General features: G+C 47.3%; 43 protein-coding genes and 1 tRNA gene (1 of these 44 running past the window's edge). 24 read left to right on the top strand and 20 right to left on the bottom strand.

Going from position 1 to position 48931, the window contains the following annotated elements:
- Window positions 1-306 precede the first annotated feature (306 nt).
- The 3 genes from BMY62_RS06370 to BMY62_RS06360 form a co-directional block, all read right to left on the bottom strand.
- Window positions 307-816 carry a hypothetical protein gene (locus tag BMY62_RS06370; RefSeq protein WP_090657803.1) on the bottom strand — a complete coding sequence of 170 codons (510 nt, stop codon included), beginning with the start codon at window positions 814-816 and terminating at the stop codon, window positions 307-309.
- A gap of 447 nt (window positions 817-1263) precedes the next feature.
- The gene (locus BMY62_RS06365; RefSeq protein WP_090657801.1) at window positions 1264-1620 is read right to left on the bottom strand and encodes a hypothetical protein; all 357 of its coding nucleotides are present in this window, start codon (window positions 1618-1620) and stop codon (window positions 1264-1266) included.
- 273 nt (window positions 1621-1893) lie between these two features.
- Window positions 1894-1969 (bottom strand) — tRNA-Asn (locus BMY62_RS06360).
- A 387-nt stretch (window positions 1970-2356) separates the two neighbouring features.
- On the opposite strand from BMY62_RS06360, the gene BMY62_RS06355 reads away from it, so the two are divergent.
- Window positions 2357-2830 (top strand): PepSY domain-containing protein, encoded by a 474-nt coding sequence (locus tag BMY62_RS06355; protein WP_090657799.1) that lies wholly within the window; start codon window positions 2357-2359, stop codon window positions 2828-2830.
- A gap of 189 nt (window positions 2831-3019) precedes the next feature.
- Here the strand turns inward: BMY62_RS06355 and BMY62_RS06350 are convergent, their stop codons facing one another.
- The 7 genes from BMY62_RS06350 to BMY62_RS06320 all read right to left on the bottom strand — a co-directional run bounded on the left by BMY62_RS06350 (window position 3020) and on the right by BMY62_RS06320 (window position 16573).
- Window positions 3020-10408, bottom strand: coding sequence for a DUF4347 domain-containing protein (locus BMY62_RS06350; protein WP_090657797.1), 7389 nt, complete (start codon window positions 10406-10408; stop codon window positions 3020-3022).
- A 675-nt stretch (window positions 10409-11083) separates the two neighbouring features.
- Window positions 11084-12445, bottom strand: a complete 1362-nt coding sequence (gene mnmE, locus BMY62_RS06345) for a tRNA uridine-5-carboxymethylaminomethyl(34) synthesis GTPase MnmE (protein ID WP_090657794.1) — start codon at window positions 12443-12445, stop codon at window positions 11084-11086.
- An 80-nt stretch (window positions 12446-12525) separates the two neighbouring features.
- A complete protein-coding gene (gene yidC, locus BMY62_RS06340) occupies window positions 12526-14481 on the bottom strand; it encodes a membrane protein insertase YidC (RefSeq protein WP_090657792.1) in 1956 nt (651 codons plus the stop codon).
- Between the two features lie 110 nt (window positions 14482-14591).
- Entirely contained in the window at window positions 14592-14744 is a 153-nt protein-coding gene (gene yidD / locus BMY62_RS06335) for a membrane protein insertion efficiency factor YidD (protein ID WP_371264076.1), read from the bottom strand.
- A gap of 41 nt (window positions 14745-14785) precedes the next feature.
- Entirely contained in the window at window positions 14786-15193 is a 408-nt protein-coding gene (gene rnpA / locus BMY62_RS06330; RefSeq protein WP_090657790.1) for a ribonuclease P protein component, read from the bottom strand.
- Entirely contained in the window at window positions 15186-15320 is a 135-nt protein-coding gene (gene rpmH, locus BMY62_RS06325) for a 50S ribosomal protein L34 (RefSeq protein ID WP_090657788.1), read from the bottom strand. The genes rnpA and rpmH overlap by 8 nt, the downstream gene beginning before the upstream one ends.
- Window positions 15321-15472: 152 nt before the next feature.
- A complete protein-coding gene (locus BMY62_RS06320) occupies window positions 15473-16573 on the bottom strand; it encodes a transglutaminase-like domain-containing protein (protein ID WP_090657786.1) in 1101 nt (366 codons plus the stop codon).
- A gap of 99 nt (window positions 16574-16672) precedes the next feature.
- Between BMY62_RS06320 and BMY62_RS06315 the strand changes: the two genes are divergently transcribed.
- From BMY62_RS06315 to queC, 12 genes are all read left to right on the top strand, one after another.
- Complete coding sequence (locus BMY62_RS06315) at window positions 16673-17353, top strand: alpha/beta hydrolase (RefSeq protein ID WP_090657784.1); 681 nt, start codon at window positions 16673-16675, stop codon at window positions 17351-17353.
- Between the two features lie 30 nt (window positions 17354-17383).
- On the top strand, window positions 17384-18154 hold the full coding sequence (gene xth / locus BMY62_RS06310; protein WP_090657782.1) for an exodeoxyribonuclease III: 771 nt from the start codon (window positions 17384-17386) through the stop codon (window positions 18152-18154).
- Window positions 18155-18173: 19 nt separating this feature from the next.
- The gene (locus BMY62_RS06305) at window positions 18174-19454 is read left to right on the top strand and encodes an HlyC/CorC family transporter (protein ID WP_090657780.1); all 1281 of its coding nucleotides are present in this window, start codon (window positions 18174-18176) and stop codon (window positions 19452-19454) included.
- A 156-nt stretch (window positions 19455-19610) separates the two neighbouring features.
- Entirely contained in the window at window positions 19611-20021 is a 411-nt protein-coding gene (ybgC, locus tag BMY62_RS06300) for a tol-pal system-associated acyl-CoA thioesterase (RefSeq protein ID WP_090657778.1), read from the top strand.
- Window positions 20018-20707 (top strand): protein TolQ, encoded by a 690-nt coding sequence (gene tolQ, locus BMY62_RS06295; protein ID WP_090657776.1) that lies wholly within the window; start codon window positions 20018-20020, stop codon window positions 20705-20707. Before ybgC ends, tolQ begins: the two co-directional genes overlap by 4 nt.
- An 8-nt stretch (window positions 20708-20715) precedes the next feature.
- Window positions 20716-21129: a protein TolR gene (tolR, locus tag BMY62_RS06290; RefSeq protein WP_090657774.1), complete on the top strand. Its 414-nt coding sequence runs from the start codon at window positions 20716-20718 to the stop codon at window positions 21127-21129.
- A gap of 46 nt (window positions 21130-21175) precedes the next feature.
- Entirely contained in the window at window positions 21176-22162 is a 987-nt protein-coding gene (gene tolA, locus BMY62_RS06285) for a cell envelope integrity protein TolA (RefSeq protein WP_371264075.1), read from the top strand.
- Window positions 22163-22208: 46 nt separating this feature from the next.
- Entirely contained in the window at window positions 22209-23507 is a 1299-nt protein-coding gene (gene tolB, locus BMY62_RS06280) for a Tol-Pal system beta propeller repeat protein TolB (protein ID WP_090657770.1), read from the top strand.
- Between the two features lie 37 nt (window positions 23508-23544).
- On the top strand, window positions 23545-24060 hold the full coding sequence (gene pal, locus BMY62_RS06275) for a peptidoglycan-associated lipoprotein Pal (RefSeq protein WP_090657767.1): 516 nt from the start codon (window positions 23545-23547) through the stop codon (window positions 24058-24060).
- 3 nt (window positions 24061-24063) lie between these two features.
- Window positions 24064-24999 carry a tol-pal system protein YbgF gene (gene ybgF / locus BMY62_RS06270; protein ID WP_090657765.1) on the top strand — a complete coding sequence of 312 codons (936 nt, stop codon included), beginning with the start codon at window positions 24064-24066 and terminating at the stop codon, window positions 24997-24999.
- Window positions 25000-25026: 27 nt separating this feature from the next.
- Window positions 25027-25713: a 7-carboxy-7-deazaguanine synthase QueE gene (gene queE / locus BMY62_RS06265; RefSeq protein WP_177170311.1), complete on the top strand. Its 687-nt coding sequence runs from the start codon at window positions 25027-25029 to the stop codon at window positions 25711-25713.
- Between the two features lie 4 nt (window positions 25714-25717).
- Window positions 25718-26413 carry a 7-cyano-7-deazaguanine synthase QueC gene (queC, locus tag BMY62_RS06260; protein WP_090657763.1) on the top strand — a complete coding sequence of 232 codons (696 nt, stop codon included), beginning with the start codon at window positions 25718-25720 and terminating at the stop codon, window positions 26411-26413.
- Window positions 26414-26755: 342 nt separating this feature from the next.
- Here the strand turns inward: queC and BMY62_RS06255 are convergent, their stop codons facing one another.
- Window positions 26756-27595, bottom strand: a complete 840-nt coding sequence (locus BMY62_RS06255; protein ID WP_256207454.1) for a CsgG/HfaB family protein — start codon at window positions 27593-27595, stop codon at window positions 26756-26758.
- A gap of 123 nt (window positions 27596-27718) precedes the next feature.
- Between BMY62_RS06255 and BMY62_RS06250 the strand changes: the two genes are divergently transcribed.
- Together BMY62_RS06250 and BMY62_RS06245 are read left to right on the top strand one after the other, a co-directional pair.
- A complete protein-coding gene (locus BMY62_RS06250) occupies window positions 27719-28336 on the top strand; it encodes a tetratricopeptide repeat protein (RefSeq protein ID WP_090657762.1) in 618 nt (205 codons plus the stop codon).
- A complete protein-coding gene (locus BMY62_RS06245) occupies window positions 28306-28830 on the top strand; it encodes a disulfide bond formation protein B (RefSeq protein ID WP_256207453.1) in 525 nt (174 codons plus the stop codon). Before BMY62_RS06250 ends, BMY62_RS06245 begins: the two co-directional genes overlap by 31 nt.
- A gap of 3 nt (window positions 28831-28833) precedes the next feature.
- Here the strand turns inward: BMY62_RS06245 and BMY62_RS06240 are convergent, their stop codons facing one another.
- Together BMY62_RS06240 and BMY62_RS06235 are read right to left on the bottom strand one after the other, a co-directional pair.
- Complete coding sequence (locus BMY62_RS06240) at window positions 28834-29193, bottom strand: hypothetical protein (RefSeq protein ID WP_143058764.1); 360 nt, start codon at window positions 29191-29193, stop codon at window positions 28834-28836.
- A gap of 118 nt (window positions 29194-29311) precedes the next feature.
- Window positions 29312-30034 carry a hypothetical protein gene (locus tag BMY62_RS06235; RefSeq protein WP_143058763.1) on the bottom strand — a complete coding sequence of 241 codons (723 nt, stop codon included), beginning with the start codon at window positions 30032-30034 and terminating at the stop codon, window positions 29312-29314.
- Between the two features lie 193 nt (window positions 30035-30227).
- Here BMY62_RS06235 and hemP point away from each other — a divergent pair, with 193 nt between their 5' ends.
- On the top strand, window positions 30228-30422 hold the full coding sequence (gene hemP / locus BMY62_RS06230) for a hemin uptake protein HemP (protein WP_090657756.1): 195 nt from the start codon (window positions 30228-30230) through the stop codon (window positions 30420-30422).
- 115 nt (window positions 30423-30537) lie between these two features.
- Window positions 30538-31131 carry a DUF2325 domain-containing protein gene (locus BMY62_RS06225; RefSeq protein WP_090657755.1) on the top strand — a complete coding sequence of 198 codons (594 nt, stop codon included), beginning with the start codon at window positions 30538-30540 and terminating at the stop codon, window positions 31129-31131.
- Between the two features lie 215 nt (window positions 31132-31346).
- Here the strand turns inward: BMY62_RS06225 and rpmE are convergent, their stop codons facing one another.
- Complete coding sequence (gene rpmE, locus BMY62_RS06220) at window positions 31347-31589, bottom strand: 50S ribosomal protein L31 (RefSeq protein ID WP_090657753.1); 243 nt, start codon at window positions 31587-31589, stop codon at window positions 31347-31349.
- Between the two features lie 397 nt (window positions 31590-31986).
- Between rpmE and dksA the strand changes: the two genes are divergently transcribed.
- Window positions 31987-32412: an RNA polymerase-binding protein DksA gene (gene dksA, locus BMY62_RS06215; protein WP_090657751.1), complete on the top strand. Its 426-nt coding sequence runs from the start codon at window positions 31987-31989 to the stop codon at window positions 32410-32412.
- A 48-nt stretch (window positions 32413-32460) separates the two neighbouring features.
- Here dksA and BMY62_RS06210 read toward each other — a convergent pair whose 3' ends face one another.
- The 4 genes from BMY62_RS06210 to BMY62_RS06195 are packed head-to-tail and all read right to left on the bottom strand — an operon-like array spanning window position 32461 to window position 36210.
- The gene (locus tag BMY62_RS06210) at window positions 32461-33246 is read right to left on the bottom strand and encodes an HAD family hydrolase (RefSeq protein WP_090657749.1); all 786 of its coding nucleotides are present in this window, start codon (window positions 33244-33246) and stop codon (window positions 32461-32463) included.
- Between the two features lie 10 nt (window positions 33247-33256).
- Window positions 33257-34270, bottom strand: a complete 1014-nt coding sequence (locus BMY62_RS06205; RefSeq protein WP_090657747.1) for an L-threonylcarbamoyladenylate synthase — start codon at window positions 34268-34270, stop codon at window positions 33257-33259.
- 6 nt (window positions 34271-34276) lie between these two features.
- On the bottom strand, window positions 34277-35461 hold the full coding sequence (clsB, locus tag BMY62_RS06200; protein ID WP_090657745.1) for a cardiolipin synthase ClsB: 1185 nt from the start codon (window positions 35459-35461) through the stop codon (window positions 34277-34279).
- Window positions 35458-36210 carry an endonuclease/exonuclease/phosphatase family protein gene (locus tag BMY62_RS06195; protein ID WP_090657743.1) on the bottom strand — a complete coding sequence of 251 codons (753 nt, stop codon included), beginning with the start codon at window positions 36208-36210 and terminating at the stop codon, window positions 35458-35460. Before BMY62_RS06195 ends, clsB begins: the two co-directional genes overlap by 4 nt.
- 360 nt (window positions 36211-36570) lie before the next feature.
- Between BMY62_RS06195 and BMY62_RS06190 the strand changes: the two genes are divergently transcribed.
- Window positions 36571-36813: a BolA family protein gene (locus BMY62_RS06190; RefSeq protein ID WP_090657741.1), complete on the top strand. Its 243-nt coding sequence runs from the start codon at window positions 36571-36573 to the stop codon at window positions 36811-36813.
- A gap of 135 nt (window positions 36814-36948) precedes the next feature.
- Here BMY62_RS06190 and prsT read toward each other — a convergent pair whose 3' ends face one another.
- Window positions 36949-39750: an XrtA/PEP-CTERM system TPR-repeat protein PrsT gene (gene prsT, locus BMY62_RS06185; protein ID WP_177170309.1), complete on the bottom strand. Its 2802-nt coding sequence runs from the start codon at window positions 39748-39750 to the stop codon at window positions 36949-36951.
- A 558-nt stretch (window positions 39751-40308) separates the two neighbouring features.
- Between prsT and BMY62_RS06180 the strand changes: the two genes are divergently transcribed.
- From BMY62_RS06180 to hrpA, 5 genes are all read left to right on the top strand, one after another.
- A complete protein-coding gene (locus BMY62_RS06180; RefSeq protein ID WP_090657737.1) occupies window positions 40309-41589 on the top strand; it encodes a nucleotide sugar dehydrogenase in 1281 nt (426 codons plus the stop codon).
- A 23-nt stretch (window positions 41590-41612) separates the two neighbouring features.
- Complete coding sequence (locus BMY62_RS06175; protein WP_090657735.1) at window positions 41613-42680, top strand: SDR family oxidoreductase; 1068 nt, start codon at window positions 41613-41615, stop codon at window positions 42678-42680.
- An 85-nt stretch (window positions 42681-42765) separates the two neighbouring features.
- Window positions 42766-43557, top strand: a complete 792-nt coding sequence (djlA, locus tag BMY62_RS06170) for a co-chaperone DjlA (RefSeq protein WP_090657733.1) — start codon at window positions 42766-42768, stop codon at window positions 43555-43557.
- A 15-nt stretch (window positions 43558-43572) separates the two neighbouring features.
- Complete coding sequence (locus BMY62_RS06165; protein WP_090657731.1) at window positions 43573-44175, top strand: glutathione S-transferase; 603 nt, start codon at window positions 43573-43575, stop codon at window positions 44173-44175.
- 15 nt (window positions 44176-44190) lie between these two features.
- A complete protein-coding gene (hrpA, locus tag BMY62_RS06160) occupies window positions 44191-47964 on the top strand; it encodes an ATP-dependent RNA helicase HrpA (RefSeq protein WP_090657729.1) in 3774 nt (1257 codons plus the stop codon).
- Window positions 47965-48246: 282 nt separating this feature from the next.
- Here the strand turns inward: hrpA and BMY62_RS06150 are convergent, their stop codons facing one another.
- Window positions 48247-48931 carry the 3' portion of a LysR family transcriptional regulator gene (locus BMY62_RS06150; RefSeq protein ID WP_090657725.1) on the bottom strand. 215 nt of this gene lie beyond the right edge of the window, so the window shows 685 of its 900 coding nt (coding positions 216-900); its start codon lies off the right edge, out of view; the stop codon is at window positions 48247-48249.

Below are 48931 nucleotides of genomic sequence, written 5' to 3'. Positions count from 1 at the left end.
TTATCCAGATTTGCCACACTAATATCAATGGGTTATTCTTAATAACACCATCATAACATGGCTTTTTTTGAATCCTTGTCAGCCAGCTGACAAGGATTTAACAGACTCACCCAAATAAAAAGCTAAAGTTGCAACTTAAACGGCTTGTCGCCACTTACAAGTTGATTGCAATGGAAGTTTCTTGTCGTGGTGAAAATTCAAAATTCTAGCGCCCAAAAAACCTGTCAAGTGTTTTTTTATTTTTTTTGGGGGTGTCAGCAGTTACAAAATAACTAAGATAGCGAAAGTCGACATAGATTCTCTTTGCTATTGTTTGCGCCAGTAACTCTCAAACACTTGCAAGTGCTCTTTATAGTAATTTGGAAAATCTGCTTTTTCCGATTCTGTGTATGTTGGATAATTAAAACATGTTTGACGATATGTATTTTCACCGAAATCTGAAAACATATTGTGCATTGTTTTTTTGTTGTTATCGTAACTTATTGCTGTATCAAGCATTTGTTTTGCATATAAAGCCTCGTCACCCTTGGAGGTTTTCTTTACTATTTCATGATTGTACTGCTCGATTTTATATATAAAATCTTTATATTGCGAACGCCATAAACTATATGCGAGGTCATTTTGCTTTTTATATTCAGGAAACTCTATATTGCATAATTCGTTAATTATTTTTACAGAATCAATTGCACCATAAACAGTGTAAAAATCCAATAATGGCTTACCAGTGGCACTTCTGATATCAGCAAAGCCGAACGAAGGCAAGATCATAAATATAAGCAGACAAATAAACTTGCTCCACGTTGGTTTCACTGGCATGATATTTTCTCCATTTCATATTGCTTATCTTGCTGTTTTCTGTAAACACTGTTCAAGTACCACAGGAGTCACAAATACATCTAAAGGAAAGTTAGCAGCTTTTTGAAACTGTAGCTACAGAAAAATACTGGCACTTTCTGAATCCAGATATATCTAAGTAGCAATAGTCTTATTGCGGAACCGAGAATTGTATACGAATAAGATTAATAAAATATTCAAACCGGTTAGTGATACGATATGTGGCTCTGATATCGCAACCGATACTGGAGCACTGAAATTATTCATGACTACTTCCACATATACTTTTGGATCGAAATAGTAATTTAATTCGAGACCAAATTTCTGCCCAGCGGTAACATGTATTTCTACACTACCAATAGTAGAGAAAGTTCTGTAGCAGGCCGAGCCCGCATTAATTGCTGTTTGTAGGCCACAAGCCCATTCTTTTTATAAATCACTTACAAAAGTATAAGCCTGAATTTCTCCATAAAGTCTCCCATCAACTGATTCATCAGATAATGCAAATGAATGATCAGAGATATCACCGATCAGTAAATCAAATGTGACCAGACCGTTATCTTTTGCAACTGTTGTGAGATATAAATTGCCATGGATAAAGCTTGATGTTGGATTCCCAATTTGCAAAGCTATGGATTCGTTTGAGAAACCGGTAATATCTACGTATTGCTCGTTATATGAAATATTCCAGTTACTTTCCTTATATGGCCCAACAAAACCAGTAATAACCGCAGCATTTAGTTGGCCTGCAAACAATAGAGTAAAAATCGAAAATAATTTTTTCATAAAATTTATTAATCACAACCATGATTCTTACTAGTAAGATTTTAATGTAATTTACGAACCATGATCATCCTGGCATTTGCCCCATCCAAAAATAATAAATCACACGACAGCAAAGACAATCCGCTGTCACGATTTTGTCACGTCATGAATTTCAAATGATGCAAGTGAATCCGGTGAATCTGATTTTTTTGCGGAAAGAAAGTTGGCAAGGCGCCGACCCGAAACCCAAAAGTCCGGCGATCAGTGGCATCAGTGGTAAGTCCAAGAAAAGTATGGCTCCCCGACCAGGGCTCGAACCTGGGACCTGCGGATTAACAGTCCGTCGCTCTACCAACTGAGCTATCGGGGATTTGGTGAAGAGGTGAATCTTAACGGTTTGAACGATTTCGGTCAATACGGATCGCCGTTTAATTTAAGAAGTTCGAAAAAGCAAGTCCTGATAAAAAATTAAGTGGTCAGTATTTCTCACTAGAGTTTGCTTATTAGCGCCATGAAAATGCAAGAGGAGAATGTGATAGTGATCTTTGACACTTCGCAGTTTTCATACAAACTTTGCTCAAGTAAACCAATACGCTTCTTTCTAAAATTCTCTTTTTACGCCGTCAGCAATCAATGTAACTTATCAGTATTACTGCGTATTGACAATTATTTGGGTGAAGTGTAAACAGAATTGGCTGTTTCAATGATTCACAGTCATTTTTTTCATTTTTGTTGAACAAATGCTAAGGAGAGATATATGAATACGCAATTTTGGGTTACAGTGGCATTGGTTGTTCTCTTTACCACTTCTGGCCAATTGGTCGCTGGCGAAAAAGAAGAAAAAGAATTGCAGGTCCCCAAGGCAGTGCTTGATGCATTTGAAAAGGCGTATCCAAATGCACAAGAGGTGGAATTCGAAGAAGAAACGATTGATGGCAAAATCTTTTATGAAATCGAATACAAGGAAAACGGAAAAGAATTTGAGATTTTATATGATGTCAATGGCGTAATTGTTCAGAAGGAAGAAACAATAGATGTCAAGAACCTGCCTGACCAGATTGTTCAAGCTATTAACACAGCATACCCCAAAGCAACCATTGAAGAAGCAGAGAAACTAATGAAAGCAGATGGAACGGTTATTGGTTATGAAGTTGAAATTAAAGCTGAAGGCAAAGAATACGAACTCGAATTGGACGCATCAGGGAAAATTCTGAAAACTGAAGAGGATTGAGTCAGTCATGATCAGTATTCTTTGTCATGTTTTTTTATGATAACTGGAAAGTGACAATTGCTATAACCTGCTGACAAGATAGCCGATCATCAAGAAGTTTTATATGGAAATAGCTCAGGCCCGACCTGACAAGTACTTTCAATATACCGGGATTGTCGGGTCGGATCTGAGCTACTACAGTTAGTAAAACTAAACACCATCCACAAGCAATATATTGCCTATGGTTGTGATTGCCTCATCGTTGTTAGCGATATCCACTGCGAGCCATTTACGTGTCATATCGCCATTTTCGAGTTGTGACAGATGTTGTTCAAGCTCGGTATCGTTTGCTAGTCTGTTCAGTGTCTGTTGATAAATTGTCTGAATATAATCCGTATCTGACAGGGTTTTTAAATTCGCATTATTCTGAAACCAGTCCAGTATAATTTCGGGCCTGACACTATTAGCTATTGCTTCGCGACCCATTTGCCATTCGTCAATGGTGGCATCGCGATCAAAGAAAGTCTGGAATAAACGTCCCAGGATACCTTCAACCGGGTCATGCGCCAGCAAGACATTTTCTCCGCTGTCGAATGCGATCATTTCAGCATTTTTAAGGCTCAGCATGGCACCGTCCTCCAGGCGCGTGATTTCAATTGTGTCGCCTATCTGTTCCAGGTGAACATCATCACGATGGCCTGTCATTCGCAGCACATCATGCCCATCACCGCCATCGACATTTAATGCCAGCCCCATCGGTAGATAGCCTTGATTGTTAGCGCTTCCCCCAATCAGATCGCGTACAACGTCCAGTTGAACAATATCTGGATTATTATCCAAACCTGCAAGTAATTCGTCGATTGTTTTGTCTTTGAGATCAATAGCCTCAGGCAAATTCTGAAACGCCCTGGCGATACCATTGAGATCAGTGTCACGCCAGTTTTGTACAGCATGACCTTCGATGGTTGTTAAATCCCTTCCTAACCAGGTTTTGACCAGATGATGAGCAGCAACTTCCACAACAGAATGGGCGATCGCCAGACTTGGGCCGGTTTCAAATTGAACCAGTTCGGTATCGCTCAGCGTATCCGTTTCACCGTTTTGATGTATGAGTGTTACCTGGTTACTGCTGACTGTGATCTGATAATCCGATAGTTCGCCAGACTGAATGGCGGTATCGAATCCGAGTCCGCCATTCAGTTTGTCGTTGCCGCTACCACCCGTGAGGATATCATTTCCGGCACCGCCGTAAACGATATCATTTCCGGCGTCTCCGGCTGTCTGGTCGTCACCACCCAGGCTTCCGATAGTATCGTTACCCCCGCCGCCAAATAGTATGTCGTCATCCGGCCCCAGTACGATGAACTGATCCAGATTGTCGCCAACGACGACATTTTCTCCGTCACCACCCATGACGCGCGCTGCCCCGATAATGGCCGCAAACGCTACATTATTAAGTTGCATAATGGTTCCCGGTGGCATATTGGCAGCGTTGATGATTAAAGCCTGCATACCATCATCCGGCAGGTTGGAACCATTGATAATCACGGGCAAACCCGCGTTTTGGTTACTGTCAGCTGAAAATGAAATGGTATGTACAGAAACTTTATCGATTTGCGTCAATGAAGCAATAAAATTCCGCCCGTGAACAATCATTTCCGATACCAGGTTAGTATCGTTGACAGTTTCTTGCTCAATACGATTGACCAAGTCGTTGATGGCACTCTGTGTGTCCATCGGTTCAGACTGACCGTTGACTGATACTCCTATTCCGGCAGGCAGACCTACGGCCAGAACAGGATCACCAGAAAGACTGGTCAGAATTGAAATGTCCGCATGTGTTTCATTTTCAGAATCCGGATCGTCGATACGTGCATTATCAACGATCGGAACAGTCAGCGTAGTCGATCCGTCTGCTTCAGCTTTGGCAGCTATGGTGACGCCATCAGATGTTTTTGTGCTCGGCTCTGATTTACCTGGCGTGGTTGTCGTGCCGCCACCGCCGGATGATGGCGTCACTGCCGGAACAGTTGTGCCATTGCCTGTCGCGTTAGCCAAAATGCCATTGCCTGTCGCGTCAACGATATTGATTGCACCATCAGCGCCGGCTGCCCAGTCTTCCGCAGCGGCCAGATTGTATACAATGCCACCGGTTGATGAAGTGCCGTTTTTATTGATGATCTGGTTGACAGCAGCTTTGTCGTTTGCACTTAGGATCAGTGCAAACTCAGTGCCTGAAGTAATGTCTACATTGGCCGTATCGGTCAGCGTATATGTTTCACCGTCTTCGCCCGTAATGGTAAATTTATTGGCGATAACATCATTTGCAGCACCGCTGGCGCTTTTAAAACCAGTTCCTGTCACAATCAGCGCACCTGTACTGGCATTATATGTAGCTGAGGTGATGGCAGGGACAGGAACATTACTGACAGCGATGCCATTGCCGGATTGATCTGATGTATCGCCGGCTGTAACACCTCTATTCCAATCATCTGCTGCCGCAAGATTGTAGGTGGTACTATCAACAGATTCAGTGCCGCTCTTGTTGACAATTCGATTGATCGCTGCCTTGTCCGCAGCACTGAGTATGACAGTAAATTGCGTGGCGGAATCCAGCTCAACATCCGGCGAGTCAGTCAAGGTATAGGTAGAGCCACCTTCCCCAGTAAAAGTTAATGCAGAAGCGTCAATATCAGCTCCACCACCATTGGTCTGGATATTGGCGCCTGTAACAACCAGCGTGCCAGTGTCGGCATTATAACCTGCAGATATTATTCTTGGATTTGCAACGACGGACACTGTAGAACTCACCGCCAGCGCAGCCGTATCGTCACCACCGTTTGCCGTACCGCCGCTGTCGGTCAGGCTGGTGATGGTCACCACCCGGTTGCTGGTATTTGGAGTATTGCTGTTGTTCTGGTAGCTGATGCCGTCGATCAGAATCTGCGCAGCTGCAGCTGACAGCGTTCCACCCGTAAGACTTACGGTAGCGATAGTGCCGGCCACAGACACGCTATAGTTCAGACTGTTGGCGGCGGTAATGCCCGATGCCCCGTCCGTTAACTCAATCGCCGTACCGTCTGTATTGAGTATTTCATCAGAACCGTCATTGACATTGTTTACCGTGAGCGTTAAAGCTGACAGCGTTTGCCCGCTTTCGACTGTAGAAGCTGACGCGCCGCTGAACAGGTTGGCTGCAGCGCCACCTTCGGTAAAAATTGGATTGGAACCTGTAGCAGTTAATGTGGGTTCGTCATTAACCCCGGAAATTGTAACAGTAGAAGCAACCGCCAGCGCAGCCGTATCGTCACCACCGTTTGCCGTACCGCCGCTGTCGGTCAGGCTGGTGATGGTCACCACCCGGTTGCTGGTATTTGGAGTATTGCTGTTGTTCTGGTAGCTGATGCCGTCGATCAGAGTCTGCGCAGCTGCAGCTGACAGCGTTCCACCCGTAAGACTCACGGTAGTGGTAGTGCCGACCACAGACACGCTGTAGTTCAGGCCGTTGGTGGCGGTAATGCCCGATGCCCCGTCCGTGAGCTCAATCGCCGTGCCGTCTGTATTGAGTATTTCATCAGAACCGTTATTCACATTGGTTACCGTGAGCGTTAATGCTGACAGCGTTTGCCCGCTTTCGACTGTAGAAACTGACGCGCCGCTGAACAGACTGGTTGCAGCGCCGCCTTCGGTAAAGGTCGGGTTGCTGCCGTTGGCGGTCAATGTCGGTTCGTCGTTGTTCTGGACCACAGTCACCGTGGACGCGACAGCCAGCGATCCCGTGTTGTCGCCGCCGTTGGCGGTGCCACCGCTGTCCTGAATACTGGTCAGCGTCACCACCCGGTTGCTGGTGCTCGGGCTGTTGCTGTTGTTCTGGTAGCTCATGTTGTCGATCAGCGTTTGAGCCGACGCAACCGACAGATTACCGCCGGTCATGGTAACCGTGGCCGTCGTGCCAATGACCATTACGCTGTAGTTCAGACTGTTTCCGGCGGTGCTGCCGTTGGTACCGTGGGTCAGCACAATCGTGGTACCGTCAACATTGATACGCTCGTTGCTGCCATTGGTAACGTTGGTGATGGTGAAGCTTAATCCGGTGATGTTCTGACCGGATTCCACGGTGTCGATGCTGGTGCCGCTGAACAGGCTCGCCGCAGCGCCGCTTTCTGTAAAGGTAGGATTACTTGCGTTAGCTGTCAGTGTGGGCTCGTCATTGACATCGACAATTGTAACGGTGCTCGCAACGGCAATTGAGGCGGTGTCATCGCCACCGTTGGCCGTTCCGCCGCTATCCTGGATGCTGGTCAGCGTCACCACGCGGTTGCTGGTGCTCGGCGCGTTGCTGTTGTTCTGGTACGACATATTGTCGATCAGCGTTTGGGTCGTTGCCGTGGACATGGTGCCGCCGGTGAGTGCAACTGTTGCCGTGGTACCCACTACCGTGACGCTGTAGCTGAGACTGTTTCCGGCAGTGCTGCCGCTGGTGCCGTGGGTAAGAATAATAGCGGTACCGTCGATGTTGATGACTTCACTGATGCCGTTGGCCACGTTGCTGACGGTGAACGTGAAACCCTTGATGGTCTGGCCGGCCTCAACGGTGCTGATGCTGGTACCGCTGAACAGGCTTCCCGCGGCGCCACCCTCGGTAAAGGTCGGATTGCTGCCGTTGGCGGTCAATGTCGGCTCGTCGTTGTTCTGGACCACGGTCACCGTGGACGCGACAGCCAGCGATCCCGTGTTGTCGCCGCCGTTGGCGGTGCCGCCGCTGTCCTGAATGCTGGTCAGCGTCACCACGCGGTTGCTGGTACTCGGACTGTTGCTGTTGTTCTGGTAGCTCATGTTGTCGATCAGCGTTTGCGTTGCCGCAACCGACAGATTGCCGCCGGTCATGGTAACCGTGGCCGTCGTGCCAATGACCATTACGCTGTAGTTCAGACTGTTACCGGCGGTGCTGCCGTTGGTACCGTGGGTCAGCACAATCGTGGTACCGTCAACATTGATACGCTCGTTGCTGCCATTGGTAACGTTGGTGATGGTGAAGCTTAATCCGGTGATGTTCTGACCGGATTCCACGGTGTCGATGCTGGTGCCGCTGAACAGGCTCGCCGCAGCGCCGCTTTCTGTAAAGGTCGGATTACTCGCATTGGCCGTCAGTGTGGGTTCGTCATTGACACCGACAACTGTAACGGTGCTCGCAACGGCGACTGAGGCGGTGTCATCGCCACCGTTGGCCGTACCGCCGCTGTCCTGAATACTGGTCAGCGTCACCACACGGTTGCTGGTGCTCGGCGTGTTACTGTTGTTCTGGTAACTCATGTTATCGAGCATAGTTTGGGTGGCTGCAGTTGATAAGGTGCCCCCCGTCAACGAGACAGTCGCCGTCGTACCGATCACCATCACGCTGTAGTTCAAACTGTTGGTGGCAGTTGAGCCGCTGGTACCGTGGGTAAGAACAATAGCGGTACCGTCGATATTAATGATTTCACTTGAGCCATTGGTCACGTTGGTGACGGTAAAGGTAACTCCTTTAATCGTCTGGCCGGCTTCAACGGTGCTGATGCTGGCACCGCTGAACAGGCTGCCCGCAGCGCCGCCCTCGGTAAAGGTCGGATTGCTGCCGTTGGCGGTCAATGTCGGCTCGTCGTTGTTCTGGACCACGGTCACCGTGGACGCGACAGCCAGCGATCCCGTGTTGTCGCCGCCGTTGGCGGTGCCGCCGCTGTCCTGAATGCTGGTCAGCGTCACCACCCGGTTGCTGGTGCTCGGGCTGTTGCTGTTGTTCTGGTAACTCATGTTGTCGACCATGGTTTGCGCGGCAGCAGCAGACAGGCTTCCGCCGGTCAGGGAAATTGTGGCCGTGGTGCCGATTACACTCACACTGTAATTGAGACTATTGGACGCCGTTGAACCATTGGTGCCATGGGTCAGGACAATCGTGGTACCATCGACGTTGATGCGTTCATTGCTTCCGTTGGTCACATTGGTGACAGTAAAGGTGAATCCGGAAACAGTTTGTCCGGATTCAACAGTGCTGATATCGGTGCCGCTGAACAGGCTTGCCGCAGCACCGCCCTCAGTATAGGTGGGATTACTCGCGTTTGCAGTGAGGGTCGGCTCGTCATTGACCGCAGTCATTACCACGGTGCGGGTATCGGAGCCACTCGCGGCATTCTTGTCAGTGGCAGTAAACGTAACCGTCCGGTTGGATGTGCCTGGATCATCGGTAGTAGAATCATAGCGGATCGATTGCAATACTTCCTGAACATTGGCGTTGGTAGCATCGGAATCAAAAGTTACAGTCAGTTTGGTTCCGCCGGTGACGTTGCCGCCTGAGGCGCTCAGATCGCCAATATCCGTGCCGTTGGCGAAGATATTGGTGCCGCTAATGGTAATTGCGGTTCCATCCCCGTCGCTGTCGACAATACTGATCCGGTCACCGGCTTCAGCATTACCGGTAATTTGCGCAGAGAGACTGCCGCCGTTCCATTCGGCATCGCCGTCAGCGTCGCTGACTGTACCGGCACCATCGAATTGCGTAGCGGCGCTCCCTTCGGTGTATGCCAGATTAGTATCGTTGATAGAAATTACAGGGGTGGCGTTAGGACTGATCTCTGTGCCGGCCTTCAGATTATCCATAAAAATCCAATGGGTATTCGCCACAAATTTGGCTTCATCCACGGATCCCCAATTTAGCGTCCATGTTCCTGAGGAAGTGTCAGCTGCGTTGAAAGTCTGAGATTCGACTTGAACACCGTCACGAAACCCATAGAAGGTTAATGAGGCGTTAGCAGGATTTCCGGCCGTATCAATCACATAATCAATACTGGTCAATTTAAAATTCGATGAATCGCTTGTGTAGACGCGCGTGCCAGTGGTGTTTACATTATCTGTAAAAGATCCTTCATGTGGATAAATACCGGTTTCTCCACCAAATCCGTTGAACCGGAAACCATCGTAAGAAATATCATCAATAACTGTGCCATTGGCGATAACTGCGGTATCCGCCAGCCCGAGGCCTTCATAGTTCGATGTCTGGTTGCTGGAAACTGGTAATGCGAGGACGCTACCGTATGAGTCGATAAAATATTTCGCCAATGGTAATGATGCTTCGATTCCTCCTGTCGCTACCTCGAGTTGCCAGTCACCCTGCAACGCGCTCGCACCCGTCAAATCATCAGAAGCAGCGACGTCTGCCCCGGTCATACGAGTCATTGCAGTGAGCAAATCAACACCTGAGCCGGTTGCGAGATTACACCCATAAAGCAGAATGTCACCATCCGGCGACATGGCAGAACCAATTTTGGCCAAAGCCTCTGCATACTCGACGATATTATCAGATGTCAGTTCAAGATCACCCAATAACAATTTTCCTTCTGCACCATGGGAAAAAACGTGAATACTGTCAATATCAGTCCGGCCATCAAGTTTCTCAGCCAGACTCACCAATCCGTCGCCACCTTTGATCAGAACTACTTCGGTTCCCGGATCCAGCTGCCCAATCAACGTTTCATAATCGTTTATCGCCGTATCCACTACAGCAAGTGTGACTGTAGAATCAGCTGTTGAATGAAATTTCGGCAGATTGGATTGGAATGTTGACATAACGCAAAGCACCTTAATAATTTAGAGAAAACAGCGTTTAAATATAATTATTGCTGACTTGCTTTTTGATTCTAGAAATGCACATTTGCAAATCATCAGGCAAATACTAATATCATCTGTCATCTCTTGATAACTTAAAAAAAAGCGCATTTCACCGCTTTTAGTGCGTCATCATTCGATACGGCCAGTCAAAAGCATTTATTCTAGAGTGCGTCAGTGAATCGCGATAAATCCATTACCTTTCAGGCTAGTACTATCAATATGATATTGCCAGGTTCTTCGGCCAGATTTAACAGGCCAGTCCTGTATTTGATGATCTTTTACAGGTAGGAATCATGAAAAGTACCTTTTTAGGTTTTAATAAAAACATGTACTTCTATCCAAACCGGTAACCCTCACTTTTCGTAAGTCATGTGTCAGTTCAGGGCTGAATTGATACACACAAACCGCGTCGGTCCGTTACGATAAAAATTTTATCTTCGGGTTTAGAGAGTTAATCCCAGTATCCGTTAGCGGCATACACACCTCTTGTCCAAGTAGATATATGGACAATAATTTGGACAATATAAATGCAAGCTGTTAACAGATTTTTTTGGACAATATGAAACAAATATTATAGTAAAAATAAATACTTAATATTTTTTGACATCTTGCTGGACGCTATGAAACATGCAATTATTTTCCAATACAAAAACGAGAAAAAATTTCGCCGAGCAAATCGTCCGCCGTGAAACGTCCGGTAATAGATGATAAGGCATCTTGGGCAATTCTAAGCTCTTCTGCAAGCAACACCCACTCAGATTCCTGTTCGCCGTGCTCGCTCGCTTTGTCCAAATGAACCTGAGTACGCTTCAGTGCTTCGAGGTGTCGTTGTCTGGCCATAAACAACCCTTCTCCTGCCTGCCCCGTTTGCCAGCCAGCCGCATGAAGAATCTGTTCACGCAACAGGTCAATTCCCGAGCCTGTTTTCGCGGACAAATAAACATTTACAGTATTTTCGTGTGACTCAACCCGGGCGGGCAGACCAATCAGGTCTATTTTGTTGAACACGTTGATATGGAGCTTGTCGTCAGAAAATACCTGCATTGCTTTGCTTTTGACATGCGTTTCATCGCGACTGACGTCTGTGAGGCGAATGAGAATATCGGCATTTCTAATGGCAGCCTGCGTGCGCTCGATGCCCTTTTGTTCGACAATATCGGATGTTTCCCTTAAACCGGCAGTATCGATGATATGAACGGGAACACCGGACAGTGTGATAGTTTTCTGTATGCTGTCACGCGTGGTACCGGGAATTTCTGTGACGATAGCAACTTCGTCTTCGGCAAGCTGATTTAGCAGACTGGATTTACCGACGTTCGGTTCTCCAACCAGTACCGCTTTAATGCCTTCCTGTAGCAAATAACCCTGGTGTGCCGAGACCAGGATATCATTTAATTGAGTCTTGAGTTCGGCAAGCTGTTTATTGACAGCCTCATTATGCAAATCTTCAATTTCTTCTTCAGGAAAATCAAGTGTGGCTTCGATCAGCATGCGCAGATTTATTAATGATTGCACCAGTTTATCGATAGTCTCAGAGAAGCGTCCTTGCAGGGAACGAGCGGCGCAACGTGCTGCCTGACTCGTACTGGCGTCGATAATATCGGCAACACTCTCGGCCTGGACCAGATCCAGTTTCTGATTCAGATATGCGCGTAATGTGAATTCACCGGGGCGCGCCATGCGTGCACCACAATTCAGGCATTCGTTAAGCAGTAAATTCATGATGGCAGGGCCACCATGACCTTGCAATTCCAGGACATCTTCCCCGGTATATGAGTTCGGCGCGGGAAAATAGAGTGCCAGACCTTCATCAATGATTTCTCCGCGCATATCCGAAAACCGGGCAAAATGTGCATAGCGTGGTTTCGGCAGCCCACCCAGGATCGCATTTGCGATGCCTGCCAGATTTTTTCCTGAAATACGTACTATGCCAACGCCACCCTTACCGGGTGGCGTTGCAATAGCAGCAATAATATCAGGCTGATCCGGTTGCACGGGCTTGTCGCCTTGTTTATGCTGAGTGATATGAGCTGCTCAGCAACAAGCACGATCGCGCCAGCTGCAAACTGAAGCCGCTATCTTCTTCTGCCTTTTCGCCCCTTGCCCCGACGGGCACCGGCTGCAGGCTTGGGTTTGGGTTTGGCTTTTTCAGATTCAGGTTGCGGTTTTTTCGATTTAACGCTTTCATCCTCTTTTTCAATGATTTCGGCGTCTTCAATATTGCTGTCTTCCGTTGCATCGCTATTCTTGGCATGGGTCAATTGCTGGGTTTCTTCGGAAGCACCTGATTCCGAATCATCTGCAACGTCCTTGCCTTTGGATTTGCCCTTGGATTTGCTTTTTTTCTCTTCCTCCTCTTCGGACTTCTTCTCGAACATACGCGTAATCTGCCACTGTTGCAGTATTGACAATATGTTGTTGCACAGCGAGTACAAAACCAGTCCTGCCGGGAAAAAGAAGAAAAATATACTGAAAGCGACCGGCATGATCTGCATGACTTTAGCCTGAATCGGATCAGTCGGTTTCGGGCTCAACTTGGATTGAATGTACATGGATACACCCATTATCAACGGCAGGACGTAGTATGGATCCGGTACAGACATGTCGGTAATCCACAGGGCGAGTGGCGCGTAACGTAATTCGACGGCTGCCAATAAAGTCCAGAACAAAGCAATAAATACCGGAATCTGGACCAGAATCGGCAAACATCCTCCCAGTGGATTGATTTTTTCCTGCTTGTAAAATTCCATCATGGCCTGGTGCATTCGCTGCCTATCACTGGCGTATTGCTCGCGGATGCGTTGCAACTTTGGGGTGACGACACGCAATTTGGCCATTGATCGATAACCGGCTGCCGACAGCGGAAAGAATATTAGCTTGACAGTGAGTGTTAACAGGATAATGGCGATGCCCCAGTTATCAACATAGGAATGATAAAAAGACAGTAACCAGAACAACGGTTTCGCCAGCACTGTCAACCAGCCATAGTCCACAGTCAAATCGAGGCCTGGTGAAAGTTCGGCAAGCTTATCCTGCTCCTGCGGGCCGGCATAAAACGGCATGGAAACGGTTTCTGTTCGTCCTGTTTCAATCGCACCGACAGGTGCAATCACACCGGCAGTATACTGATTGTGCGCCAACCGCTTTACATAGTATTCACGAGGTTCGCCCTGCTCTGGCAGCCATGCGGTCAGAAAATAATGCTCAAGCATGGCAACCCAGCCGTTATCAGCATTGGTTGGATATTCTGCCTTGTTCTTATCCAAATCGGAGAATTTGACTTTAAGAAATTTTTCTTCTTCCGTATAGAGTGCCGGACCAGTATAAGAATGCACCAGAAAGCCCTGGCCTGCAGGTTCTTTGGCATCCCGAAGCATCTGAAAATAAGAAAATGGCAGAATTGTCTCGCCGCTATGATTGGTAATTTCAAATTTTACATCTATGACATATGAACCGCGATGAAAGGTGTATATCTTGGCTACCTGGATACCATTTTTCTCTGGCGCCAGCAGGCGGATACTAACGCTATCTTCACCGGGACTTAGCTCATAATGGTATTTATTCGAATCAACGGTATATTTTGTTTTGTGAGTTGGCAGGTCATCACCAATTAATCCCGATTGAGAAATCTGAAATCGTGCAGTCTGGTCAAGTAACAACTCGTAAGGCTTATTTTCATCTTCTCGGGATGGATGCTTCAATAATCCAAGCTTGCGAATATCACCGCCTGCCGTATCGATCTCGGCAACCACCATATCAGTTGTAACTTGTATTTTTTCGCCGATTTCAAATAAATTTGGGGTAATCGATGGTGAAACGCCATCTATACTTGTAGCAACCCCAGGGCCACTCGTTGCGGCAAGTTCATCGCCCGGTACCGGTAGCGGATCATGACGCTGATTATTGCCATCGGCCTGCGGTGTCGGTATTGCCTGCGAAGCTGGAGGTTGAATTTCTTTTTGCCAGGATTCCCACAAAAGTAACAGGGAAGTCGACAAAATGATAATGAGTATAAGTTTTCTTGTTTCCATTTTTATCTGGTCAGATTAATTATATGACGTCATTGATTTACGCATTTCTACAATACGACGTCGCTGTTTTGGTTTAATACTCGCAATAGCCTCACTTCTACAGGAGATTGTTAAGGCACAGGTTCATATCCGCCTTTGCACCAGGGATTACACCGTAAAATACGCCAGACACTCAACCGCATACCATGCAGGAAACCGTATTTTGCAAAAGCTTCACATGCATATTGAGAACAGGTCGGCGTAAAACGGCATGAAGGTGCCATCATAGGACTAATGCAGTATTGATAGAGTCTTATAAGACCGATCATGAATCGTGACATTTTAGTAATTGATGCATCAGCAATCTGATTTCAGCATTGAATTGCTTTGAAATATCTGCGGTTATCGGGAGTTGCAAGCGCATAACCCAGTCCATCTGGACAGTATTACCACAACTTTGAAACGTTCGAAACGTCTCTCTAAATACCCGCTTGATACGGTTGCGCTTGACTGCGCTGCGCTCTACTTTTTTGGAAACGATTAACCCCAGACGTGAAAACGACAAGCCATTCGGTTTTGCATAAACCTGGATGTAGTTTCCCCGAGCCCGATGCCTGTAGTTAAAGACGGCAGCAAATGCGCTTGCACAGCGTAACCGGCGGTTCCTCGACAGAAGGTGTTTTTTTACGCCAACAGGTCTGGTCTGTTTAACTTGGTTATCAGACCTATACACTCAATCTGGCACGCCCCTTGGCACGTCGCGCTCTAATTACAGCAGCACCGCCTCGCGTCTTCATGCGTACAAGAAACCCGTGTGTGCGTTTCCTCTTGGTTACAGATGGCTGAAAAGTACGTTTCATTATGAATTCTCTCTCGTATTGGTTTTAATCAATAAAACCGTATATTACAACCTGTTATACGACTCTGTGTCAACTCTTTTTGCGATACACCCATCCTGATCTGGATTCCGATTGATTATCGGACAGCATGTATCACGATTTAGACGGATCGTCTAAAACTTTGCACCTGTTCCAATCAGTTCAGCCGCTGCAATCCGATAGCTGAATGTATCCGGATTCAGACTGTCCAGTGTTTCATTTTCGATCTCTGCATGCGGAAACAAAAAGAAGGGCAATTTACCAGCTTTGCTGTTCGACAACTGGATATCCTGCATATGATTAAATGCAATCCAGTTCATTTCCCACGAACCAAAGAATTCATCCCGCAAATGTGCAATTTCTGGCGCATCACGCTCAAGATTGTCGAGTGTGGCTACCTTGCAGACATCTGCCGGGTTGACAGGCACCCAGCCAAGATTACTCAAATAAAATTCCGCGCGGCTGTGCTGGGCATGGCTGATATCGGTCTGCCGGCCGAGCCTGTCATTCACCTCGGAATTCATCATGCGGATACCGTACTGAACACGTGCAGGTATGCCAACTGACCGGGCCAATCCGACAAACAGCGAGTGTATGTCAACACACTTGCCGCTAAGCCGACTGTTCTCCAGCATGAATTTGACATCACCCGTACCACGACCGGGTGTCGTCACGTCATGCTGGAAATGGTCAATCAGCCAGTCATAAATCGCACGCGCTTTATCGAGCGTGGCGTTATTCTCGTCGTAGATAATGGAGTGCGCCACGTCCCTGACAATACCGTCAACAGGTATCAACCGTGTTGGTTGGAGGAAAATGCGTACATTGTCTGGTATTGCAGCATTGCTTGCTGCATGATAGTGCTCAATATCAACAGCGTGATGAGATGTTTTAATAATACACTGAACAGACGCCTTGCGCTCTCCTTCGCCGCGCCACTCAGCCATAAAGACAGGAAATTTTTCATTGCCCAAGGTTGTAAACTGGGCCTGTGACGCGTTGCCTGACCAGTTATTACCCTGAGTGTATTGATAACCGGGCTCAAGAGAATTGGGCAACGGCAGCCATAACCGTGCATTTTTACCGTTTGCAGGTAAATTCACCTCATAGGTCAGGCGAAAACTGTTCCATTTTTCATAATCCAGCACCCGTTTACCGGCAGATAACGAAAATGCCTTTAGAGGCATTAATAGTGCGCCCGAGCCCACAATTTTGATAAAATCCCTGCGTTTCATAAATAGTCTCTGTAAGGTTGTTTGAGTTTGAATAATTGCCTGCTGGCGAATTTTATCGTATCGTTCACTTTAGTCAATGCAGTGCATTGATCACTTTTCATGTCACCAACTGATTTATTGTCCACAGTAGAAATTGAGACAACGCGCAACCCTGCTTTTACGGTCATCTGGTTGCATGGCCTTGGCGCTGACGGAAATGATTTTGTTCCGATTATCAACGAATTGACTTCATCATCACAGAAAGGAATTCGTTTTATATTCCCGCATGCACCGATGCGTCCGGTTACTGTCAATAATGGCTATGTCATGCGTGCATGGTACGATATTTACGGTGCCGGTGCCAAAATGGATTCCAGGGAAGATGAAACCGGTATCAGAGATGCGCAGAGAGCCATTGATGCATTGATTAATCATGAGATCCAGCGTGGTACTGCTGCACACAATATTGTCCTCGCCGGTTTTTCACAGGGCGGGGCTATTGCGCTACAAACAGGTCTGCGCCAAAAAAACAGACTGGCAGGCATAATAGCATTGTCATGCTATCTGCCGCTGGCGAATTATCTCGCCGTCGAAGCGCACGCCAATAATACAGCGATTCCTATTCTGATGGCACATGGCGCATACGATCCGATTGTACCGATATCACTGGCTACCGCTTCAAGAGATTACCTGCTTCAGGCCAACTATACAGTCGAGTGGCATGAATATCCAATGGAACATACTGTTTGCATGCAGGAAATCAATGATATCGATAGCTGGCTTCAGCGTGTTTTAACATAGCTGGCACTGAATAGAAAGGATGATAAAAACATGAAACTGGCAACCTGGAACGTCAATTCACTGAAAGTCAGATTGCCGCAGGTTCTGGATTGGCTGCAAAAACATCAGCCGGATGTACTTTGCTTGCAAGAAACCAAGCTGATCGATGAAAATTTTCCGCTGGAAGAGATAGCAGATGCAGGCTATCAATCTGTTTATACCGGACAGAAAACCTTTAACGGCGTTGCTATTCTCAGCAAACAAAAAAGCGATACCGTGTTAACGGCCATACCCGGATTTGATGACGAACAGAAGCGGGTAATAGCTGCGACGGTTGATGGGCTCCGCGTAATATGCGTCTATGTACCCAATGGCGAAGCAGTAGGATCGGAAAAATACGATTATAAGCTCAAATGGCTGCCGGCGCTGACCGAATGGATGCGCAATGAACTCAGCATTCATACAAAATTGGCCGTATTGGGCGATTACAATATCGCGCCGGATGACCGCGACGTTCACGACCCCCAGGCCTGGGCCGGGAAGGTACTATGTAGCCAGCAGGAACGCGATGCTTTTGGCCAATTGTTAAGTCTGGGCCTTAAGGACAGCTTTCGGTTATTTGATCAACCTGAAAAATGCTACAGCTGGTGGGATTACCGTATGATGGCTTTCCGTCGCAACAAAGGATTGCGCATCGATCACATCTTGCTAAGCCAGACGCTGGCGCAAAGTTGTACAGCATGCTGGATAGACAAAGCAACCCGCAAACTGGAACGCCCATCCGATCATGCGCCGGTAGTGGTTGAGTTGACTGCATGTTAACTGGCAAAAAAGGTGATATTTGGAAAATATACCGCTTTATATCTTACTGATCATACTGTTTCTGTTATTGATCCTGTCGGGTTTTTTCTCGCTATCAGAAACCAGCATGATGGCAATCAACCGTTATCGGCTGAAGCATCTGGCGAAACAAGGCCATCGTGCTGCACGTTTGACCAGCCGGCTGCTCGACAAGACTGACCGCCTGCTTGGCGTAATATTGCTGGGCAACAACCTGCTCAATACTGCTTCGGCCACACTTGTTGCGGTCATCATCGCAATGCTTTTCGGGCAGGATGAACTGGCGTTACTAATGGGCACCATATGCGTCACATTCGCCATTTTGATTTTCAGCGAAATCACACCCAAAGTCATAGCTGCCGCCTATCCCGAGCGCATCGCATTATTTGCAAGTTATATTCTGACGCCGCTGCTGAAAATCTTTTATCCGGTGGTCTGGTTTATCAACCTTTTCGTCAGCGGGTTGCTAATACTGATGCGCTTGAAACCGAAACAATCGGCAGCGACTCAGACAATCAGCACAGAAGAGTTGAAAACGCTGGTTCTGGAAGGCGGGCATTTTATTCAAAAAAAGCATCAGAGCATGCTGTTGAATTTGTTTGATCTGGAGACTGTTACTGTAGATGATGTCATTGTGCCGCGCAGCCAGGTCGAAGCGATCGATCTGATGGCTGACGATGAAGCTATTCAAGCGCAACTGTTAACCTGCCATCATACCCGCTTGCCGGTTTATCGCGACCGTGTCGATAATATTGTGGGCATCATACACATGCGCAAGGTTTTGAATCTGATGAAAAGCGGCCCTATTACAGCTGCATCGCTGGAGCAGATCATGCAGCAACCGTATTTTATTCCTTCCGGCACCCCCTTGTTTTCACAACTGCAGCTTTTTCAGGAAAGCCGGAAACGAATCGGTTTGATTGTCGACGAATATGGAGAGTGGCTCGGTTTAGTCACAATCGAGGATATTCTAGAGGAAATAATCGGTGAATTTACCACGCACGCCCCGACCCGCACTCACACCTACCAGAAGCAGGAAGACGGCAGTATTATTGTCGAGGGCAGCATGCTGCTACGAGATTTGAATCGTAAATTAAGCATGCAGCTTCCGCTCAGCGGCCCAAAAACACTGAATGGACTGATTTTGGAATATTTGCAGGACATTCCGGAAAGCGGTACCGGGCTGAATATCGCCGGTTATCCGATGGAAATTATTCAGGTCAAAAATCAGGCCGTCAAAACGGTAAGAATTCATCCTGTATCCGTTCAAACCGAGCAATGAAAACGCGTGTGTTAACGCGTGCATTGATCTCTGAAAACGACAAGCGAATGATAAAGATTTAATTTTAACTTCAACTAATTTTTGTCATATCTTCAGGTAATTTATAGTATAAAATTGTCGGAATTTTATGTATTCCCATCAGGCTTTTTATACACAATGCAGGATCCCAAATTCTCCCTAGCCACCCGAGTTTACTATCAGGATACCGATGCCGGCGGTGTTGTATATCACGCAACACATCTCCATTTTCTGGAACGCGCACGCTACGAATGGTTGCGGCAATTGGGCTACAGTGTGCATGAACTGCTTAATGCATATCAGTTGCAGTTCATGATACGCTCCCTTGAGATCGAATATTTCAAGCCGGCATTACTGGACGATTTATTGCATGTTACCGTCGATGTAGTCGACCTGGGCCGAAGCCGTATTACCCTGGCGCAGGAAATTTTATGCAACCAGAACCGGTTGGTGAACGCAACGATTCATGCCGTGTGTGTGAGTACAGAAAGCTTTAAACCCGTCAGTATCCCTGCCCCCTTAAGAAAAAAAATCGAGATATCAAAATGAACCCTACAGTTACTCAGGATTTATCACTTTTCCATTTGATCAGCAGCGCCAGTGTTTTTGTGCAACTGGTCATGCTGATGTTGTTGCTGGCTTCGCTTCTGTCGTGGTGGTATATCTTCAGAAAAATGTTTGTATTACGCGAAGCTGTCAAACAAAGCGATGATTTTGAGGATAGTTTCTGGAGAGGCGCGGATTTGAATGTTTTATATCAGCGCGCTGTCGGTTCACGCTATGCGCCAAGCAGTATGGAACGGATCTTCGTTGCAGGCTTTGGTGAATTCAGCAAACACAAACCGGGCGCAAATATCGATATGATGATGGACAGTATTCGCCGCGCCATGCAAGCGACATATCAGCGTGAAATGGACAGGCTCGAATCGCACCTGTCCTTTTTGGCCACGGTCGGCTCGGTCAGTCCTTATATCGGGCTGCTGGGAACAGTCTGGGGTATCATGAACTCGTTTCGCAGTTTGTCCAATATTACTCAGGCGACAATTGCCCATGTTGCTCCCGGAATTGCGGAAGCCCTGATTGCCACGGCGATGGGCCTGTTTGCAGCAATACCTGCCGTGATTGCCTATAACCGCTATGTCAGCGATATTGAAAAACTGGCAACCCGGTTTGAAAGCTTCATGGAAGAATTGTCCAACGTACTGCAGCGCAGAGCGCCAACCAACCTGGAGTAAACGAGACGATGGCCCGCCGTACCAAACGCCAACTCAAAAACGAAATTAATGTCGTTCCCTATATTGATGTCATGCTGGTGCTGTTGATTATCTTTATGATTACCGCACCAATGATCAATCCGGGTCAGATTGAATTACCCGAAATCGGAAAATCGTCTGCAGCTCCATCCGCACCGTTGGAAGTCATTGTCAAAGCGGACAGCAGTCTTGCGTTGCGCGATCGTGCTGAAACCGATCTAGAGCGATTTGTAACTCATCAGCAATTGATTGACGCAATCAAGCGCAAGCAGTCTCAGAATACTGAGCAGCCTGTCGTAATTGCAGCCGATAAAAGTGTACGTTACGAGGAAGTTATCAAAGTCATGGATATTCTGCAACGACATCAGGTGCAAAGAATCGGCTTGCTGGCACAACCCAAATAATCAGATTTGAAACGACGCTGCCAGCATTAAGAAACTGAACATGACCATGGCGTACAGACAGCACCTCACCTCCTCCGAAGAGCCTCGGCCAATACTGGCCGGCGCATTGGCCTTACTGGTGCATATTGTTTTTATTGCCATTTTAATTTTTGGCTTTAACTGGAAAGACGAACCACCTGCAAGCATGATCGTCGATATCTGGCAGGATTTGCCCCGACCGGCCCCGCAACCAGTGGAAAAAAAGGCCGCACCACCCGTTCAGCCTGAACAGCAGCCCAAACCGGCACCTGAAGTCAAGCCCGAGCCGAGACCAAAATCTTCTGAGCCTAAACCAGAGCAGCCCAGGCCTGCACCCGCTCAGGCATCTCCGCCGCCACCCAAAAAACCGGAAATCGCGATTAAGGATAAAACAGAGCCTCCAAAAGCTGTTCAGAAAGCCCCCACACCTGATCTGGAGGCGCAAAAGAAAAAAGCTCAGGAACAGGAAGCCAAAGAAAAAGCAGAAGCGGAGCGTTTACAACGCGAAAAGATGGAGCAGGAGCAGCGTGAGCGCGAAGCCCGGAAAAAACTTGAGATAGAGGCGCAAAAGCAACGCGAGCAGGAAGAGCAGAGAAAGCGCGAAATTGAAGCACAGAAGCAGCACGAACAAGAAGAACAAAGAAAACGGGAACTGGAAGCGCAGCAAAAACGCGAACAGGAGGAAAAAGCGAGACGAGAAGCACAGCAGGCAGCTGCCCGTGCGCAAGTGGCCAGTGAAATCAGCAAGTACAAAGCGATGATTCTGGCCAAAATCAAAAGCAGAATCGTCATGCCTCCCGATTTACCCGGCAATCCGGTCACCGAATTTAATGTGACGTTATTACCCGGCGGCGATATTCTTGACGTCAGATTACGCAAGAGCAGCGGTTACCCCGAATTTGACAGCGCGGTGGAGCGCGCCATTCTGATGTCAAGGCCGTTGCCGCTGCCTCCTGATCCCGCATTGTTTAATGAATTCCGGAATCTGCAAGTGACCGTGCATTATTTGGAATGATTGCTATAATCCACAATATTTCTTGAATTTCTGGCACATTATGTCTATGTCAACACATACACGCATTGTATTTTACGGTTTTTGGCTTTTCTCTTTCTTTCTGTTCTGCGCGCCGCTTCAGGCCCGATTGAATATCGAGATTTTTGGCGGCGGAACAGAACGCATTCCGATTGCTATCGTCCCTTTTGCCGACGAAAGCAGGTTGCCGCATCGCATTACTGATGTCGTGTCCGCCGATCTTCAACGCAGCGGCCTGTTCCGGTTGATTGATCCAACCGGTCTGACGCCTTATGCGCCTGCGGAGGTCGTATACGGCGACTGGGTGAATCGCGGGGCCGGCGCTCTGGTTATCGGACGCACGATACTGATGCCAGGCGGTCAGGTGGAAGTGCAGTTTCGTTTGCTTGATGTCGCGCGGCAGGCGCAGTTGACCGGCCTTGCAACCATAGTTCCTGTCACACAATTGCGTGCAGCGGCACATCACATCGCCGATATCATTTACGAAGCGCTGACAGGCGAGGCCGGTGTGTTCAGCACCCGAATCGCTTATGTCTTGAAGCAGGGAAATAAATATGCGCTGCAGGTTGCCGACTCGGATGGTTATAACGCCCATTCAATCATCGAATATCATGAGCCGATCATTTCGCCAACCTGGTCCCCTGACGGCAGCAGAATTGCTTATGTCTCGTTTGAAAATAAAAAGCCGGTAGTTTATGTGCAGACGCTGGCAACACGGGAACGTAAGGCAGTCGCCAATTTTGCCGGCAGTAACAGTGCGCCTGCGTGGTCTCCCGATGGCAAAAAACTGGCTGTCGTATTGTCATTGCATGGCGGCTCGCAAATTTATCTTATCAATGCCGATGGCAGCGGATTACAACGGCTGACCCGAAGTTCAGGTATCGACACGGAGCCCAGTTTCTCGCCGGACGGACGTCATATTATTTTCACATCTGATCGTGGCGGCAGTCCGCAGATATACAGGATACCCGTTTCAGCAACTGAATCGACATCGGCCGAGCGGTTGACATTCGAAGGAGGTTACAACGTCAGTCCGGATTTCAGTTACGACGGCAAAAGCTTCGCATTTATTCATCGTCATAATGGCCGGTTTAATGTTGCAGTTCAGGATCTTGCCTCACGCCAGGTACAGATTCTGACCAGCTCCCAGTTTGACGAATCCCCGAGTTTTGCCCCCAATGGCAGGATGATTTTGTACGCCACGGAAATCGGAGGACATGGTATATTATCAGCTGTTTCTAGAGATGGTCAGACGAGGCAGCACTTGTCTGTACAGACGGGCGATATTCGTGAACCGGCATGGGGACCGTTGCTAAAACAAAAATAATTATGAGTGATTTTGTTTGTTATAAAAGGAGCGGTAAATGAAGAAAATAGCAGGTGTTTTGATCATTAGCTTATTATCAGCGTGCGCCAGTCAGACGACGCAGCCAACTGATGTAGAAGATCGGTCAACGGGAGCAGACAGCAGTTATGGCGCAGACAGCAGTGCACTGGGTTCAGGTGGCACAGGTTTTCATCCGCTAAACGATCCAAACAGCATATTATCGCAACGCAGCGTATATTATGATTTTGACAGCTACACTGTCAAAAATGAATACAGACCACTGGTTATCGCCCATGCCCAGTATCTGCGCGACAATCCCAACGCCCAGGTGATTCTGCAAGGAAATACCGATGATCGTGGCAGCCGCGAATACAACCTTGCGCTGGGCCAGCGTCGTGCAGATGGCGTAAAGAATATCATGACATTATCGGGTGCACGGGCATCGCAAATCGAGTCAGTCAGTCTGGGGGAAGAAAAACCGCGCGCCTACGGCAGTGGTGAATCGGCATGGAGTGAAAACCGCCGTACGGATATCCTTTATCGGGGTGAGTAAGCAATGCTGATACGCGTTTTCTGTGTGCTGGTGCTGATGTTCAGCAATGTGAGCCACGCCGGGCTGTTTGGTGACGACAAGGCGCGGGAGCAGATCAATACCTTGCGTCAGCAAGTGGAAGAAATGGAGGCGCGTATCGCTGAAATGGAAGAAGCACTGAAAAGTCAGGCGCTGTTGGAACTCTACACCCAAGTGGAGACACTTGGGATGGAGCTTGGGCGGTTACGCGGTCAGATTGAAATGCTGAATCATGACAATGCCTCTCTACAAAAACGGCAAAAGGATTTCTATATTGATCTGGATAGCCGTTTACGACAAATAGAGGATCCGGATGCACCACCACCAACTTATGGCGGGTCCGCAAATGATGCGCCACCTGCTGAAACGAACGAACGACCTGTGAGCGGGCTACCGGACCCGCAAACAGCCGATTACCTGACTGCTGATTCCAGCGCGAGTAACACAGAGAATCGGATTTCTTATGAAGAATCTCCGGGACAGATTGTTTCAGAAAAAGCGGAGCATACAAGAATAGCGGCAATTCCGAATCAAGACCTTAAGCCTGCGGGAACGACCGAAAAGCAAACCTATGACGCGGCATTTCAGTTGTTTACCAACGGTGACTACCGTGGCGCCAAGTCACAATTCGAGACGTTCCTGAAGCAATACCCTCAGTCCATTCTTGCCCCAAGTGCAGCTTATTGGATCGGCAACGCCCACTACGCTCTGAGGGACTTTCAGGATGCGATAAGGGCGCAACAGGAGCTGATCGACCGCTATCCTGACAGCTCAAAAGTACCGGATGCCCTGCTTAATATCGCCAGCAGCCAAAATGAACTGGCCGACGGCAAAGCGGCCAGAAAAACACTTGAAGAATTAATCGCTCAATACCCATTCAGTAATGCCGCAGAAAAAGCCAAGCAAAGGCTTGATCGGTAATAACAAACAGTCATAAATTTGAGTCTCATCAGCAGTACCTCCAAAGATCCAAAATCAACAAACAGTGATACAACCGTATCTCTGCGCATCAGTGAAATTTTCCATTCATTACAGGGTGAAACAAGCCGCAGCGGTTTATCAACCGTTTTCGTACGTTTGACCGGCTGCCCCCTGCGCTGCGGTTACTGCGACACGGCCTATGCATTTACGGGCGGCGTGCATATGACAATTGCTGCTATATTAAAACAGGTCGCAAACTATAAAACACACTATGTGACTGTTACCGGTGGCGAACCACTCGCCCAGAAATCCTGCCTGGCACTGCTCACTGCACTCTGCGACCGGAATTATTCGGTTTCGCTCGAAACCAGCGGCGCTCTGGATTTATCCGGTGTTGATCCACGGGTCAGTAAAGTCATGGACATCAAAACACCCGGATCGGGCGAGATGGATAAAAATCACTGGGCCAATCTGGAATACCTGACACCACATGATGAAGTCAAGTTTGTATTGTGTGATGAAGCAGACTATCAGTGGGCGCGCCAGATAATCAAAGCCTACCGCCTGGAAAACCGCTGTCCGTTATTGTTTTCACCTGTATACGGCCAGCTTGAACCGTCTGTTCTGGCTGATTGGATTCTGCGCGACCAAGTGCCTGTTCGCTTGCAGATACAACTGCATAAATTACTGTGGGGCGACGGCCCCGGGCGATAGACGCATGACAAGTTCTACTGGTGCCGGAGCCAAAGCGGTTGTATTGCTGTCTGGTGGTCTCGATTCCGCTACCACGCTCGCTATCGCCAAAGACCGTCAATTTGACTGTTTTGCACTCAGCATCAACTACGGCCAGCGGCATGAGTCCGAACTCAATGCAGCCAGGAACGTTGCCAATGCGATAGGCGTTGCCGACCACAAAATCATTTCAGTGGATTTATCCGCATTTGGCGGATCGGCGCTGACCGACCCTTCAATTGCTGTACCAGCCGGAAAAAATAGTGGCGGCATACCCATAACCTATGTCCCTGCCCGCAACACCATCATGTTGTCGCTAGCGCTGGCCTGGGCGGAAACACTCGGCTGCCGGGATATTTTTATCGGCGTCAACGCTGTTGACTATTCCGGCTATCCCGATTGCCGACCCGAGTATATCCAGGCATTTGAGAAAATGGCCAATCTGGCAACCAAAACCGCCATCGAAGGTAATAAACTGACCATCCACACGCCTCTGATCGATTTGCCGAAAAAAGACATCATCAAAACAGGAATAGCTTTAGGCGTCGATTACAGACTTACAATCTCCTGCTATCAGGCAGACGAAGCGGGACGCGCATGCGGTATCTGTGATTCATGCCGTATCCGGCGGGAAGGATTTGCAGCGGCGGGAATTGTGGATATAACGCGCTACAAAACATAGCGTACTAGTGCTATTTCAATTTGATATTGCCGGGTTCAGTGAGCTTGTCAGTGTTCATGGCAAGGCGTGTCTTGCAGGAAATAGTCGTTCTATTACCAAAAGACACAACGTAAGTCCATGGACGCTGACAAGCTCACCCACAGGGCGTTACCGTGGTGTCCTGCAGCCGTGTTACAGTACTTGAAAAGGGAATAACCCTTTCCCGCGCACTGTGCCTTGCTCCATAACACCATGGCAACGCTGTACCTGGCAATATCATATTGATATTGATAGAGTACTAGCACTGGAAACGCAAAATTGATTGAAAACAATACGTTTCCCAGTTTTCCAAAAAACTGCTGACTAGTTCACTTGAAGTGCACCACCAGTTCCAAGACCGCCTTCTACATTCTGAGCTTCGTAGTGTTTTAACGCACGCACCATGCCATTATAAGCATCAATAAAAGCCGCGACCGTTGCCTTGCCCGATGGCGTTCTGGAAAAACCACTCAATGCAGCGCCGCCTCTGCTTCCGAATGCGCCGAGGGCTGCGCTGAAATTGTTCGCAGTAGCGCTGCCTTCTGAAGCAGAAATCTGAATTGCCGATCGAATATCAAATAATGTTAATGTGACTACAGAGGCTCTTGATTCCATTGCGCCTGCAAGTTGACCAATCGATGGATGCACAAATGAACCTAAGACGCCGGCCATAGCACCGCCGACCTGACCGGTCGAAGCATCATCAATGATGATGCTTGGCTCCATATAATAATCAGCCGATACCCGCTGCCCTGCATGCTGATTGGATCCCGCGCGGTATTCACCGGAATTACGCTGGATATCGGTAATACGGGACATCCGACTGTCTGTTCTTAGATTACCGATAGATGTGATAACGAAACAATTGGACTGCTGCACTGCCAGACGAATCAATGGCTCGATAGTGGTAATATTGGTAGTACTGCCGAACCGGCCGTACCAATCGGCAGCGCGCCCATCGTCAACAGCGAGCGTTCCCAGTGTTTTTTCACAACGTTCCAGCGTTGGGTTTGCACCTACACTAGCGCCCCCGGCTGCAGCACCTGTGCTTGCTGTCTGGTATGTCCCGGGCGTGACGTTTGCGCAACCTGCAACTGTTAGAATACATACTGTAAGCATCAGGCCTTTATTTAGCATGATATCGGCTCTGATTTTATCCATCATCGGTGGTCCCCCCTAAATTGAATGTTTTTTTGCAGTTAGATATTAATCAAAACAATTTATTGTTATTCTTATGCCTTGATTATAGTATGATAATTAATATCCGGCTAAATAAAATACTGAAAAATGTCTCACCAAAAACAATTAAAGCCGTTAATTGTAATTGTTATTTTCACTGTTACAGGCGGCTTATTAACAGCATGCGCAACCTCGCCGCCATACACAGGTTATGACCGTGTGTGCGATTCTTCAGGCTGCTACGACCGTCCGATGCAAACAGTTCAGTATCAAAGCGCATCGGATCCGGTAATGACCGACAAGGAGCACCAGGCAGCTGCATTGATCGCAATGGCGGAAGAGGATCCTGTAGCAGCGTATGATCTTGCACTGCGCTATTTTCGGGGTGATGGTATCAAGCGTAATAGTTATCAGGCGATACAATGGATGCGCAGTGCTGCTGATCGTGGTAATCTTGATGCACAAAAAGCACTTGGACGGCTTTATTTGACAGGTTTGGAAGAGATGGGGCCGGATTTCCGTGAAGCTGAAAAATGGTTGTCTCTGGCAGCGGCTGCGGGCGATAAGGAATCGGAAGAATTACTGACCGAGGCCACGCGGCTTAAACACACCGAAAGACAGTATTACCTATGGAGCAACCGCTGGCGCCCAATTTTCCAGCGCTCATGGTACTCAAACTACCCGTACCATTATCAGTGGCGCAACAATGGCTGGCGTTATTATTGATTTTGATGAGAAAACTTTTTCTAGTCGCTTTCCTGATCTGCGCAACACTACTCGGCTACGCCCAATACCTGCAGCATGTCGACAATCTGCTGCCCTGCCCGCTTTGCGTTGCACAACGACTTGCATACTGGTTGGTCGGTTTAACAGCATTGCTGGCATATCTGGGCAATGCGCAGGCAATCGGGCGCAGGATTTCCGGTTTTTTTATGGCGATTTTTGCAACTACCGGTGCGGTGATTGCTTTCCGGCAATCCTGGCTGATTCGATATCCCGAGTCGTTTGAATGCGGTATCAGCCCGGAAGAGGCTTTTCTCAATTCATTACCGTTTGCACAGTGGTGGCCAGGTATGTTCGAGGCGAATGGCGACTGCGCCGATGTCGACTGGGAATTCCTGTCATTGACGATTTCTGACTGGTCGTTTGCCGCTTTTGCAATTCTTGTTTTGATGTCGTTGTATGTTTTGTTTGCTCGTCAGAACACACGACAACAATAATTTTTATTTTATGGAAACAGCTAGCGTATAGGGTTCTTCCGCCACAGCTCGCATTAACTGACCGACATTAATCCGATAGGTTTTCTGTTCTGCAGTAAACTGAAATTTTTGCTGTGCATCGATCAAACCTTCCACTGAAAACACCATATTTGTACCCGAAACCGCAAGGTCGACCGTTTGCCCGATAGCGGTTGTAATCGTATAACAGATTATGCTGTCCGGCGGCGCGACACCCGTGACTGTTGTGCTGTTGGTGCCCTGCTGAAATTGTATGGTCTCGCAGGTTTCTGCACTAACCGTCATCACCACAGGCAGCGACAGAGCGAAAGCTTGCAGAAACATTCTTGATTGTCTGATTATCATAAAAGGAACCCCTACCACATCAATTCGATGCGGTACAAGAACATTTTAATCTCCTTGCATCGGGATTATGCGTTCTTTATTTATGTGAAACGCATAATCCCTGTAAATAAAGTGATGATTATTCAATCACTTTGGTCAGAATAGCGTTTTCCAGCGAGTCTTTAAAGTCGTCTACACCATCACTAAACAGTCCGAGTATTAACTGCTCACCACTCTGACGCGCGCCGATTAGTGAATTTTGCCGCCAATTCTGGTTGATAGGAACACCATTAAATCGCGCATCATCGGCAACAACACCATAAACATATGTATCAGCCAGACTTGGTACAATCTCTCTATTACCAATATCGGGATGTCCCGTTGCTGACCCTGATATGATCTGAGCAGTGAAATAATCAGGGGTGTTACTACGACATGCTGCCGAGGCCGTATTATCGACTCCCCGGATTGTGTATAAACTACGATTGTCGTCCAGCAAAGATGGTCCTTCCAGCAAATAACACAGATCGGTCTGGTCTTTATAGAGACCAGGGGTAATATTTGCCACTGAAACAGGCTGCGAAACCGCTACCGAAGATATCTGCTCAAAAACAAATCCATCGGCAGGATTAAAAGTAAACCGGAACACAACATTATACAGCGTTGTCTGACCAGTCTCAACGTTTATAACCGGTACGCGATGCATATTAATATTTCGGCCACTGCCTACCACATTCCCGGACTCGAAGTGAACGCTCAATGACGTACCGGGAATAACTTCTGCAGATACACCGACAGGAATGAGGCATGCAAAGCATAAGAACTGCATTGATAAAATGCGATTTAAATTTCTCGATTTCATGACAACCCTCTATTTTAGTTTTCAGGAAACACAAGTTTAACCCTTAAACTCAACAGGATACACCGTTTATTACTGAGGCTGAGTCTGATCGGCCACCATAATGTTAATTGGAAATTAATACTCCACAGGTATTGTAATTGAAAACAATAAGTGTATAATAAGAATCATTCTCATTTAAAAAGGTGATATTGCTATGCATAATTCAGCCAAAATACGACCGCAGTCAATACAGTATGGAAATAGGCGGTTTACAGAGACACACTCATATAATCTGCCGATAGATAGCAGCTCGTTGTTTGCGCACAGCAATGTTGTGTATATACAGCACCATGGCGAGTGTTACTTGTTGCAAAAAACACGCAGCGGCAAGTTGATCTTGACCAAATAAACAGTTATTTATTTCGTTGCCGCAGGGGTTGATCCTTTCTCCTTTGACCTCGGCACTTTGGCAAGCCAGCCTGCTCCTCCCCAGGCAAGCCAGCCTTTTTTATCGGGTGTTTTGAATGATGAAGCAGATAAAGAAACTGGTTTACGAATTCTTGTCGCCGAATTTTGCAAGCGCAGGCACCGCGACGTCAATGCCTGTCACATCAATCCGCTTTCAGTCCTCTGACGCAATTTTTCGATGCCTCAAAGTATTTATCAATCAATCCGCCGCCCCTCGTTCAATATCAATGAGGCAGTCTGAAAAGACTGCCCACCCAGTCAGTTGCCAATTTTATGTTCCGATTATTAAAGCTAGCACACGCCTGGAAGAATCGAACAATGTAAGCTTTGCAGACCGGTCCGTACTATGTGTGGGCGGACAAAAGAACTTGTATCCAGCTTACCAACAAATTATTGAGGATGCAGGTGGGCGGTTTCTATGCTTTCATGGTGGTAATAATGCTTCACTAGATACATTGCACAGTCTACTGGCACTGACCGATCTGGTCATATGCCCAATTGACTGTATCAGGCATGAAGCTTTCTGGATAACAAAACGTTACTGCGAGCGTTTTAGAAAACCTTGCGTCATGCTGGATAAATCCAGAATAACAACATTTTACAATGGAATACGAATGCTCAAAAACATTCCTGCAATAACAAACTGCTAAAAAGCATTTGCCATAGCAGAAGATAGCGCGGAGATTAAATTTTCAAGGTGATCGGAAATCTTGAAAACACAGCAGCTACACATATTAGACAGTTTTTCAGTGGTTAAAACACGCTCGCCCAATGTACCAAAGTATAATTTCGTAAGTAAAAAAAAAGCCGGAATTATCTAATAAGCTTTTTCGCCGAAAAAGATCAACTTTCTGTGAGCCAAATGTTAAGTCGAAGCTTTCGCGTTGGCACTGCTGCGCTTTGGTATCTGAGTACCGTACTTCTGACGGAATTTCTCCACACGCCCTGCCGTATCGACGATTTTTTGCTTGCCAGTATAAAAAGGATGGCAGACTGAACAAACTTCAATACTCAAGGGTTTACCCAAAGTTGAGCGCGTTTTAAACTCATTGCCACAACTGCATGTGACTGTTATTTCCTGATAGTCGGGATGTATACCTGCTTTCATTGTTTTTGTACCCTTGCGCTATAAACCAAAAAAAAGAGAAATAATTTACTTCGCTGCTTCTCATTAAAAGCAATCCGTTATTATCCGTTAATATTCATACTCGTGCAACTTCCATTTGGCATTCTGACCACCGGATATTACGATAAAAAACTGCTATCAGCATACATGTTATATTACTGTAGCAGTAATATAATTAAGAATGAAACAAGATGTATGTAATTAAATAGGCTGATAGGGTTTGTGAAATTAAGTTACTGAACGCAGCGAATTTTTTTAAATTTTTCTATATATGAGTATTACATCGAAAAAAATAATTTGTTGTATAATATCTTGTTAAACTTTGAGGCTGTCATTCAATTTTTACCCATAATAACAGGAAAATTAGGAGCACATTAAGATGCCGCAAGAGCTACAGAGCAAAAATGTAACGCCTTACGAACCAAAAGAGGGTGAAGATTATATGAGCCCGGAACAGCTTGATCATTTTCGCAAGATTCTTGAGGGTATGAAAGTTGAATTGGGTCAAGATATTGACCGTGCTGTGCATACAATGCAGGACGAAGCCACTGTATTTGCAGACCCAAACGACCGTGCGAGCCAGGAATCCGATATGACGCTGGAATTACGAAATCGCGATCGAGAACGCAAACTCATTAAAAAAATAGATGAAATTATCGCCAAAATCGATTCCAAAGATTATGGTTACTGTGAAAGCTGCGGTATTGAGATTGGATTGAAACGTCTTGAGGCTCGTCCTACCGCCACGCTATGCATTGATTGCAAAACACTTGATGAAATACGGGAAAAGCAAATAGCCAAGTAATTTTTTTCAGGCACCAGACGAAACCTCCGTCTACTTTACAGAACGACATCATTTGCCAATCAACTGCTGTAAGGCCTCTGTATCTATCCAATTTTTATCAACAAGAACCGGATTATGCGTGATTAGCGAAAATTTTTTCTCCGGCTCACCCAGATCCGACAATACGGCCAGAGCGCCTTCGAAGTTCTGCAGGCGTGTATAATTATTAATAGTAATTAAAGTAGGCAGGTGTGCTGCAAGGGCCGCCTTCAATCCGTTTTCGGAATCTTCGATTGCGAGACACTGGGCCGGCTCCAGTTTCAATTTCTCCATAACCCAGAAATAAATATCGGGTGCTGGTTTTTTCTTCGGAACAATATCACCTGCACCTATTACATCAAACAATTCCATCGCATCCCCACCCATCGTTGATTGCAGCAAATAAGCTACATTCTCGGGTGTTGTTGTAGTTGCAATGGCGATCTTGATGTTTTTGCTACGTAATTCATGAATCAAGCGTTTAACACCCGGTCGAAGAGGTATCCCCCCCTGCTCCATGAGTTTTTTGAAATGGCGTGTTTTGGTTTTATGCAGACTGGCTATCCATTCATCCAGATCTTTTCTGTTCAGCGCTTCTGGCGCGTATTGTTCGATAAAATAGCGGATTCTTTCTTTGCCGCCGGTAATTTGCAACAAATCACCATATAATGGGATATCCCAATGCCAGGAAAGGTTGAATTCCTGAAATGCGGCATTGAATGCAGGACGGTGGCCATCTTGTTCAGTATCAGCCAGTGTGCCGTCAACATCAAATAAAACTGCTTTAAGTGTATTGTGTGTATTGTTTGCGTGCATAGTAATAAATTTATAAATGAGCTTGACTTGCGCGTTGCAAGCGGTCGGATATAGCAAGCCATGCCGGTAGCTCCGGTGGCGTCTCCATTAAAATATAATCAATCGCTGCCTGGTCATGCTGGTGAAGAACGGCATAAAGATGCTGGCCGAAGCGAACAGGATCTGAAGACATTCGAACATGTTGAACATTCGGAACACTGAATTGTGACACATCGGCATCAGACCAGGTGATCACAGCTACGCGCAAATTCTGCGCAGCAAGCTTAATTGCGGTTTGAACGAGTTCGGGAAGATGAAAAAGCTGAAGCGGTGTTGCAGGTGCGTAGTGTGAGGGTAATGCACCGGGTACACGTACTGCAGTTTTTTTATTTTGATACGAAATCACTGGTTTACTTAAGACCGACTCAATCGCTGAAACAGGAATTCCACCAGGTCTCAGTAAAAAAACCGCATCATCCTCAAAACTGACAATTGTACTCTCAAGACCAATATTACAGGCGCCTCCATCCAGAATCATATCAATTTTGTCACTCAAGATGTTGCGTACATGTTTCGCAGTGGTCGGACTGATTCTGCCATATCGATTCGCAGATGGTGCTGCAATCGCTTTATCTGGGCCAATCATGTGAAGCAGTTCTAACGCCACTGGATGTGCGGGTATCCGTAAACCAACGGTATCCTGACCGCCGGTAACGCAATCCGGAGTATGCGCGCTGCGCTTCAGAATTAATGTCAAGGGTCCGGGCCAGAAATGTCTGGCCAGCAACCGAGCCGCTTCTGGTATTTCCACTGCCCAGATATCCAGTTGCGCCATATCGCCAATATGCACGATGAGGGGGTGATCTACAGGACGTTGTTTGATTTTATAAACTTTCTGGACAGCATCTGTATTGGTTGCATCAGCACCCAATCCATAGACTGTCTCGGTGGGGAATGCAACAATACCGCCCCGTCTCAATAGTCGGGCTGCGACAGCAATTTGCTCAAGCTGCTTCTGATCCAGCGCTCCTTTGTCTAACACCATGGTCAATTATACGGCAATATGATGTTTAGCAGGCTTGTGACCGTAACCCAGAATACTCTGCGCGTAATAGATAATAAAATAGCTTAGCCAGTTGACAGCATGGTAAAACCAGGATTTTGACTGCCAGCTGGTACGCGCCACCAATATGGAATGCTTGGCTACAGCACGCATTAAACTCGATCTGAGCTGATTGGCAAAGTCGCGATCCTTTATTACTACGTTAGCTTCGCGCGCAAGCATCAGGCTGAATGGGTCAATATTTGAGGAACCAACCGTCGCCCAGTAGTGGTCGATGACAGCGACTTTGGCATGCAAAAACCCTTGCGTATACTCATAAATTCTAATGCCCGCATCAAGCAGTTTGCCGTACAAAGCATGTGTCGCGTAGTGCTGCAACCGGTATTCTACCTTTCCCTGCAATAACAACTTGACTTTAACGCCGCGCCGAGCTGCTTTATTCAATGCGTCGCAAAAATGCCGACCGGGAAGAAAGTATGCGTTGGCAATGATAATTTCATTTTGTGCAGCATCAATAGCCCCCAGATACTCTCGCTCAATATCGTGACGATGGCGGAAATTATCGCGTATCAGAAAACCAGCGAGCTGATTGCCCTTGCGTTTAGCTGCAGACGAGAGTTTTAGCGGGCTGATCCAGCGTTTCTTAAAATGCGCCCAGGCGACGATACACCATAAACGTTGTACCGATGCATAAATTTTTTTTAAAAGCGGCCCTTCGATTGATATTGCATAATCAAAACGTGGCACTTGATCAAACGGTTGCGCGCAATCATCAATAATATTGATACCGCCCGTAAAAGCAATTCGGGCATCAATTACTGCGAGTTTCCGGTGCATGCGGCGCAATCGGTGCCGGCGCAACCGAAAGAAAAACACTTCACGCCGATATATCAGAATTTTTACACCAGCGTCCAGCATATTCTGAATAAAGCTGTTTGGCAGCCTATAAGAACCGAATCCGTCCATTAGCAAATGGACGGATACACCTCTCTGAGCAGCACGAATCAGTGCTGCAGATATTGTTCGTCCAGTTAAGTCATCAGCAAAAATATATGTCTCTAGATGAATTTCATACTGCGCGGAATCGATCGCCTGCTCCAGGGCCGGAAAATATTCCCTACCATTATGAAGCAGCCTGATTGCGTTGCCACCTACATACGTCGTCTTGCTCATCTACGAATGACATTGGTGGACAAGGCTGCATGATCAGATGTTTTGGACCAGGGATGTCCATGATGTACGCATGCATTCTCGATATGAAACCCGCGGACATATATGCGATCCAGGCGCAATATCGGTAACGCGGATGGAAAACTCCGCGCTGCCCTGCCGTCAGTGAACTCAAAAACCTCTGTAAGATCGAGTGCATCCGCCACGGTTGGGCCTGTTGTTTCACGCCAGTCATTAAAATCACCCGCAATAACCAGAGGCGCATGTGCGGGAACAAGTCTTTTGATACGTTTTTTTAAAGCTTTTAGCTGTGTGTACCTGCCCTTTTTAAAAAGGCCCAAATGTACACAAATACAATGCAGGTTTTCTTCCCATTTGGGTATGCTGATCTCACAGTGCAACAAACCCCGGCTTTCAAACCGATGGGCAGAAATATCTTCGTTTTCCCATGAGACAATTGGATATCGACTCAAAATGGCATTGCCATGATGCCCTGATTTATAGACAGCATTTTTACCGTACACTGATTCGGGCCACACCGAATCAGCGAAAAACTCATGTTGGCTGCCGTCCGGCCAATTGGTAAAACGCGCGGCGTGTTTAGCGTGCTGTCCAACCACTTCCTGCAAGAAAACAATATCGGTATTTAAACCGCGCAAACAGTCTCTCTGTTTATGCACAATCAGGCGTTGATTGAAACTGGAAAAACCCTTGTGAATATTGTAGGTGGCTATACTTAATTTGTTAAACACGGTTAATCATCGAAAAATAAATTAGCATTTTAAAAGGTCCGGACCCATGCTGACATTTCTGTTCAATATATTTGACTGTAGTACACGAGTGTCATTTTATAAGAATGATGCATTAAATTACAGTTTCGCAGGCAATTCTATCTAATTGTTCAACTATATTTCATCTGATCTTCATTTTCCATTAAAGTTGAGGAACATTTGATTATTTTCAAGTCTAACAGTGTCTCATGCGGTCCAGATTGCAGGTCCCATTGTACTATTGACGTATCGCTGACTGAAACCGGCAAGAAACCAAACAGGAAATAGGGATGATAAAAAACAGTTTATCGATTACGATATCAATTTTTACATGAGAAAAAAATGATTACAGCAGAAAATATAAAAAACCACATAGAAACTTCATTGCCTTGTGAACTAGTGCGTGTAGAGGGAGATGATGGCCATCATTTTCAGGCGGTTATTGTCAGTTCCGAGTTCATTGGAAAACGGACAATCCAACAACATCAGCTCGTATACCAGGCGCTTGGCGACAAAATGAAACAGGAAATCCATGCATTGTCAATGAAGACCTTTACACCGGAGCAATGGGCGGAACTCTCCTGAACTACTGAGAGCAACCGCGAACCCGGAACCACAAGCAGGCGCTGCCTGTTATACAGAGCCTGTTATTCGATTCCGGGTTGGTCAATTGCTATTTCATTGTCAGGTTGCGTTGTTTTTCCGTAATTTACTAAAGCCCTATTGTATCTGCTTTAGCAATTCTCTGGCTTCGCTGATTTCAGGGAATGCTGCGTCTGATCTTGTTATCTTGTCCAATATCTGGCGCGCTTCGCTCTGTTTACCGGTTTTCGCCAGGGTATGGGCGTAGTGATACTGAATAGTTGCATTATCCGGTTCCTTGGATACGGCATTTTTCAATAATCGCAGTGCCCGCTCCAGCTCCCCTTTTTGCGCAAGAATCCAACCGAAAGTATCTTCGATAGCCGGAGATCCTGGCGCAATTTCATAAGCTTTCTGCGCATACTCCAGCGCTCGAGGATCGCTGCTCTGATGATATAACCATGCAAGGTTGTTCAGTGATGTGATTTGGTTTGGATAATTCTGCAAAATCGCCTCATACTCTTTGGCCGCATCGTTGTATTGATTTTTGGTTAGAAACGTATTGGCGAGATATAAGCGTGTTGCAATGTCATGCGGATTGTCAGTGATCCATTGTGATATACGCTTCTGCGCTTTTGCTTCATCGCCAGACTGGCTGTATGCTGTGTGAATTTTGATAGCAAGCAAGCTGGTCTGCTTCACAGCAAAAGCTTTTTCATAGGCAGCCACTGCTGCTTCCGGTTTTTTTAGCTGCATCAGCAAATCACCTTCAAGCGCATGTCCGGCTGGCATGTCAGCATGCTCTTTTTGTATTTTTTGTGCAATCGATAACGCCTTATTTTCATTGTTTTCAAGCATGGCCAACCTGGCCTGCGCAGCCTTTGCCTGAATATAATTTGGATTAATGAACAAAGCTTTTTTCAGGGCCGAATCAGCGGCAGCGTAATCTTTCATAACTGCATTGATTTCTGCGATTTTTAACTGTGCAGCTGCTGAATCAAGTAATTGCGCCGCCAGTTTTTCGTAACTATCCAGAGCAGCGGAATAATTTTTTTGTGCAAGCTGCACCTGTCCCAATAACTCGAGTACACGGGGCTCGTTTGGATACGTTCCATACAGTTTCCTTGCAAGAAGCAGCGCTTTTTCCTGCCCACCCTGGTTTAAATAATGTGCTGCAAGATACAATGCCGGATCCAACGCATTCGGATTTTTATTACTGGACAATTCCAGCCATTGCGTTGCCTCATCTACATTGCCCTGGGATATAGCCAATGCTGCCAGCGCATTCATTGCCTGAACATTCTTATCATCCTTTTTGAGTAGGGCTTTAAACCTGTTTTCAGCATTTTCGGGTTTCTGGTCTAACACATCCAGCCGTGCAAGATTGGAAATTGCCGGGAAAAATTCGGATTGAACCGAAAGCGCCTTATTAAAACTGTCGCGAGCCCTGGCAAAATCCTTCTTGCCCATATACGCAACACCTCTTAAGTTATGAAAAAGCGGGTTTTGCGGACTCGACTGTTCCAGTTCACTTATTTCCGACAAGGCCTTGTCAAATTCATTTGCGCGAAAATGCGTTAAAACCAGTAAAATACCGGCTCTTGGAGAGCCTTTATCCAGATCGGTAGCCATCTCAAGCTCGGCTATACCTTGTTCCCGGTCACCCATAGCCAATCTTGTCATGCCAAGCGCAGTATGCAACATCGCACTATTCGGCGCGAGTTTATTGGCTTTTTCATAAAATTCCGAGGCTTTGGTATACTGACCAGTTCGCATGTACACCTCTCCTGCCAGCGCAAGCAGCTGCGGATCCTGCTGCGCGACCGGCAAAGCAGGCTCCAGATAATCGATAGCCTGCTGGGTCTTGTTATTTTTTAGCAGCGCGTTAATCATCAGTTTACGCGCATACATATTTCCAGGAATGTTTTTTAGATATTGCTCAAGATATTGTTCTGCCTGTATAAATGAACCCAGTGAAAGCTGTATTGCACCAGCCAGTAACACGCTGGGTAGATGATCGGGGGCGGCGCTTAGCACAGTCTGAATGGAATTCAGGGCCTTTGCATGCTCTCCCTGATGAAAATCCAGAAAAGCCTGCGCCTGATGTAACAAAATGTTATCTGGCGCTATTTCTCGCGCAAGTGCGATACTTTTTTCGGCATCGTCGTATTGGCCAAGACTGATTTCAACTGTCGCTTTGTTGTAATGGGCATTTGCATTATTAGGGGCCAACTGTACCACTTTGTTGAATGCGTCTAATGCTTCTTTATATTTGTTTTGTGCACGCAACATGTTTGCCTTAAAGGTCCAGGCACTTAAATTTTCAGGATTTTTATTGATTGCCTGATCGGAATATTTAGAGGCAAGCGCCATATCCTTCTCAGCAAGCGCATATTTGGCCAGTCCGATCAAAGCATCTGGAGAATCAGGATTTTCAGCAAGTAATCGATCAAAAATTTCTTTAGCTTCCTGGTTCCGCATTAACACCAGAAATGTATTTCCAAGCAGTACCTGGGTATCTTTATCAGAACTGATCGCTGGATGTTGTTCAATTGTTTCCAGTAAGTGCTGGTATTTGCCCAGATCAAACAGGACCTGGTACAAGACCGGAAGCACAGTTTGAGCATCCATGCCAAGATCAAGCGCCCGGTTCAGTTCTTTCTCGGCAGATAACAGATCATTATGCTGTTGATAAACAGCTCCTAGCAAGAAACGCGCTTTTGCGTTATCAGGCTCCTGCTGGACTGCATTTTTGAATTGAATGATGGCTGCATTGACATCACCTTTTTTCTGATATTCGAGGGCTTCGGTAATCAGCGTTTCTGCGTCTTTCGTTTCGCCGCAAGCCGCTAGGCCAAGTATGATCAGAACGCAAACCAAAGCGGACTTAACATTGTTCAGCAAACGTTTATGGTGAAAACGGGAAAAAAGGCTATGCATATTCATTCTCCAATTTGTAATATTTCGCGGAAACAGCTGATTGTTCTGTACTGGTTTATAAAACGCCCGTATCTTATTAAATACCATTTTTGAAAACCATTCGTAAATTAACGGTACCTGACCGGTAAATAACGACATTTGGACACAAACGTTTTGTCATTTTCCACCACCCTTAGTACATTATTAACCGGCAGCTACTTACTTTGCGCCATGTTTTGCCTACATATCAGCGAACCAAAACACCGTTAATATAATATTATTACGTTTGTTATCAAAGTATTGTTGCGCATTTTTACGCGCGCAGCAATTTTTGCTAATCCAATGACGAAATAGCTGTCAACTGTTTTTTTATTTATAGCATACCTGGACTGGTGTTGTTTACACATAAAAAACCAGCAAAAACAGCTTAGTTTGATGTAATGATGATCAATTGTTTTCGTGCGTTCAAAAAATTGAAGAATCTGACGCTATAGTACAGTATTTATCCATCATTAAAACATCTATAGTATATGAATGGTTTTTTGATTTTGCGAAAACGTTGAACTGGAGAATAAATTTATGGGTATTGTTGCTGTGGTTGGACTGGGTTATGTGGGTTTGCCGCTGGCCGTTGAGTTTGGCAAAAAACGTCAAACAATCGGTTTTGATCTTTCCAGCGAAAAAATTCACAATTATCGACAACACGTCGATCCTACAGGTGAAGTTTCAACCGAGGAAATGCAGCAGGCCGGGCAACTCGCTTTTACTACTGACCCTGCCGATTTGGTTCAAGCCGATTTTATCGTGGTTGCCGTTCCAACGCCTGTTGATCAGGCGCATCAACCTGACTTCAGGCCATTGATCAGCGCAAGCGAAACAGTTGGCAGGAACATGAAACCAGGAGCCATTATCATCTATGAATCAACCGTATACCCCGGCGCAACAGAGGAAGTATGTATTCCCGTTCTGGAGAAATTCTCGGGTTTGAAGTGGAAGCAGGATTTTCATGTCGGTTATTCTCCGGAACGTATCAACCCCGGAGATAAAGAACACACGTTGACCACGATTGTCAAAGTTGTATCGGGCGACAATGAAAGCTCATTGGAAGAAATCGCGCAATTGTATGAGAGCGTCGTGACAGCCGGCGTATATCGTGCGGCCAGTATCAAGGTGGCTGAAGCGGCCAAAGTGATAGAAAATACGCAGCGTGACTTGAATATCGCCTTGATGAATGAACTGGCAATGATTTTTAACAAACTCGATATAGACACGCTGGATATTCTGGAAGCTGCGGGAACAAAATGGAATTTCCTTCCGTTTCGCCCCGGTCTGGTAGGCGGTCACTGCATTGGAGTTGATCCATACTATCTGACACACAAGGCTGAGATGATTGGTTACATGCCACAGGTGATTCTAGCCGGCCGCCGAATTAACGACAATATGGCAAAGTATGTTGCCGAGCAGACCATCAAGCAGATCATTAAAGCCGGTTTTAATGTTCGCGGAGCCAAAGTAAATGTACTCGGCCTGACATTCAAGGAAAACTGTCCCGACCTGAGAAATTCCAAGGTAATTGATATCATCCGCGAACTGCAGGATTATGGTGTCGAGACTCATGTGTGCGATCCAGTGACCGATTCTGACGAGGCCAGGGACGAATACAATATCGCGCTCGAGCCATGGAAAAGTCTGCCACGCGCTGAAGCCATGATTGTGGCCGTTTCCCATATTGAGTTTTTAACCAAAACAATGCCCGACTTACAGTCCAAGATTGTTGAAAACGGCTGTTTTATCGATGTGAAATCAAAATTCAGTCAGGCCGCACTGCGTGCTTCGGGTTTTCATGTTTGGCGACTTTGATTCAATTTTGCAAGGAACACGAAATGACGTGCTACCAGGATATGCAGCAATATTTGACTGAAAACCGTTTTACCTGGCTGATTACCGGGGTCGCTGGTTTCATCGGCTCCAACCTGCTTGAAAAATTATTGAAATTGAATCAGCGCGTAATCGGACTGGATAATTTCTCGACCGGCTATCAGAATAACCTGGATCAGGTCAAAGATCTCGTAGGCACCGATCACTGGAACAACTTCAGATTCGTCACGGGTGATATACGCGACCTCGAAACATGCAAGGACATCTGCGAAAGCGTGGATTTCGTGTTGCACCAGGCCGCATTAGGATCTGTACCGCGTTCGATCAATGACCCGATCCTAACCAACGAAAACAATGTTTCCGGTTTTCTGAACATGCTGGTTGCCGCACGAGACGCCAGAGTCAAGCGTTTCGTATATGCAGCATCGAGTTCAACGTATGGCGATCATCCCGGCTTGCCCAAAGTCGAATCCATCATTGGTCAGCCGCTCTCGCCTTACGCAGTGACCAAATATGTCAACGAACTGTACGCTGATGTCTTTGCGCGCTGTTACGGTACGGCGTCCATCGGTTTACGCTATTTTAATGTTTTCGGGCCCCGTCAGGACCCCAATGGTGCCTATGCCGCTGTCATACCATTGTGGGTATCAGCACTAATCAGAAACAAACCGCTTTACATCAATGGTGATGGTGAAACCAGCAGGGATTTTTGTTATGTCGACAATGTCGTTCAGGCAAATATTCTGTCAGCATTGACTGCAAGAAAAGACGCCATTAATCAGGTTTATAATGTTGCAGTGAATGAACGCACAAGCCTGAACCAGCTTTTTACAATGATGCATGTATTGCTTGTGGATAAGTTTCCACATTTGAACACGTTCCGCCCTGAGTATGCCGATTTTCGCAAGGGCGATGTGCGCCATTCTCAGGCGGATATCGGCAAGGCCCGTGAACTGCTGGGATTTGAGCCAACACATGCAATTCGGGAAGGACTGCAATCGGCAATGGACTGGTATGTGGCTGACCTGTCCAAAAGGCCGGATGATGATTCATCCGGCCGTCAGGCAGTATAATATAATAATGAATTACTGTTTTTGCATAGCCCATGCTGTCGAATAGCTTGTCGCTGCACTTGTATGAAGTTTTCCGAAAAATATTTTGTTTAAGTTTCTGGGCGCCATAGCAGGCTTTTTTGTCCTGGGTATCCTGGGAAGTATGCTGGGATTTTTAGTGGGCAGCATCATTGACCGGTTTAAATCCCCGGGCGCTGGCGGCATGAATTTTATTTCGCCTGCACGCCGCCAGTCCGTGTTTCTCGAAACCGTTTTTGTTCTGATGGGAAAGTTGGCCAAAGTCGACGGCCGGGTCTCCGAAAATGAAGTGGCGCACGTCGAGCAGTTCATGCGGCAGCTCGGCATGACATCCGATCATCGGCTCAAAGCGATCGCGCTGTTTAAGCGCGGCGCTACACCCATGTTCGATATCAAACCTAAGCTGGCCGAGTTCATGGCCGTGTGCGGCAGCTCTGGCAATCTACGGCAAATGCTGCTGGTGTATCTGATCAGCGTGGGGCTTTCGGACGGACAGCTGAATACCGCAGAATCACGGTTGTTAAAAGAAATTGCCGGGCGTCTGGGTTATAGCAAGGCAGCATACGACCGTCTGTTGGAGATGGTGATTAACCAAACGCGTTTTGCTGGCGGTCAGTCTGTAACTTCGGGCGATGCACTGGAAGAAGCCTACAAGGCGCTTGGTGTTGGCCGTCGCAGCTCGGACCAGGAGATCAAGCGCGCTTACCGCAAACTGATGAGCCAGTATCACCCGGACAAACTGACAGGCCAGGGGCTTCCGGAGGAAATGGTTTCCGTCGCTACCGAACAGGCCAAGGAAATTCAGACAGCATATGATCTGATCAAAAAACACCGTGCCCAACACCACTCTACAACCTGATCTGCAATTTAGCACATGAAACCATTGCTGTTTACATTTCGCCGCTGTCCTTATGCCATACGCGCCAGGATGGCCATTAAAGTCAGCGGTATCGACGTGAATATGCATGAAGTCGATCTTCGTGCCAAACCCGCTGCGCTTCTGGAATGTTCACCCAAAGGCACCGTACCTGTTATACGATTAGCCGATGGTCGCGTCATCGAAGAGAGTCTCGATATAATGAAATGGGCGCTGGCAATAAACGACCCTGAACAATGGCTGGATGGTCCAAACAAGCTGTCTGACAAAGCTGAGTCGCTGATCTCACAAAACGATGGTGCTTTTAAAGAAGCGCTCAACAAATATAAATACTCGGTACGCCATCCTGAACACCCGACTGAACATTATAGGGAGCAAGCGATATTTTTCCTGGAGGCACTGAATATGCGACTATGCCACAATGATTATCTGATGGGTGACCGACTGACGGTCGCGGATGTTGCCATTTTCCCGTTTATCCGGCAGTTTGCCCATGTCGATAAAGACTGGTTTAATGCGTCACAGTATATACACCTGATTCGATGGCTTGATGCGCGATTGTCATCGGATATTTTTTTGGCGGTTATGCAAAAAAAATAAGGGATCTGCCGGATTATGGAAACCGACTTACCGGACAAATCAACATGCCGGCTGGCGCGTCTGCCACAGCCGGCATATCCCGATGGCCTGCCCGTAGTTGCCAGACGCGAAGCCATTAAACAGGCGATCGCCGAGAATCAGGTTGTCATTATCTGCGGCGAGACAGGTTCAGGAAAAACCACGCAGTTACCCAAAATATGCCTGGAACTACAGCGTGGCGTGCATGGAATAATCGGCCATACCCAGCCACGCCGTATCGCTGCCCGCTCGGTTGCTAAACGAATCGCTGCGGAATTGGGAACGGCGCTGGGACAAACAGTTGGTTATAAGGTGCGATTTTCAGACAAGGTCAGCACTGAAAGTTATGTCAAACTCATGACCGACGGTATCCTGCTCGCAGAGACGCAAGGTGACCCCAGACTGCTGGCTTACGATACCCTTATTATCGACGAGGCGCACGAACGCAGCCTGAACATCGATTTTTTGCTGGGTTATATCCACCGGTTATTGCCGTCAAGGCCCGATCTCAAACTGATTGTGACATCCGCCACTATTGATGCCGAACGATTTTCCAGACATTTCAATCATGCGCCGGTGATTGAAGTCTCGGGACGCACCTATCCCGTTGAAATTCACTATCAGCCAGTCGTGCCAGACGATGAGGATGTCGATATGCAACAAAAAATTCTTAATGCTGTCGATGAAATCGTACAAACAAGCCAGTCGGGCGACATTCTGGTTTTTTTGCCAGGAGAGCGCGAAATCCGCGAAACTGCCGAATCGTTGCGCAAACATCATTTCGACCGCCAGCAATCCGACGTTCCCGGTGCGGAAATCCTGCCGCTGTTTGCGCGCCTGTCATTCAACGAGCAGGAGCGTGTATTCAGGCCAGGTCAGGTACGACGCATCGTGCTCGCAACCAACGTCGCAGAAACTTCACTGACCGTACCGGGAATACGCTACGTTATCGATTCAGGCTGGGCACGTATTAACCGCTACAGCTATCGCAACAAAGTCGAGCAACTGCAGACGGAAAAAATATCGCGCGCTTCAGCCAACCAGCGCGCCGGGCGTTGCGGACGTATCGCCAGCGGTGTCTGCTACCGGCTGTATTCAGAAGAGGATTATCAGACCAGGCCGGAATTCACCGATCCCGAAATTCTGCGCTCGTCGCTGGCTTCAGTGATTTTACGCATGAAATCGCTGAAAATCGGCGATGTGGAAAACTTTCCATTTCTGGAACCGCCGTCTGCACGCATGATCGCGGACGGCTATCAATTACTGACAGAACTCGGGGGCGTTGACGAGAACAAGCGCCTGACCCGACTGGGTTGGCAACTGGCGAAATTTCCTATTGACCCTCGCATCGCGCGCATGGTGCTGGCGGCCAAGCGCGAGAACTGTCTGCACGAAGTGCTTATCATCGCCTCGGCACTCAGTCTGCAAGATCCGCGCGACAGACCGTTCGAGTATCAGGACGCTGCCGATCAGGCGCACCGACGGTTTCTTGACGAGCGTTCCGACTTTATGAGCTACCTCAAACTATGGGAATATTTTGACAAACTGCTCAAAAACAAGAAATCAAACCGCAAACTCGTCGCACAGTGCCGCGATCAGTTTCTGTCTTATCGACGTCTGCGCGAATGGCGGGAAATCCATAACCAGCTTAATGTACTGGTTAAGGAATTCGGTTTCAGGCCCAACGAAATCCCGGCAACCTATGATGAAATACATCGCGCACTGCTTGCAGGACTGCTTGGCAATATCGGCTACAAAACCGAAAAAGAAGGTGAATATCTGGGCGCACGCGGCATCAGATTTTCAGTCTTTCCGGGGTCCGCGCTTAAAAAAGGCAAAGCAAAGGCCAAATGGGCAGTTTGCGCTGAACTGGTTGAAACCAGCAGACTGTACGGACGCTGTGTCGCGCGTATCGATCCGGCATGGCTGGAGAAAATTGCGGGCAGCCTCTGCAAGCACGATTATTTCGATCCGCACTGGCAGAAAAAACGTGCCGAGGTCATTGCCTATGAGCGCGTCACTCTGTACGGATTGCCTGTCGTCACCAGAAGGCCGGTTCACTACGGTCGAATTAATCCGAAAGAATCGCGAGCGCTGTTTATCCGCGGCGCACTGGTTGCCGGAGAGTATCACTCTCAGGCGCCTTTTTTTGCGCATAACCGTCTGCTTGTCAAGGAAGTCGAGGATCTGGAACATAAAACCCGGCGACAGGACGTGCTGGTAGACGATGAAACGATTTTTGCATTTTATGATGAGCGCATTCCGCACCACATCTATAACGGCGCCGGATTTGAGCACTGGCGCAAGCAGGCCGAGCGCGAGAACCCAAAGCTGCTGTATCTGGACCGTGAGCTGCTGACCCGGCATTCGGGTGATGCGGTCGAAGTGCAATTCCCGGAAAGACTTGCATTATCCGACGGCAGCAGCTTTGCACTCAGCTACCGCTTTGAGCCGGGGCACGTGCTCGACGGTGTATCAGTCACCATCCCCCTGCCCGTGCTGAATCGGCTTGATGCCGAACAGTTTGATTATCTTGTGCCCGGACTGGTCCGCGAAAAAATAACCTGGTATCTGAAAGCACTTCCCAAGCAGGTACGCCGCCTGCTTGTGCCAATCCCCGAATCGGTGACAGAGTTTCTGCAATGGCAGTCTGGATCCCCGCAGGATGCAGCGCTTCGCGACGCACTGACGAAATTTATTTTGCGCAAAACAACACTGACCATTCCTGTCGACACCTGGGCAGATAAAACCATGCCACCGCACCTGTTGATGAATTACAGAATTGTCAACGAAGCTGGCGAAGAATGCGCAATGAGCCGCGATCTCGCCGCGCTGCAAGCCCAGTTTGGCAGTGCGGCGCAATCCACATTTCGCCAGTTGAGTCTTGATGATGAAAAAGCCGGTATCGAGCGTGACGATATCAAACACTGGGATTTTGGCAATCTGCCTGAGAAAATCACCTTCACGCGCAGCGGGCGCAAGCTGATCGGGTACCCGGCGCTTGTCGACGAAAAAGATCATGTGGCGATCCGCCTGTTTGATACCCCGGCTACAGCCGAGCAGGCCATGCGTAAAGGAGTCAGCCGACTGATGCAGCTTGAATTTCGGGAACACATGAAGCAGCTCGATAAAAGCATCCCCGGTTTTCGCCAGGCTGCGTTGCAATTAACCACATGCATCAATCCCGGCGAGCTGAAGCAGGATTTGATCGACACCATTGCCGACCGTGCATTTGTCGGAAACGATCCGCTTCCCCGAACAGAACAGGCCTATACTGCTCAGCTACCAAAGGCGAGAGAGCGCCTGCCGCATGTAATCGAAAATTATACCCGGGTGCTGGGTGAAATCGCCGAAGCTTATCATGCATTGATGCAATACAGGTCGTCGACCAAACAAGCCAATCCCCGTATTGCAGCCGATCTCGACCAGCAGTTCAACCATCTGATTTATCCCGGATTTATTGGTGAAACACCATGGGAACGACTAAAACATTTTCCGCGTTACCTCAGAGCCATGCGCGTACGCCTGGACAAATCGTCCGGCAACCTGCCGCGCGACGAACAGCAAGCTGCGGAAATCAATGTACTCTGGTCGCGTTACCAGCATTGTCTCGAAAAACACCGGAAACTAGGCATCGATGACCTGAATCTGACCGAATTCCGCTGGCAACTCGAAGAACTCCGAGTGTCGCTGTTCGCACAGGAACTGAAAACACCAAAACCGGTCTCGGTGAAGCGACTGGAGAAATTGTGGGAAAAAATCAGGAAATAGCTAAAGTCTATTAAATTTTGCTTTTAACACTACCGCTGTTCCATAGAAGATAAAGACGAGCACCTGCAGCAACAGATTGGTTGCAAGAAGATCTGGACGATGAAGTAAACAATACCAGGCAACCGCAGCAGAAGCAAAAAGCAGCGAGAAGATTACAAAGCATCTGGAAAGTGTGGATAACATTTAATATGTACCGATTTCATTGACCCCGAATTACACGGTCAAGTTTTAAACAGTGACAACGGCTTCGCTGCGTAAAAACTTCCTTGAAATATCCTATTTTCAGTTAATAAAAGGGTTCGCTCTTAAACGTTCGACAGACAGGTCTATGAAAGCACGTATTTTTGCGGTGGTTCGGCGCCCTTCAAGATGAATAATATGAATCGGGAGCGGGTCTGATTCGTACGCGTCGAGTACTTTCTGCAACCTTCCTGCCTGAATATCCTCCCCAACCTGATAGGACATCAACCGCGTGACACCGCACCCCAGGATAGCGGCATTCAGCGCAGCGCCGTTATGGTTGCAATCAAGGTGCGGCGTAATCTTGACTGTTTCTTTTGTACCGGAGGCTACGAACTTCCACGATGTTGAAGGCTCAACCGTAGAGGCCATGATGATCTTGTGGCCGGCTAAATCGGCGGGGTGCTTCGGAATACCGTAAGTTGAAAAATATCCGGGAGACCCGCAGATGACGCGGTTGACATTCCCTACATGCGCCGCATAGAGGCTTGAGTCCTGCAAGTGGCCAATACGGATTGCGATTTCCAGGCCTTCTTCCAGCAAATTGCAGACGCGGTCATAAAACACGGTCTTTACCGAAACGTCCGGGTACAGCCCCAGATATTCCGCGACAATGGGCATGATGTATTTCTGGCCGAACAATACCGGGGCGGTAATGGACAAAGTCCCCTTTGGGTTCAGATAGCTCCCGGACGCCGCCGCTTCTGCAAGTTCCAGATCTTCGAGG

This window comes from Nitrosomonas marina, assembly GCF_900111605.1.
In the GTDB taxonomy this organism is placed as follows: domain Bacteria; phylum Pseudomonadota; class Gammaproteobacteria; order Burkholderiales; family Nitrosomonadaceae; genus Nitrosomonas; species Nitrosomonas marina_A.
Note: the sequence above shows the minus strand (reverse complement) of the source record. Positions and strands in the feature narration are given on the sequence as shown.

Bases quoted from the DNA above. Each gene is read 5' to 3' on its own strand.
- BMY62_RS06370 (WP_090657803.1), bottom strand. From the start codon at position 816: ATGCCAGTGAAACCAACGTGGAGCAAGTTTATTTGTCTGCTTATATTT.
- BMY62_RS06365 (WP_090657801.1), bottom strand. From the start codon at position 1,620: ATGAAAAAATTATTTTCGATTTTTACTCTATTGTTTGCAGGCCAACTA.
- BMY62_RS06355 (WP_090657799.1), top strand. From the start codon at position 2,357: ATGAATACGCAATTTTGGGTTACAGTGGCATTGGTTGTTCTCTTTACC.
- BMY62_RS06350 (WP_090657797.1), bottom strand. From the start codon at position 10,408: ATGTCAACATTCCAATCCAATCTGCCGAAATTTCATTCAACAGCTGAT.
- yidC (WP_090657792.1), bottom strand. From the start codon at position 14,481: ATGGAAACAAGAAAACTTATACTCATTATCATTTTGTCGACTTCCCTG.
- yidD (WP_371264076.1), bottom strand. From the start codon at position 14,744: ATGGCACCTTCATGCCGTTTTACGCCGACCTGTTCTCAATATGCATGT.
- rpmH (WP_090657788.1), bottom strand. From the start codon at position 15,320: ATGAAACGTACTTTTCAGCCATCTGTAACCAAGAGGAAACGCACACAC.
- BMY62_RS06320 (WP_090657786.1), bottom strand. From the start codon at position 16,573: ATGAAACGCAGGGATTTTATCAAAATTGTGGGCTCGGGCGCACTATTA.
- BMY62_RS06315 (WP_090657784.1), top strand. From the start codon at position 16,673: ATGTCACCAACTGATTTATTGTCCACAGTAGAAATTGAGACAACGCGC.
- xth (WP_090657782.1), top strand. From the start codon at position 17,384: ATGAAACTGGCAACCTGGAACGTCAATTCACTGAAAGTCAGATTGCCG.
- ybgC (WP_090657778.1), top strand. From the start codon at position 19,611: ATGCAGGATCCCAAATTCTCCCTAGCCACCCGAGTTTACTATCAGGAT.
- tolQ (WP_090657776.1), top strand. From the start codon at position 20,018: ATGAACCCTACAGTTACTCAGGATTTATCACTTTTCCATTTGATCAGC.
- tolR (WP_090657774.1), top strand. From the start codon at position 20,716: ATGGCCCGCCGTACCAAACGCCAACTCAAAAACGAAATTAATGTCGTT.
- tolA (WP_371264075.1), top strand. From the start codon at position 21,176: ATGGCGTACAGACAGCACCTCACCTCCTCCGAAGAGCCTCGGCCAATA.
- tolB (WP_090657770.1), top strand. From the start codon at position 22,209: ATGTCAACACATACACGCATTGTATTTTACGGTTTTTGGCTTTTCTCT.
- pal (WP_090657767.1), top strand. From the start codon at position 23,545: ATGAAGAAAATAGCAGGTGTTTTGATCATTAGCTTATTATCAGCGTGC.
- ybgF (WP_090657765.1), top strand. From the start codon at position 24,064: ATGCTGATACGCGTTTTCTGTGTGCTGGTGCTGATGTTCAGCAATGTG.
- queC (WP_090657763.1), top strand. From the start codon at position 25,718: ATGACAAGTTCTACTGGTGCCGGAGCCAAAGCGGTTGTATTGCTGTCT.
- BMY62_RS06255 (WP_256207454.1), bottom strand. From the start codon at position 27,595: ATGATGGATAAAATCAGAGCCGATATCATGCTAAATAAAGGCCTGATG.
- BMY62_RS06250 (WP_090657762.1), top strand. From the start codon at position 27,719: ATGTCTCACCAAAAACAATTAAAGCCGTTAATTGTAATTGTTATTTTC.
- BMY62_RS06240 (WP_143058764.1), bottom strand. From the start codon at position 29,193: ATGATAATCAGACAATCAAGAATGTTTCTGCAAGCTTTCGCTCTGTCG.
- BMY62_RS06235 (WP_143058763.1), bottom strand. From the start codon at position 30,034: ATGAAATCGAGAAATTTAAATCGCATTTTATCAATGCAGTTCTTATGC.
- hemP (WP_090657756.1), top strand. From the start codon at position 30,228: ATGCATAATTCAGCCAAAATACGACCGCAGTCAATACAGTATGGAAAT.
- BMY62_RS06225 (WP_090657755.1), top strand. From the start codon at position 30,538: ATGATGAAGCAGATAAAGAAACTGGTTTACGAATTCTTGTCGCCGAAT.
- rpmE (WP_090657753.1), bottom strand. From the start codon at position 31,589: ATGAAAGCAGGTATACATCCCGACTATCAGGAAATAACAGTCACATGC.
- dksA (WP_090657751.1), top strand. From the start codon at position 31,987: ATGCCGCAAGAGCTACAGAGCAAAAATGTAACGCCTTACGAACCAAAA.
- BMY62_RS06210 (WP_090657749.1), bottom strand. From the start codon at position 33,246: ATGCACGCAAACAATACACACAATACACTTAAAGCAGTTTTATTTGAT.
- BMY62_RS06205 (WP_090657747.1), bottom strand. From the start codon at position 34,270: ATGGTGTTAGACAAAGGAGCGCTGGATCAGAAGCAGCTTGAGCAAATT.
- clsB (WP_090657745.1), bottom strand. From the start codon at position 35,461: ATGAGCAAGACGACGTATGTAGGTGGCAACGCAATCAGGCTGCTTCAT.
- BMY62_RS06190 (WP_090657741.1), top strand. From the start codon at position 36,571: ATGATTACAGCAGAAAATATAAAAAACCACATAGAAACTTCATTGCCT.
- prsT (WP_177170309.1), bottom strand. From the start codon at position 39,750: ATGCATAGCCTTTTTTCCCGTTTTCACCATAAACGTTTGCTGAACAAT.
- BMY62_RS06180 (WP_090657737.1), top strand. From the start codon at position 40,309: ATGGGTATTGTTGCTGTGGTTGGACTGGGTTATGTGGGTTTGCCGCTG.
- BMY62_RS06175 (WP_090657735.1), top strand. From the start codon at position 41,613: ATGACGTGCTACCAGGATATGCAGCAATATTTGACTGAAAACCGTTTT.
- BMY62_RS06165 (WP_090657731.1), top strand. From the start codon at position 43,573: ATGAAACCATTGCTGTTTACATTTCGCCGCTGTCCTTATGCCATACGC.
- hrpA (WP_090657729.1), top strand. From the start codon at position 44,191: ATGGAAACCGACTTACCGGACAAATCAACATGCCGGCTGGCGCGTCTG.